General features: G+C 62.6%; 54 protein-coding genes (2 of these 54 only partly in view). 37 read left to right on the forward strand and 17 right to left on the reverse strand.

Going from position 1 to position 57,478, the window contains the following annotated elements:
- The 5 genes from JL474_RS17165 to JL474_RS17185 form a co-directional block, all read right to left on the reverse strand.
- On the reverse strand, positions 1-745 hold the 5' portion of the coding sequence (locus JL474_RS17165) for an ABC transporter permease (protein ID WP_203143050.1). It extends 2 nt beyond the left edge of the window; 745 of the gene's 747 nt are visible here — the first part of the coding sequence; it begins with the start codon at positions 743-745; only part of the stop codon is in view: it crosses the left edge, with 1 base visible at position 1.
- Complete coding sequence (locus tag JL474_RS17170; protein ID WP_203143051.1) at positions 745-1,692, reverse strand: ABC transporter ATP-binding protein; 948 nt, start codon at positions 1,690-1,692, stop codon at positions 745-747. The genes JL474_RS17165 and JL474_RS17170 overlap by 1 nt, the downstream gene beginning before the upstream one ends.
- Before the next feature lie 15 nt (positions 1,693-1,707).
- Entirely contained in the window at positions 1,708-2,889 is a 1,182-nt protein-coding gene (locus tag JL474_RS17175) for an ABC transporter permease (RefSeq protein WP_236012339.1), read from the reverse strand.
- Positions 2,890-2,891: 2 nt separating this feature from the next.
- Positions 2,892-3,809: a glycine betaine ABC transporter substrate-binding protein OsmF gene (osmF, locus tag JL474_RS17180; protein ID WP_407944068.1), complete on the reverse strand. Its 918-nt coding sequence runs from the start codon at positions 3,807-3,809 to the stop codon at positions 2,892-2,894.
- Between the two features lie 97 nt (positions 3,810-3,906).
- Positions 3,907-4,626 (reverse strand): nitroreductase, encoded by a 720-nt coding sequence (locus JL474_RS17185; RefSeq protein WP_203143053.1) that lies wholly within the window; start codon positions 4,624-4,626, stop codon positions 3,907-3,909.
- A 352-nt stretch (positions 4,627-4,978) separates the two neighbouring features.
- Between JL474_RS17185 and JL474_RS17190 the strand changes: the two genes are divergently transcribed.
- The 5 genes from JL474_RS17190 to JL474_RS17210 all read left to right on the forward strand — a co-directional run bounded on the left by JL474_RS17190 (position 4,979) and on the right by JL474_RS17210 (position 11,198).
- Positions 4,979-6,901 carry a PrkA family serine protein kinase gene (locus JL474_RS17190; RefSeq protein WP_203143054.1) on the forward strand — a complete coding sequence of 641 codons (1,923 nt, stop codon included), beginning with the start codon at positions 4,979-4,981 and terminating at the stop codon, positions 6,899-6,901.
- A gap of 248 nt (positions 6,902-7,149) precedes the next feature.
- The gene (locus tag JL474_RS17195) at positions 7,150-8,442 is read left to right on the forward strand and encodes a YeaH/YhbH family protein (RefSeq protein ID WP_236012340.1); all 1,293 of its coding nucleotides are present in this window, start codon (positions 7,150-7,152) and stop codon (positions 8,440-8,442) included.
- Positions 8,439-9,983 carry a SpoVR family protein gene (locus JL474_RS17200; RefSeq protein WP_123635881.1) on the forward strand — a complete coding sequence of 515 codons (1,545 nt, stop codon included), beginning with the start codon at positions 8,439-8,441 and terminating at the stop codon, positions 9,981-9,983. Before JL474_RS17195 ends, JL474_RS17200 begins: the two co-directional genes overlap by 4 nt.
- 110 nt (positions 9,984-10,093) lie before the next feature.
- Positions 10,094-10,462, forward strand: a complete 369-nt coding sequence (locus tag JL474_RS17205) for a CidA/LrgA family protein (RefSeq protein ID WP_203143055.1) — start codon at positions 10,094-10,096, stop codon at positions 10,460-10,462.
- The gene (locus JL474_RS17210) at positions 10,455-11,198 is read left to right on the forward strand and encodes an LrgB family protein (RefSeq protein ID WP_203143056.1); all 744 of its coding nucleotides are present in this window, start codon (positions 10,455-10,457) and stop codon (positions 11,196-11,198) included. The genes JL474_RS17205 and JL474_RS17210 overlap by 8 nt, the downstream gene beginning before the upstream one ends.
- Here JL474_RS17210 and JL474_RS17215 read toward each other — a convergent pair.
- The 4 genes from JL474_RS17215 to JL474_RS17230 form a co-directional block, all read right to left on the reverse strand.
- Positions 11,175-11,822: a TetR/AcrR family transcriptional regulator gene (locus JL474_RS17215; RefSeq protein ID WP_203143057.1), complete on the reverse strand. Its 648-nt coding sequence runs from the start codon at positions 11,820-11,822 to the stop codon at positions 11,175-11,177. The two genes, JL474_RS17210 and JL474_RS17215, sit on opposite strands and share 24 nt — an antisense overlap.
- 478 nt (positions 11,823-12,300) lie before the next feature.
- Positions 12,301-12,774, reverse strand: a complete 474-nt coding sequence (locus JL474_RS17220) for an EVE domain-containing protein (RefSeq protein WP_203143058.1) — start codon at positions 12,772-12,774, stop codon at positions 12,301-12,303.
- 2 nt (positions 12,775-12,776) lie between these two features.
- The gene (locus JL474_RS17225; RefSeq protein WP_203143059.1) at positions 12,777-13,115 is read right to left on the reverse strand and encodes an antibiotic biosynthesis monooxygenase family protein; all 339 of its coding nucleotides are present in this window, start codon (positions 13,113-13,115) and stop codon (positions 12,777-12,779) included.
- Positions 13,108-13,713, reverse strand: a complete 606-nt coding sequence (locus JL474_RS17230) for a DJ-1/PfpI family protein (RefSeq protein WP_203143060.1) — start codon at positions 13,711-13,713, stop codon at positions 13,108-13,110. The genes JL474_RS17225 and JL474_RS17230 overlap by 8 nt, the downstream gene beginning before the upstream one ends.
- 309 nt (positions 13,714-14,022) lie before the next feature.
- Between JL474_RS17230 and JL474_RS17235 the strand changes: the two genes are divergently transcribed.
- The 12 genes from JL474_RS17235 (at position 14,023) to JL474_RS17290 (ending at position 27,349) form a co-directional block, all read left to right on the forward strand.
- Complete coding sequence (locus JL474_RS17235; RefSeq protein WP_203143061.1) at positions 14,023-14,796, forward strand: ABC transporter ATP-binding protein; 774 nt, start codon at positions 14,023-14,025, stop codon at positions 14,794-14,796.
- Complete coding sequence (locus tag JL474_RS17240) at positions 14,786-15,505, forward strand: ABC transporter ATP-binding protein (protein WP_203143062.1); 720 nt, start codon at positions 14,786-14,788, stop codon at positions 15,503-15,505. Before JL474_RS17235 ends, JL474_RS17240 begins: the two co-directional genes overlap by 11 nt.
- A 97-nt stretch (positions 15,506-15,602) precedes the next feature.
- A complete protein-coding gene (locus JL474_RS17245) occupies positions 15,603-16,826 on the forward strand; it encodes an ABC transporter substrate-binding protein (protein WP_203143063.1) in 1,224 nt (407 codons plus the stop codon).
- Between the two features lie 62 nt (positions 16,827-16,888).
- Positions 16,889-17,779: a branched-chain amino acid ABC transporter permease gene (locus tag JL474_RS17250; protein WP_203143169.1), complete on the forward strand. Its 891-nt coding sequence runs from the start codon at positions 16,889-16,891 to the stop codon at positions 17,777-17,779.
- 6 nt (positions 17,780-17,785) lie between these two features.
- Positions 17,786-18,700: a branched-chain amino acid ABC transporter permease gene (locus JL474_RS17255; protein ID WP_203143064.1), complete on the forward strand. Its 915-nt coding sequence runs from the start codon at positions 17,786-17,788 to the stop codon at positions 18,698-18,700.
- Positions 18,701-18,825: 125 nt separating this feature from the next.
- Positions 18,826-19,695, forward strand: coding sequence for an NAD(P)-dependent oxidoreductase (locus JL474_RS17260; protein ID WP_203143065.1), 870 nt, complete (start codon positions 18,826-18,828; stop codon positions 19,693-19,695).
- A 250-nt stretch (positions 19,696-19,945) separates the two neighbouring features.
- Entirely contained in the window at positions 19,946-21,064 is a 1,119-nt protein-coding gene (locus tag JL474_RS17265) for an HlyD family secretion protein (RefSeq protein ID WP_203143066.1), read from the forward strand.
- A complete protein-coding gene (locus JL474_RS17270) occupies positions 21,061-22,587 on the forward strand; it encodes a DHA2 family efflux MFS transporter permease subunit (RefSeq protein WP_268890369.1) in 1,527 nt (508 codons plus the stop codon). Before JL474_RS17265 ends, JL474_RS17270 begins: the two co-directional genes overlap by 4 nt.
- An 83-nt stretch (positions 22,588-22,670) precedes the next feature.
- A complete protein-coding gene (locus JL474_RS17275) occupies positions 22,671-24,437 on the forward strand; it encodes an ABC transporter transmembrane domain-containing protein (protein ID WP_203143067.1) in 1,767 nt (588 codons plus the stop codon).
- A 56-nt stretch (positions 24,438-24,493) separates the two neighbouring features.
- Positions 24,494-25,432: a cation diffusion facilitator family transporter gene (locus tag JL474_RS17280; RefSeq protein ID WP_131483307.1), complete on the forward strand. Its 939-nt coding sequence runs from the start codon at positions 24,494-24,496 to the stop codon at positions 25,430-25,432.
- A 2-nt stretch (positions 25,433-25,434) separates the two neighbouring features.
- Complete coding sequence (locus JL474_RS17285; RefSeq protein WP_203143068.1) at positions 25,435-25,860, forward strand: DUF2946 domain-containing protein; 426 nt, start codon at positions 25,435-25,437, stop codon at positions 25,858-25,860.
- Positions 25,861-25,975: 115 nt separating this feature from the next.
- Positions 25,976-27,349, forward strand: coding sequence for a PepSY-associated TM helix domain-containing protein (locus JL474_RS17290; RefSeq protein ID WP_203143069.1), 1,374 nt, complete (start codon positions 25,976-25,978; stop codon positions 27,347-27,349).
- Between the two features lie 80 nt (positions 27,350-27,429).
- On the opposite strand, the gene JL474_RS17295 is transcribed toward JL474_RS17290, so the two are convergent.
- On the reverse strand, positions 27,430-27,987 hold the full coding sequence (locus JL474_RS17295; RefSeq protein ID WP_203143070.1) for a hypothetical protein: 558 nt from the start codon (positions 27,985-27,987) through the stop codon (positions 27,430-27,432).
- A gap of 231 nt (positions 27,988-28,218) precedes the next feature.
- Between JL474_RS17295 and JL474_RS17300 the strand changes: the two genes are divergently transcribed.
- From JL474_RS17300 to tal, 16 genes are all read left to right on the forward strand, one after another.
- Positions 28,219-29,229, forward strand: coding sequence for a TRAP transporter substrate-binding protein (locus JL474_RS17300; protein WP_123635900.1), 1,011 nt, complete (start codon positions 28,219-28,221; stop codon positions 29,227-29,229).
- An 89-nt stretch (positions 29,230-29,318) separates the two neighbouring features.
- Positions 29,319-29,897 carry a TRAP transporter small permease subunit gene (locus JL474_RS17305; RefSeq protein ID WP_203143071.1) on the forward strand — a complete coding sequence of 193 codons (579 nt, stop codon included), beginning with the start codon at positions 29,319-29,321 and terminating at the stop codon, positions 29,895-29,897.
- A complete protein-coding gene (locus tag JL474_RS17310) occupies positions 29,897-31,213 on the forward strand; it encodes a TRAP transporter large permease (protein WP_123635902.1) in 1,317 nt (438 codons plus the stop codon). The genes JL474_RS17305 and JL474_RS17310 overlap by 1 nt, the downstream gene beginning before the upstream one ends.
- Before the next feature lies 1 nt (position 31,214).
- Positions 31,215-31,712 carry a gluconokinase gene (locus JL474_RS17315; protein ID WP_123635903.1) on the forward strand — a complete coding sequence of 166 codons (498 nt, stop codon included), beginning with the start codon at positions 31,215-31,217 and terminating at the stop codon, positions 31,710-31,712.
- Between the two features lie 174 nt (positions 31,713-31,886).
- Positions 31,887-32,885 (forward strand): gluconate operon transcriptional repressor GntR, encoded by a 999-nt coding sequence (gntR, locus tag JL474_RS17320; RefSeq protein WP_203143072.1) that lies wholly within the window; start codon positions 31,887-31,889, stop codon positions 32,883-32,885.
- Positions 32,886-32,986: 101 nt separating this feature from the next.
- Positions 32,987-33,946 (forward strand): sugar-binding transcriptional regulator, encoded by a 960-nt coding sequence (locus JL474_RS17325; RefSeq protein WP_123635905.1) that lies wholly within the window; start codon positions 32,987-32,989, stop codon positions 33,944-33,946.
- 137 nt (positions 33,947-34,083) lie between these two features.
- On the forward strand, positions 34,084-35,394 hold the full coding sequence (locus JL474_RS17330; RefSeq protein ID WP_123635906.1) for an ABC transporter substrate-binding protein: 1,311 nt from the start codon (positions 34,084-34,086) through the stop codon (positions 35,392-35,394).
- A gap of 61 nt (positions 35,395-35,455) precedes the next feature.
- Positions 35,456-36,346 carry a carbohydrate ABC transporter permease gene (locus JL474_RS17335; protein ID WP_123635907.1) on the forward strand — a complete coding sequence of 297 codons (891 nt, stop codon included), beginning with the start codon at positions 35,456-35,458 and terminating at the stop codon, positions 36,344-36,346.
- Positions 36,347-36,359: 13 nt separating this feature from the next.
- Positions 36,360-37,178 carry a carbohydrate ABC transporter permease gene (locus JL474_RS17340; protein WP_123635908.1) on the forward strand — a complete coding sequence of 273 codons (819 nt, stop codon included), beginning with the start codon at positions 36,360-36,362 and terminating at the stop codon, positions 37,176-37,178.
- A 26-nt stretch (positions 37,179-37,204) separates the two neighbouring features.
- A complete protein-coding gene (locus JL474_RS17345; protein ID WP_123635909.1) occupies positions 37,205-38,353 on the forward strand; it encodes an ABC transporter ATP-binding protein in 1,149 nt (382 codons plus the stop codon).
- Positions 38,354-38,361: 8 nt separating this feature from the next.
- A complete protein-coding gene (locus JL474_RS17350; RefSeq protein WP_203143073.1) occupies positions 38,362-39,039 on the forward strand; it encodes an HAD family hydrolase in 678 nt (225 codons plus the stop codon).
- On the forward strand, positions 39,012-39,845 hold the full coding sequence (locus JL474_RS17355; RefSeq protein ID WP_236012342.1) for an L-iditol 2-dehydrogenase: 834 nt from the start codon (positions 39,012-39,014) through the stop codon (positions 39,843-39,845). Before JL474_RS17350 ends, JL474_RS17355 begins: the two co-directional genes overlap by 28 nt.
- 59 nt (positions 39,846-39,904) lie before the next feature.
- Entirely contained in the window at positions 39,905-40,552 is a 648-nt protein-coding gene (locus JL474_RS17360; protein ID WP_123635912.1) for a nucleoside triphosphate hydrolase, read from the forward strand.
- Between the two features lie 35 nt (positions 40,553-40,587).
- Positions 40,588-42,069, forward strand: a complete 1,482-nt coding sequence (locus tag JL474_RS17365; protein WP_203143075.1) for a mannitol dehydrogenase family protein — start codon at positions 40,588-40,590, stop codon at positions 42,067-42,069.
- A gap of 52 nt (positions 42,070-42,121) precedes the next feature.
- A complete protein-coding gene (gene xylB, locus JL474_RS17370) occupies positions 42,122-43,618 on the forward strand; it encodes a xylulokinase (protein ID WP_203143076.1) in 1,497 nt (498 codons plus the stop codon).
- 52 nt (positions 43,619-43,670) lie between these two features.
- A complete protein-coding gene (gene tal / locus JL474_RS17375; protein WP_203143077.1) occupies positions 43,671-44,624 on the forward strand; it encodes a transaldolase in 954 nt (317 codons plus the stop codon).
- Here the strand turns inward: tal and JL474_RS17380 are convergent, their stop codons facing one another.
- From JL474_RS17380 to JL474_RS17390, 3 genes are read right to left on the reverse strand one after another with little or no spacing between them, the layout of a single operon-like run.
- Positions 44,625-45,320 carry an aspartate/glutamate racemase family protein gene (locus JL474_RS17380; RefSeq protein WP_203143078.1) on the reverse strand — a complete coding sequence of 232 codons (696 nt, stop codon included), beginning with the start codon at positions 45,318-45,320 and terminating at the stop codon, positions 44,625-44,627.
- A 21-nt stretch (positions 45,321-45,341) separates the two neighbouring features.
- On the reverse strand, positions 45,342-49,892 hold the full coding sequence (locus JL474_RS17385; protein ID WP_203143079.1) for a CHASE domain-containing protein: 4,551 nt from the start codon (positions 49,890-49,892) through the stop codon (positions 45,342-45,344).
- 30 nt (positions 49,893-49,922) lie between these two features.
- The gene (locus JL474_RS17390) at positions 49,923-50,843 is read right to left on the reverse strand and encodes a diguanylate cyclase domain-containing protein (RefSeq protein ID WP_203143080.1); all 921 of its coding nucleotides are present in this window, start codon (positions 50,841-50,843) and stop codon (positions 49,923-49,925) included.
- Between the two features lie 271 nt (positions 50,844-51,114).
- Here JL474_RS17390 and JL474_RS17395 point away from each other — a divergent pair, with 271 nt between their 5' ends.
- A complete protein-coding gene (locus JL474_RS17395; RefSeq protein ID WP_203143172.1) occupies positions 51,115-51,771 on the forward strand; it encodes an SIMPL domain-containing protein in 657 nt (218 codons plus the stop codon).
- Positions 51,772-51,778: 7 nt separating this feature from the next.
- Here the strand turns inward: JL474_RS17395 and JL474_RS17400 are convergent, their stop codons facing one another.
- Both JL474_RS17400 and JL474_RS17405 read right to left on the reverse strand, forming a co-directional pair.
- Positions 51,779-52,579 (reverse strand): substrate-binding periplasmic protein, encoded by an 801-nt coding sequence (locus JL474_RS17400; RefSeq protein ID WP_236012343.1) that lies wholly within the window; start codon positions 52,577-52,579, stop codon positions 51,779-51,781.
- A 198-nt stretch (positions 52,580-52,777) separates the two neighbouring features.
- Positions 52,778-53,470: a Crp/Fnr family transcriptional regulator gene (locus tag JL474_RS17405; RefSeq protein ID WP_203143081.1), complete on the reverse strand. Its 693-nt coding sequence runs from the start codon at positions 53,468-53,470 to the stop codon at positions 52,778-52,780.
- 148 nt (positions 53,471-53,618) lie between these two features.
- Here JL474_RS17405 and JL474_RS17410 point away from each other — a divergent pair, with 148 nt between their 5' ends.
- From JL474_RS17410 to JL474_RS17420, 3 genes are all read left to right on the forward strand, one after another.
- A complete protein-coding gene (locus tag JL474_RS17410) occupies positions 53,619-54,389 on the forward strand; it encodes a class II aldolase/adducin family protein (protein WP_203143082.1) in 771 nt (256 codons plus the stop codon).
- A 14-nt stretch (positions 54,390-54,403) separates the two neighbouring features.
- Complete coding sequence (locus tag JL474_RS17415) at positions 54,404-54,994, forward strand: HD domain-containing protein (RefSeq protein ID WP_203143083.1); 591 nt, start codon at positions 54,404-54,406, stop codon at positions 54,992-54,994.
- A 441-nt stretch (positions 54,995-55,435) separates the two neighbouring features.
- The gene (locus JL474_RS17420; RefSeq protein WP_123635922.1) at positions 55,436-56,905 is read left to right on the forward strand and encodes a WS/DGAT/MGAT family O-acyltransferase; all 1,470 of its coding nucleotides are present in this window, start codon (positions 55,436-55,438) and stop codon (positions 56,903-56,905) included.
- Here JL474_RS17420 and JL474_RS17425 read toward each other — a convergent pair.
- Positions 56,888-57,355 carry a hypothetical protein gene (locus JL474_RS17425; protein WP_203143084.1) on the reverse strand — a complete coding sequence of 156 codons (468 nt, stop codon included), beginning with the start codon at positions 57,353-57,355 and terminating at the stop codon, positions 56,888-56,890. The two genes, JL474_RS17420 and JL474_RS17425, sit on opposite strands and share 18 nt — an antisense overlap.
- Positions 57,352-57,478, reverse strand: partial view of a TetR family transcriptional regulator gene (locus tag JL474_RS17430; protein WP_123635924.1) — the final stretch only. It continues 515 nt past the right edge of the window; the window shows 127 of its 642 coding nt (coding positions 516-642); the start codon falls outside the window, past its right edge; it ends in the stop codon at positions 57,352-57,354. The genes JL474_RS17425 and JL474_RS17430 overlap by 4 nt, the downstream gene beginning before the upstream one ends.

A 57,478-nucleotide genomic window follows, 5' to 3' on the forward strand; every position in this document is an offset into this window, starting at 1 on the left:
AGGCGGGTGAAACCGTCGGCGCCAACCGCCGGGCCCAGAGTTTTTCCAGGGCTTCAAACAGGCTGTCGGTCATCAGCGCCAGCAGGCCGATCAGCAGCGCACCTTGCAGCACGTACGCGGTATTGCCGTTGACCAATCCGGCGATCACCGGGTCCCCCAGGGTGCGGGCGCCGATGGTGGAGCCGATGGCCGCGGTGGCGATGTTGATGGTGACCGACGTGCGGATGCCCGCCAGGATCACGCGACCCGCCAGCGGGATTTCCACCTGGAACAACACCTGGCGGGCCGACATGCCCATGCCCCGGGCCGCCTCAGTGACGGCGGGATCGATGCCGTCCAGCCCGGCCAGGGTGTTGCGCAGCACCGGCAGCAGGCCATACAGCACCAGCGCCACCAGCGTCGGCCCTTCCCCGAACCCCAGCACCGGCACCGCCAGGGCCAGGACCGCCACCGGCGGGAACGTCTGGCCAATGGAGGCGATCTGGCTGACCAGCGGCAGGAAGTCCCGGCCCGACGGCCTCGTTGCGAAAATGCCGCCAGCGACAGCGGCAAAGGTGCCGATCGTCGCCGAAATCAGCACCAGCAGCACGTGATTGCCCAGCAGGAACAGGAACGTCTCCCGCTGGTAAATCACGCTTTGCGTGTCCGGCTGGATCAGTCGGAACAGGGGTTCCAGCCCATCCATGCCCAACGTCAGCGCCAGCAACACGGCCAACCATAGAACCGGCGTCCGCCAGATGCGCATCAAACGCCTCCCTCGATCAGGCGCTCACGCAGCAGGACACCAGTTTCATTGCCCTGGTGGTCGAACACCGCCACCTGTCTGAGGTCCTGCCAGAGCATGACCGACAGGGCCAGCCGCAGGCTGTCGTCTTCCTTCAAACCATCAGCGCCCGGTTCGGCGGGGCGCGGCTTGTCGTGAGGCGTCATCAGGTCGCGCACGGGTCGCAGGGCCATCAGTTTGAGGCCGCGATCCTGCTTGCCTACCAGGTTTTCCACAAAGTCCGACGCCGGTCGGCGCAGGATGTTCTCCGGCGTGTCGTGCTGGACGATGCGGCCCTGGTCCATCACGGCAATCCGCGTCGCCAGGCGCAGGGCCTCGTCGATGTCGTGGGTGACGAAGACGGTGGTTTTCTTCAACTGGCGTTGCAAGCGCAGCATCTCCAGCTGCAGGTTTTCCCGGGTGATGGCATCGAGCGCGCCAAACGGCTCGTCCATCAGCAGGATGTTGGGATCCGCCGCCAGAGCCCGCGCCACACCGACCCGTTGGGCCTGGCCGCCGGACAGTTGCTGGGGATACTTGTCGGCGAAGCTGGCCGGGTCCATTTCCAGCATTTGCAGCAATTCAGTGACGCGGGCGTCGATGCGTTCTTTCGGCCACTTGAGGAGCCTGGGCACCAGCGCGATGTTGCGCGCCACGCTCCAGTGCGGGAACAGGCCCGTGCCCTGGATGGCGTAGCCCATGTTCAGGCGCAGACGCTGCAGGTCCATACCGGTGACGTCCTCACCGTCGACCAGGATCTCGCCGCTGCTGGCCGGCAGGAGTCGGTTGATCATGCGCAGCGTGGTGGACTTGCCACACCCCGAACTGCCCACCAGTACGCAGACTTCGCCGGTTTCCACCGTCAGGTCGATGTGATCCACGGCCACGGTCTGGCCGAACCGGCGGGTGACGTTTTTCAGTTCGATCATCCGCTGGATGTCCTCTTATTGCGGGAGTGCGGCTGCGGGCCGCGGTTGCAGAGCATTGGCGAGAGTGGACAACACCACGTCGGCCGCGATAGCCAGTCCGATCGTCGGCAAGGCGCCCAGCATGACCAGGTCCATGGCCGCCTGCCCCAGCCCCTGGAAAATAAAGGTACCGAACCCCCCGGCGCCGATCAGTGCTGCCACCGCGGTCAGTCCCATCGCCTGGATGGCGGTAATGCGAACGCCCTCGATGATGACCGGGATCGCCAGCGGCAATCGGGCCTGCAGGAACAATTGGCGCTCGGTCATGCCCATGCCCCGCCCGGCATCGATCACCGCTTCCGGGACTTCCGTCAAAGCCACGAACGTATTACGCACCATCGGCAACAGGCTGTAGGCGATCAGCGCCAACAGCGCCGGCGCCCAACCAATGCCACGGATACCCAGGCTTTGCAGCAGCGGGAACGCGGCTGTCAGCGCGCTGAGCGGGGCAATCAGGAGACCGAACAAGGCCAGGCTGGGAATGGTCTGCAGGAAGCTGACGACGCCAAACACCGGCCGGCGCCAGGCTTCCGAGCGCATCATTTTCAATACCAGGGCAAACGCCAGCACGAAGCTGATCGCCACCGCGCCCAAAGCCAGCGCCAGATGAGCCCAGAGTGCCTGCAGGAATTGATCGGGCCGGTTGCTGAATTCGCGCATCAGCGAGAGGCTGTCGAGCCCGCCTTGACGGATCAACAGCGCCCAGCCTGCCAGGATCACCACCAGGATGCCCAGTTGGCCACGCCGCCCGATCCGCAGCCGTCCCACCACCTCAATCAGCATCAACACCAGCAGGAACAGCAATGACCAGAAGCCGGCGCCAACCGCCGTGCGGGCATAGGGCGAATCCTTGGGAAGATGGGCGGACGTGAAGATCACCAGCAGATCGGGCAATGCCGCCAGTGCCAGGGTCAGCAGGATGCCGAGCAGGGTATAGCGCCGGCGCAGCGGCAGGACCGCCAGCGCCATCAGCACACACAAACCGGCCGAAACCGTGACGGCGCCAAGCCAACCGGCCGCCGCAAACAGACCGTATCCGGTTCCGGGCACGATTCGGTTGGGCTGGACCGTTCCCAGGTCCAATACCCACACCAACACCAGGGCCAACAGCCCCAGTACGGTGATAACCCGATTGGGCGGTTCGTCGAGGGAAGGCAAACTCAATCCTGTTTGAGGGAGTCCAGGTAGTCCCGGGCCACTTTCTCGGCCGGGGCGCCGTTGACGGCCACTTCACCATTCAGGCGCTGCAGGGTTTCCAGGTCAAGGGACTCAAACACCGGCTTGAGGATGTCGCGGATCTGCGGATACGCCTTGAGCACCGGCTCGCGAATGATGGGCGTTGGCTGATACACCGGCTGTACGCCTTTGGTGTCGGTCATCACCTTCAGATCCAGGGCGTTGAGGCCGCCGTCCGTGCCATAGGTCATGGCGCCGTTGACGTCGTTGTCGTTGAGCGCCGCGGCGCGCATGGTGGCGGCGGTGTTGCCGCCGGACAGGATCAGCAACTGGTCCGACTTCAGCTCGAAGCCATAGGCTTTCTGAAACGCCGGCAGCGCACTGGCGGATTCCACGAATTCCGCACTGGCCGCAAATCGGAACGCGCCGCCGTTGTTGATGTAGGCCGCCAGATCGTCGAGCGTCTCCAGGTTTTCCTTGCGGGCCAGATCGCCCCGCACGCTCATGGCCCAGGTGTTGTTGGCATCGGCCGGCGTCAGCCAGACGATTTTCTCGGCGTCGTAATCCAGCTTCTTGGCCATCTCATAGGCCGGGCCAGCCTTGTTCCAGACGCCGCTGTCGGTTTTGTCGTAAAAGAAGGCGGCGTTGCCGGTGTATTCGGGATAGATGTCGATTTCGCCGGCCTTGATGGCGTTGCGCACAATATTGGTGGCCCCGAGCTGGATCCGGTTTTCTACCGGGATGTCGGCCCTCTGCAGGCTCTGCAGGATCATCTGCCCCAGCACCGAGCCCTCGGTGTCGATTTTGGAGGACACCACGACCGGTTCGGCGGCCAGCACCGGTCCGGCCACGAGCAACAACAGCGCGGGCAGGCTGCGACGAATACGCGAAATGAGGGACACGGACACTCTCCTTGCTGATTTTTTTCAGGGCAGTCTGGTTTCAAGTCTAAGCAACCCATATACGAAGGCAAGGCATATCAGGATGAAAATGAGCAGCTTATGACCGTTCGGGAATGGTCAGCGCGTCCACGCCCAACTTTTCGGGCTGGAAATCGTTGATTCTGTGATCGGATGGATAGCCGATGGAAATGCCGCACAGCAGTTTATAGCGCGCCGGAATCGTGAAGTGTTTTTCCAGCGGCGAGCGCCACAGGGCCAGCGCGCCCTGAGCACAGGTACCCAGCCCCCGGTCGGTGGCGGCCAGCATCAGGCTCTGCAGGAAAATGCCCGCGTCCAGCACGCTGTAGACGCCCAGGCCTTCGTGGACAAACAGGAACAGGGTGACCGGCGCGCCGAAGAAGCGGAAGTTTTCCGCCATCTGTTCGTGCCGGGCTTTGAAGTCTTTCCGATCAATGCCCAACATTTCATACAGGCCATAGCCGGTGGCGGCCCGGCGGGGCTGAAGATCGGATGGATACTGGCGGACCGGCTGGAAGTCGCCATCCGGCAGGCCATCCCGCGTGGCCCAGGCCAATGCCTTTTTGAGCATCGGAGCCCTCTGCAACTCGGCCACCCGGTCAAACCGCCGAGGCAACTCAGTGCGCAGGGATTCCAGTACGTCCCCCCGGGCAATCGCAAACTGGTAAGGCTGGGTATTGGACCAGCTGGGCGCTGTCACGGCTGTCGCCAGCAGATCCTTCAACACCGCGTCCGGCACCGGTTCCGGGGTAAAGGAGCGCACGCTGTGGCGGCGCGCCATGACCTCACTGAACTCCATCCTGCATTCCTTATCAAAGCCATTGAGAGGTTCTATCCTGCCTTGAGTCATCCCGAACTACTATGACTTGAGTGATGGTCGATTTGACTCAAGACGGCTTACATAATGCTTCAAAAATGTGCAGCAATAATCCTGAAACAAAAACCTTTCGTAACTGTCCAAGGTGCAGAAGCTGAACTAAGCTGAAAGCAGTCGAACCGGAATCCGACGACCGGCGCATTCGGGTTGCGACACTCCCATTTCCAAACTTTCCATCCATCTACTGGGCGCCGGTATAAGGCAAGCCTGACGATCTGAATCGGGGAACTGACACGTGTAGTTGTGCGTAACATATTGCGAGCGAGGGGCCTATATGAGCATTCTGCAGCACTTCAAAGATCGGTATGAATCAACTCAGGAGGAGGAATTCACTCTTGAGGAATACCTGGAGATCTGCAAACGCGACAAGTCGGCGTACGCCACAGCAGCCGAGCGGATGTTGATGGCGATCGGCAAACCGGAACACATAGACACCTCCCGTGATCCGCGTCTTTCACGCATCTTTTCCAACAAGGTCATTAAGAGCTACCCGGAATTCTCCGAGTTCTACGGCATGGAAGACGCCGTCGAGAACATCGTCTCCTTCTTCAAGCACGCGGCCCAGGGCCTGGAAGAGAAGAAACAGATCCTCTATCTGCTGGGCCCGGTGGGCGGCGGTAAGTCCTCCCTGGCGGAAAAGCTCAAGCAGTTGATGCAGAAGGTGCCGTTCTACGCCATCAAGGATTCCCCGGTGAACGAGTCGCCGTTGGGGCTGTTCGATCCGGACGAAGATGGCGCCATCCTGGAAGAGGAATACGGCATCCCCACCCGCTATCTCAAGCCCATCATGTCGCCCTGGGCGGTGAAGCGGTTGCATGAGTTCGGCGGGGACATCAGCCAGTTCAAGGTGGTCAAGCGTTATCCGTCGGTGCTGGACCAGATCGGCATCTCCAAGACCGAGCCCGGTGACGACAACAACCAGGACATCTCCGCCCTGGTGGGCAAGGTCAACATCCGAATGCTGGAGGAGTTCTCCCAGGATGATCCGGACGCCTACAGTTTCTCCGGCGGCCTGAGTAAGGCCAACCAGGGTCTGATGGAATTCGTCGAGATGTTCAAGGCGCCCATCAAGGTACTGCACCCGCTGCTGACCGCCACCCAGGAAGGCAACTACAACACCACCGAAGGCATGGGTTCGGTGCCGTTCGACGGCATCATCCTCGCCCACTCCAACGAGTCCGAGTGGCAGACCTTCCGTAACAACAAACACAACGAGGCGTTCCTCGACCGGGTCTACATCGTCAAGGTGCCCTATTGTGTGCGGGTGACCGAAGAGATCGACATCTACCGCAAGCTGTTGCGTAACAGCTCGCTGCAGGGTGCCCCGTGTGCGCCGGACACCCTGGACATGCTGGCCCAGTTCACCGTGCTGTCCCGCCTGAAGGAGCCTGAGAACTCCAGCATCTTCTCCAAGATGCGGGTCTACGATGGCCAGAACATCAAGGACACGGATCCCAAGGCCAAGTCGATCCAGGAGTACCGGGATTCCGCCGGTGTGAACGAGGGCATGGACGGTCTGTCGACCCGTTTCTCCTTCAAGATCCTGTCCAAGGTGTTCAACTTCGACACCACCGAAATTGCGGCCAACCCGGTCCACCTGCTGTATGTCCTCGAGAAGCAGATCGAACAGGAGCAGTTCCCCAACGAAGTGCAGGAGCGCTACCTGCGGTTCATCAAGGAATACCTGGCGCCGCACTACGTCGAGTTCATCGGCAAGGAAATCCAGACCGCTTACCTGGAGAGTTACAGCGAGTACGGCCAGAACCTGTTCGACCGCTACGTGACCTACGCGGACTTCTGGATCCAGGACCAGGAATACCGGGATCCGGAAACCGGCGAGATCCTCAACCGCTCCGCCATCAACGACGAGCTGGAGAAAATCGAAAAGCCAGCCGGCATCAGCAACCCCAAAGATTTCCGCAACGAAGTGGTCAACTTCGTACTGCGGGCACGCGCCAACAACCAGGGCCAGAATCCGTCCTGGCTCAGCTACGAAAAACTGCGCAGCGTGATCGAGAAGAAAATGTTCTCCAACACCGAGGACCTGCTTCCGGTCATCTCCTTCAACCCGAAGGCCTCGCAGGAAGACCAGAAGAAACACAAACAGTTCGTCGAAAGGATGGTCGAACGCGGGTACACCGAGAAGCAGGTCCGCCTGCTGGCCGAATGGTACCTGCGGGTCAGGAAGTCCCAGTAACGGAACGGCCGCTCGCCGCTTAACCGCAGCCGCGGCCCGACCCTGAACCAGGTTGGGAGTCAGCAAAAAGGAAAGGTGAAGCTCCCTGGAATTGACTCGAGGTCCGGGGCGTTCATGAAGGTGCAAAGTGCAAGGCGCCCAGCGCGCAACACGCGAGGCATACCGTCCGGTAGGTGAGCGTGTGAGCACTGCGCAACGCAGCAATTTGCGCCTTCAGGGACGACCTCCACCGAGAACTGGAGAGTGTTATGGGGATGACTCATGTCGTCGACCGCCGCCTGAACGGCAAAAACAAAAGCGCAGTGAACCGCGAACGCTTCCTGCGCCGTTACCGCCACCACATCAAGAAAGCGGTGGCGGATGCCGTGCAACGTCGGTCGATTACCGATATCGAACGGGGTGAGCATGTCAGCATCCCGACCAAGGATATTGACGAGCCGATTTTCCACCACGGTCCGGGCGGCCATCGTGAGGTCGTTCATCCGGGTAACAGGGAATTCGTGGCCGGCGACACGGTGCCGAAACCCCAGGGCGGCGGTGGCGGCCAGGGTCAGGGCAGCGCCAGCCCCGACGGTGAGGGGATGGACGAATTCGCCTTTCAGATCACCCAGGACGAGTTCCTGGACTTCCTGTTCGACGATCTCGAGTTGCCGAATCTGGCCCGCAAAAAGCTGAAGGATACCGAGGCGTTCAAGTACGAACGCGCCGGCTTTACCTCCCAGGGCATCCCGGCGAAGCTGGATGTGGTTCGCTCGCTGCGCGGCGCGCATGCCCGACGACTGGGTCTGGGCGGTGCCCGCAAGCGCAAGCTGCGTGAACTGGAAGCCCAACTCGCCGAACTCAAGGCCCATCCGGAGGAACCGGATCCCGCCTTCAGCCCGCAGGACCAGATCGACGCGCTGGAAGCCGAAATCAAGCGCCTGAAAGGCAACCTCCGCCGCATCCCCTGGATCGACGAGATCGACCTGCGCTACCGCCAGCACGTCAAGAAGCCGAAGCCGGCCACCAGCGCCGTCATGTTCTGCCTGATGGACGTCTCCGGCTCCATGACGCAAGTGCACAAGGACATCGCCAAGCGCTTCTTCATCCTGTTGTACCTGTTCCTGAAGAAGAACTACAAGCGCATCGAAGTGGTCTTCATCCGCCATCACACCAGTGCCAAGGAAGTGGATGAGGAAGAGTTCTTCTACTCCCGGGAAACCGGCGGGACCATCGTGTCCAGCGCCCTGAAACTGATGAAACAGATCGTGGACGCGCGTTACTCACCGTCGGAGTGGAACATCTACGCGGCCCAGGCGTCGGATGGGGACAACTGGAACGACGACTCCCCCATCTGCGGCAAGATCCTGGCCGACCAGATCCTGCCGCTGGTGCAGTATTACGCCTATGTCGAGATCACGCCGCAGGATCACCAGATGCTGTGGTACGAGTACGAGAAGATCCTGAAGCAGGACCCGAACAGTTTTGCCATGCAGCAGATCGCGGACCCGGGCGACATTTACCCGGTCTTCCGCCAGTTGTTCGAGAGGAAAGCCGCATGACCGGTACCGCTGAAAAGCCGCCCGTTGGTAACAAGCCGATATCGACCACGTCCGAGTGGACGTTCGATCTCATTCGCCAATACGACGAGGAAATCGCCAAGTGCGCCGAAGAGTTCGGTCTGGACACCTACCCCAACCAGATCGAAGTGATCAGCGCCGAGCAGATGATGGATGCCTACAGCTCCGTGGGGATGCCGGTGGGCTACCATCACTGGTCGTTCGGCAAGCAGTTCCTGAACACGTCGAAAGGCTATACCCGGGGGCAGATGGGCCTGGCGTACGAGATCGTGATCAACTCCGATCCCTGCATCGCCTACCTGATGGAGGAGAACACCCTGCCCATGCAGGCGCTGGTGATCGCCCACGCCTGCTACGGCCACAACTCCTTCTTCAAGGGCAACTACCTGTTCCGCACGTGGACCGACGCCAGCGCGATCATCGATTACCTGGTGTTCGCCCGCAATTACGTGGCCGAGTGCGAGGAACGGCACGGCGTGGACGCGGTGGAACAGATCCTGGACTCCTGCCACGCGCTGATGAACTACGGCGTCGATCGCTACAAGCGCCCGGCCCCCATTTCGGCGTCGGAGGAACAGCGTCGCCAGAAAGAGCGGGAGGAATACCTGCAACGCCAGCTTAACGACCTGTGGCGCACCATTCCCCGGATGGGCGGCGACGGCGATGACGACGAACGCCGGCGCAAGCGCTATCCGTCGGAGCCCCAGGAAAACCTGCTCTATTTCATCGAGAAGAACGCGCCGCTGCTGGAGACCTGGCAGCGCGAACTGATCCGCATCGTGCGCAAGATCGGCCAGTACTTCTATCCCCAGCGCCAGACCCAGGTCATGAACGAGGGCTGGGCCAGCTTCTGGCACTACACCCTGCTCCACCGGATGTATGAAAAAGGCCTGGTCACCGACGGCTTCATGCTGGAATTCCTGCAAAGCCACACCGCCGTCATCTACCAGCCGCCGTTCGACAGCCCCTGGTATTCCGGCATCAACCCCTACACCCTGGGCTTCTCGATCTACTCGGACCTGCGGCGGATCTGCGAGGAGCCGACCGAAGAAGACCGCCAGTGGTTCCCGGACATCGCCGGATCCGACTGGGTGGAAACGCTGCATTTCGCGATGAAGAACTTCAAGGATGAAAGCTTCATCCAGCAGTTCCTGTCGCCCAAGGTGATGCGGGATCTCAAACTGTTCGCGATTTCCAGCGACGAAGAGGAAGACGTCTACCGCATTACCGCCATCCACGACGAAATGGGCTACCGCGCCCTGCGGGAAAAGCTGGCCCGGCAATACAACCTCAGTTACCGGGAACCCAACATCCAGGTCTGGAACGTGGACCTGCGCGGTGACCGCTCGCTGACCCTGCGCCACGTGCCGGTCGATGGCGTGCCGCTTGGCGACAGCACGGTGGAAGTGATCCGTCACGTCCACCGCTTGTGGGGCTTCGACGTCCACCTGGAAAGTGTCGACGACGGCACCGTGGTGGAGGAATTCCACATTCCCCCGCACCATCTGGATGACGATGATTAAACCGTCCTGACGGCCTGCGCCCTGGTATCCCGTCAGGGCGCAGGGTGACATCGCCCGGCAGCAATGGTTTCATAGGCCGATATCAGCCTGTCTGCCGGAAGAGATCCCGCATGCAATTCCTCAATGGCATCACGCTCCTGCTGGTTTACCAACTGGTGGGCGAAGTCACTGTGCGCCTGTTCGGCCTGCCCATTCCCGGCCCGGTGCTGGGCATGGTCCTGCTGTTCCTGACACTGGTGATCCGCAAGCGCAGCAGTGCGTCCCTGGACACGGCCGCCAATGGCCTGCTCAGCCACCTGTCGCTGCTGTTCGTACCTGCCGGCGTGGGCATGATGGTGTATTTCAGTCGCATCCTGGAGGAATGGCTGCCCATTGCGTTGTCGCTGGTGCTCGGTACCGCCATCACCATGGTGGTGACCGCCGGCGCCATGCTGGCCACCCAGAAGTTACTGACCCGGGGGCAACGCCGCGATGGTTGAGACGGATCTCACGAAAATCTGGGTCTACCTGTCCGCCTCGCCCCTGCTGGGACTGACGGTCACCCTGGTCGCCTATCTGGCCGCGCATCGACTCTACGTGCTGGCCAACCAGAACCCACTGCTCAACCCGGTGATTACGGCCATCCTGATGCTGATCGCGTTTCTCAAACTGACCGGCACCTCCTACGAGGACTATTTCGCCGGCGGCCAGTTCGTCCACTTCCTGCTGGGGCCGGCCACCGTGGCCCTGGCTGTCCCGCTGTATCAGCAGTTCTCCCGGTTGCGTGCGGTGTTGGTACCGGTGGTGGTCGCGCTACTGGTCGGCGTGGTGGTCGGGGCGGTGAGTTCGATCACGATTGCCTGGCTGTTTGGCGCGTCTCCCGAGACCCAACTGTCGCTGGCGCCCAAGTCCGTGACCGCTCCAGTGGCGATGGGGATTTCCGAGCAGATCGGCGGGATTCCGTCATTGACGGCCGTGCTGGTGGTGGTCACGGGGATTCTCGGCGCGCTGATGGGCACCCGCCTGTTCGCCCTGCTGCGCATTCGCGATGACCGGGTGAAAGGCATTGCCATGGGCGTGGCCGCCCACGGCATAGGGACTGCCCGGGCCTTCCACGTCAGCCCGGTGATGGGGGCATTCTCCGGACTGGCGATGGCCCTCTCGGCGTTCGCCACCTCGGCGTTGCTGCCCTGGCTGGTAGACTGCCTGCGCTCAGTCTACGGTGGCTGGCTTTGAAACGCGCAGGCGTGTACTAAGATAGCCGTAGGTCGCTGTGCGCGTTTCAGCGACCGTCTGATCGCTGATGGTCTTTTCCCGGAAATAACCGTACTTGAAACAGCCCCGGGCGATTTCGATGGCAAACGCAATCACATCCGGCTCTGTCGGGAACTCGACACCGGACATCCGTCTCTCGATCAGGTAACGGATGCTGTTGACGGTCCCCATGCGGCTGTCCTCCCCGGCGCGAAATCCATCCCGACTCATGGGTCCTCCCAGAATCAGGATGCAGGCTATCGGGTGTTCGTTGTAGAAATCCGCCGCAGTCCGCGCCAGGCTGCCCATGACGTCGGCAAGTGCCAGGTTTCCCAGAACCGCATCAAGGCCCGCTATCCGATCCACCAGCTTCTGCTCGTACTGGTCCGAAATGGCCAGCAGAAGCGCGTATTTGCTGGGGAAAAACTGATAGACCGACGAGCGCGGCAAGCCTGACGTCTTGGCGACTTCGGGAATGGACAGGGATTCCGGCCCCTGCTCGAGCAGCAGTTTTTCAGCCGCCTGGAACATGCGTTCCACCCGCTCACGACTGCGCTCCTGGGTCGGTTTGCGCGCGTTGACCAGTTTATTGTCTTTCTCTTTCATCTTTGGGACGTCCATACAACCCCATGTTGCCATGCCATCGAAACATGGCGCATTTGTGTACACAATGACATCAGTCAAGTTTGCACCGATTTTTCGGAGGCCCCGGGTGATTGTCACCCAGGCGGCCCTGCAACATGCAAACAGCGGAAGGGATCGTTGTCGTCAAGTGCGCTCGCCCGACACCTCAAGACGGCGCATCATAAACGGCATCACCGGGACAGGGATTGCCTATCAAACGGTTTGCCAGAGACTCTCTTCTGAATGAAGAACGGCGGGTCGGTGGCAACGAGGCTGGAACGGCCCCTGACTGCATCTATTAGGGGATGCACATTATCAGCATGACTACGGACGCCAAGTACGGAGATTCGCGGATGCCTGGACAGCGCCGTTCTGAAGCCAACACACAGCCCTTCCCTGGCTGATCAGGTCCGACAGTTAACACAGCGGAGTCAGTGTTTGCAAACCCCGGACAGCTTGATCAGCCTATGTTTCGGCCGTTCACCAGTGACAGGATGTGGCGCCATTCCCCGTCGGACACGGGCATGACGGAAAGGCGGGCCCCTCGACGAACCAGGGGCAAATCAGACAGCTCCGGCTGGGCCTTGAGGGTTTGAAGCGGGACGACGTCGTCGAACTTTTCGACAAACTGCATATCCACCGCCTGCCAGCGGGGCTTATCCGGCGGGCTCTTGGGGTCGTAGTACGACGACTCGGGTTCGAACTGAAGGGGATCCGGATAGGCCGCCCGCATCACGCGGATGATCCCGGCCACACCGATTCGTTTGCAGCTGCTGTGATACAGGAAGACCTCATCCCCCGGCGCCATCTTCGCCAGGAAGTTACGGGCCTGGTAATTGCGGACTCCGTCCCACGGAATCGTGCCGTCGGGCCTCGCGGCGAAATCATCGATGCCGCATTCGTCCGGTTCACTCTTGACCAGCCAGTGAGCCATGGTTACGTCTCCCCGAATGAATAGGCCCGTTCGACCCGGGCCACCCGTACCGCGTAATGCTGGTACCACGCCTCACGTCCCAGCTCCTGTGCGACCAGATGCTCGGCATGGGCTTTCCAGCTTCGGATGGCGTCGATGTCGCGCCAATAGGAGACGGTAATGCCGACCGCCTCCCGGGCGGATTCAACGCCCAGGAAACCGGGCTGCTCGGCGGCCAGGGCCACCATCTTCCGGGCCATGGCGTCGTAACCCGGATCGGCGTCCGTGCGCAGGGACGTGAAGATCACCACGTAATACGGCGGCTCGGGAGTGTCGGCAATCAGCGCGTCGGTGTCAGCCATTTTCAGTCCAGTCGAATTCCATTTGACGTGCGGTCTTGAGGGCCAGGTCACGACCGGCAATCCGCTCCACCAGGTGCAGGCTCATGTCGATACCGGCGGAGATGCCGCCCGAAGTCACCACATCACCCTGATCAATCCAGCGGCGGCCGGGCAACACCTTCACCGCGGGAAACGCATGGCGCAGGTCGTCCATATCCTCCCAGTGTGTGGTGGCCGTGCGCCCATTCAGCAGCCCGGCGGCGGCCAGCAGGAAGGCGCCGGTACACACCGAAGCGGTCAACGGTACCTGTTCGGCTGTGTTCTCGATCCAGCGAATCACCGGGCCCTTCTCCAGTTCCGCCGTCACCACACCACCGGGCACCAATAGCAGGTCAATCGACGGATGATCGGCGATGGTGTAGTCCGCGGACACCTTCAGGCCGGCCCGCGAGTGGACCAGATCCTCATGCTGGGCAATGGTCACCACCGAAAAGGGTTCCGGCCCCACCGGATGCGCCTTGCGATAGACCCGCGACGCGGTCGTAAACACCTCGTAAGGGCCGGCAAAATCCAGCACCTCGACGTCATCAAACAAGAATATTCCGACCACAGTGGTCATAGGTTTTCCCTCGGTATCCGGGTCGCTCTCCACCTTTGACAATACCCGGCCTGTCAGGCCGGAGCCATCGGCGCGCGACGTTTTTCATCATGCCAACGTCTAAGGGGGCTGCCTTGACAGCTCAGCCTCCCACCGTCTTAACTCAATCGAACAGATCGAATTCAATCGTGCCGCGATCGCTGCAATGTTCCGGCAGGCGTACCGGTTATCCTCCGGCGCACCGGAGCATCAGATTTTCCAATAATAACAAACGCCTGGATTAAAGCCTGATCGGCTTGATCCGGAGCATACCACGCGGGGCCACAACCAGTGAGCGAGCCAGTCCAGGACAGTCGTTGTATTCTGGAAACCCGAGGTCTGACCAAAGACTTCAAGGGCTTTACCGCCGTCAAGGATGTGAACCTCAAGGTGCGGGAAGGCACCATTCATGCATTGATCGGCCCCAATGGCGCCGGTAAGACGACCTTTTTCAATCTGCTGACCAAATTCCTGACGCCCAGCGCCGGCAGCATCGTGTTCGACGGCGCCGACATTACCCGTCGCAAGCCCGCCGCCATAGCCCAGCAGGGCGTGATCCGCTCGTTCCAGATTTCCGCCGTGTTTCCGCACCTGACGGCCCGGGATAACGTTCGTATCGCGCTGCAGCGCAAGCTGGGCGTGTCTTACCATTTCTGGCGTTCGATCCGCACGCTCGACCAGCTGAACCAGCAAGCCGTCGCCCTGCTGGAACAGGTGGGCCTGCAGGATTTCGCCGAAACCCGTGCCGTGGAGATGCCCTACGGCCGCAAACGCGCACTGGAAATTGCCACCACCATCGCCCTGGAGCCCCGCCTGATGCTGCTCGATGAGCCCACGCAGGGCATGGGTGTCGAGGACGTGGGCGCGGTCACCGACCTGATCGGCCGCGTGGTCAAGGGCCGCACCATCATCATGGTGGAGCACAACCTCAATGTGGTCTCGACCCTGGCGGACCGGATCACGGTACTCAACCGCGGCGAGATCCTTGCCGAAGGCCCCTACGACGAGGTGTCCCGCAATCCCGAAGTCATGGAAGCCTACATGGGGGCCAGCGATGCCGAGTGACCGTCACGCCGAACTGCTGCGCATCGAAGACCTGCACGCCTGGTACGGTGAGTCGCACATCCTTCACGGCATGAACCTGACCGTCCACGAGGGCGAGGTGATTACCCTGCTGGGGCGTAACGGCTCCGGGCGCACTACCACGCTCAAGTCGATTCTCGGGCTGGTGGGTCGGCGCACCGGTTCGATCAAACTGCACGGGCAGGAAACCATTCACCTGCCCACTCATCGCATCGCCCATGTGGGCCGCCTGGGCTACTGCCCGGAAGAGCGCGGCATCTACGCCAGCCTGAATGTGGACGAAAACCTGGCGTTGCCGCCGAAACTGGCGGACGGCGGGCTGTCCATCGACGAGATCTACCGCATGTTTCCCAATCTGGAGGAGCGCCGCAAGAGCCAGGGCTCGAAGCTCTCCGGCGGGGAACAGCAGATGCTGGCCATCGCCCGCATCCTGCGCACCGGCGCTACCCTGCTGTTGCTCGATGAAATCACTGAAGGGTTGGCGCCGGTCATTCTGCGCTCGCTCGATGAGGTTATCCGCAAGCTGCGCGAGCGCGGTTTTACCATCGTCCTGGTGGAGCAGAACTTCCGCTTCGCGGCGCCCCTGGCCGATCGCCATTACGTGATCGAACACGGTCGTGTGGTGGAGCAGATCGCCGCGGACGAGTTGGAGGAAAAACAGGAGCAGTTGAACCGACACCTGAGTGTCTGAAGCCTGGTAGCCACCACGTTCAAGTCGTGACTGGCCGGGCAATGACCCCGCCACACCGGGGTAACCAACAACAAGAGCGAAAGTGAGGGCAAGGATTATGTTCAACCAACGCAAACTGCTACATGGCATTGTTGCCGGCCTGGGCCTGATGGTCGCCGCCGGCCCGCTGAGCGCCGCCGAAGGCCTGTCCGATGGCAAGGTCAAGATCGGCGTGTTGAGTGATATGTCCGGCGTCTACAAATCGCTGGAAGGCCCCGGGGCCGTTGTCGCCGCCAAGATGGCGGTGGAGGATTTCGGTGGCAAGGTGCTGGACAAGCCCATCGAAATTGTCTCCGCCGACCATCAGAACAAGCCGGACATCGGCGCCAGCACCGCTCGGGAATGGATCGACGCCAAACAGGTGGACATGATCACCGCATTGGATAACTCGTCGGTTGCCCTCGCCGTCCAGGGCCTGGCGTCCGAGAAGAAAGTGATCACCATGGATACCGGCGCCGGCACCACCGCCCTGACCGAGGACCAGTGCACGCCCTACGGTATCCACTACGTCTATGACACCCACGCCCTCCCGGTGGGCACCGCCACGGCCATGGTCAAGAACGGCGGCAAGAAGTGGTTCTTCATCACCGCCGACTACGCCTTCGGTCACTCCCTGCAGGAAAACACCTCTGCGGTGGTCAAGAGCCTGGACGGTGAAGTGGTCGGCAACGTGAACGCCCCGCTGGGCACCACCGACTTTTCGTCCTACCTGCTGCAGGCCCAGTCCTCCGGCGCTGACGTGATCGGTCTGGCCAACGCCGGCCAGGACACGGTCAACGCCATCAAGCAGGCCAACCAGTTCCGCATCGTCCAGAGCGGCCAGAAACTGGCCGGCATGCTGGTATTCATCACCGACATCCAGAGCATGGGCCTGGACATCGCCCAGGGTCTCCAGTTCACCACCGCCTTCGTGTGGAACCAGGATGACGAGGCCGAGACATGGTCCCGCCGTTACTATGAAAAACAGGGCGCGATGCCGACCATGGTGCAGGCCGGGGTTTATTCCGCTGTAACCAACTATCTCAAGGCAATCGAAGCGGTGGGCTCCGACGATCCCGATGCCGTGCGCAAGCAACTGGGTGAGATGGAACTCAACGACATGTTCGTCAAGGGCGGCAAGATCCTCCCCAACGGCCTGATGCTGCACGACATGTACCTGGTGGAAGCCAAGAAGCCGGACGAATCCAAGGAAGACTGGGATTTGCTCAAGGTCATCTCGAAGATCCCTGCTGAGCAGGCTTACATCCCGCTGTCCGAAAGCAAGTGTTCGCTGCTGAAGTAAACGCTGCGGCCGGGCGGCATGCTGCTGCCCGGTCCGGCTTGTGAGGAGTTGCTAACGTGTCGATGCAGGTGATCCTGGCCCAGGCGCTGCTGGGGCTGAACGTGGGCGTGTTCTACGCCATGTTGAGCCTTGGTCTGGCGGTCATATTCGGGCTGCTCAACATCATCAACTTCGCCCATGGGGCGATGTATATGCTGGGCGCCTTTGTTGCCCTGATCGGCTACAGCCTGCTGGACGACTGGTTCGGCATCAGCCTTCAGATCGGCTTCTGGGCCTCGCTGATCGTTGCGCCACTGTTTGTGGGCATCCTCGGCATGATCATCGAACGCACCATGCTCAAGCGGCTCTACGAACTGGACCACATCTACGGCCTGCTGCTGACCTTCGGCATTACCCTGATCCTGCAGGGCCTGTTTTCCAACTATTTCAACATTTCCGGCACGCCCTACCCGGGCCAGCCGGAATCCCTGAGCGGCGTGGTCAACCTCAGCTTCATGTATTTCCCGACGTACCGGCTGTTCGCCATCGTCTTCTCGATCGTGGTGTGCTTCGCCACCTGGTTCGTGATCGAACACACCCGGCTGGGCTCACGGCTGCGGGCCGGCGTGGAGAATCCCACCCTGACCCAGGCCTTCGGCCTCAACGTGCCGTTGATGATCACCCTGACCTTCGGCTTCGGCTGCGCCCTGGCGGGCCTGGCCGGGGTGCTGGCCGCCCCGATCTATTCGGTCAGTCCACTGATGGGGGCCGACCTGATCATCGTCGTGTTTGCGGTGGTGGTGATCGGTGGTATGGGGTCGATCATGGGCGCCATCCTCACCGGCCTCGCCCTGGGGCTGGTGGAAGGGATTACCAAGGTGGTCTATCCGCCGGCGGCCAGTACCGTGATTTTCTTCCTCATGGTGCTGGTGCTGCTGTTCCGTCCCGCCGGTCTGTTTGGTAAGGAGAGGTGATCCATCATGGTTAATCGCGTGCTTTGGGTCATCATGCTGGTCGTCGGGCTGACGGCGCCCTTCTACGCCTATCCGGTCTTCGTGATGGACCTGCTGTGTTTCGCCCTGTTCGCCTGCGCGTTCAATTTGCTGCTGGGCTACGTGGGACTGCTCTCTTTCGGTCATGCGGCTTTCTTCGGCGGGGCCGCCTATATCGCCGGCTACGTGATCAAGGCCTGGGGCTTCCCGCCGTTGCTGGGCATTGCCGCCGGGGCGTTGTTCGCCATGGTATTGGGCGCGGTTTTCGGCTTCCTGGCCATTCGGCGCCAGGGCATCTACTTCGCGATGATTACCCTGGCCCTGGCCCAGATCATCTACTTCATGATCCTGCAGCTGCCCTTCACCGGTGGGGAGAACGGTCTGCAGGGCATCCCCCGGGGCAAGCTGTTGGGCTTCATCGATCTGAACCAACCGCTGGCCATGTACTACTTCGTGTTCGCCGTGTTCCTGTTCGGTTTCTGCGTCATCTACCGCACCATCAATTCGCCCTTCGGCGAGGTGTTGCAGGCCATTCGCGAGAATGAATCGCGGGCACTGTCCCTCGGCTATGACGTGGACAAGTTCAAGCTGCAGGCGTTCGTAATCTCCGCCACACTAGCGGGTCTGGCCGGAGCCACCAAAGCCGTGGTGTTCCAGTTCGCCGCGCTGACCACGGCCCACTGGCAGACCTCTGGCGAAGTCATCCTGATGACCCTGGTGGGCGGCCTGGGCACGGTGTTCGGGCCGGTGATCGGGGCCATCACGGTGGGATCGCTCAGCCACGAACTCAGCGCGTTTGGCTCCTGGGTGCAGGTGATCCTGGGGGCCATCTTCGTGGTCTGTGTACTGGTGTTCCGGCGTGGCATCATCGGCGAGCTGCACCGCTTCTTCGGCGGTCGTTGATCCAACTCAACTCCCGTCGGCAAGGCATCGATCCGACACCAATGTCACGCGTATCATGATGTTCCAGAGTCACCGGAATCACGGGCTGCGTCCCAGCGCGCCCGCCCGCGAAACAGGAGGACACCATGAACGTCACTTTTATCGGTCTCGGCATCATGGGCCAGAACATGGCCCGCAACCTGCTACCGCACTGCACACTCACCGTATTCAACCGCTCACCGCAGCCGGTGGAAGCGCTGGCCGCGGACGGCGCAACCGCCGCAACCTCTCTCACTGACGCCGTTGCGGATGCGGACGTCGTCTTTACCATGCTGGCCAAACCCGAGGTGGTGGCCGCCCAGGCGTTCGGCGAAGAAGGATTTCTGCAGGCGATGCCCAACGACAGCCTATGGGTGGACTGCTCCACCGTGAACCCGTCGTTCTCCCGCGAGGCGGCACAAGTGGCCAAGGCTTCAGGCATTCGTTTCCTGGATGCACCAGTGGCCGGTACCCGCAAGCCCGCTGAAGACGGCACCCTGACCTTTCTCGTCGGCGGCGCTGAAGCCGACCTGAACCAGGCACGCCCCCTGCTCGAGCACATGGGCAGCAAAATCGTCCATACCGGCAACCACGGCCAGGGCAGTGCCTTCAAGATGCTGATCAACGCGCAACTGGCCCAGTCCATGGCCGTATTCGCCGAGACCACGCTGCTCGGTGAAAAGCTGGGATTCTCCCGCGAGATGCTGATGGATACCCTGCCCAACCTGCCGGTCAGCGCGCCGTTCCTGACCGGCAAGGCGGAGCTGATTCGTCACGGCCAGTTCGAGCCGCAATTTCCCCTGGAGCTGATGCTCAAGGATCTGCATCTTCTGGAAAAGACCGCCTACGAGCACCGGCAGCCGCTGTTCATGAGCAGCGTCGCCAAGGCGCTCTACGCCAGTGCTGACGCCGCCGGCCACGGCCGCGACGATTTCTCCGCACTGCACGCCTTCCTGGACAGTCACAACCAGAGCTGAGACGGCATAGGGGATGTCCCTTATGCTCCGCCGTTTCCTTAGCAGGCTTTAATTAGTAAACTACACATATTCCATTTCCCGGGTATCCCTGACAAGGTCAACGATTCAGGGATATCCGTGGCATCAGCTGTCGCCGTTCACCGGCCCGGCCGGAGCGTCGGCACTCGCCCGCCACAGCTGCCGTATCTGACAGATTCAACACGGCCTGCCGCTCCGCCGGAGCGTGGCTGGCGTTATCGGAGCAACAACAATGAGCACATCCGACCCGAACACCAAACCGGCGCCGCTGCCGCGCCGGACCCGACTGATTCGCCGTACGCTGCTGGTGGGTATCCCGCTGGTGGTCGTGGTGGTTGCGGGTCTGATGTCGATTTTTGGCGGCCGCTACGTGTCCACCGAGAACGCCTACATCGGTGCACCCCTGATCAAAATCGCACCGGAAGTGAGTGGCCAGATCAGCGAGGTGCGGGTGGAAGAGAACCAGCTGGTCCGTAAGGGCGATCTGATGCTGCAGATCGACCCGGCGCCGTATCGCATTGCCGTCGATCATGCCAAAGCGGAACTGGCAAAGGCCGCCAATGACATCCGTACGCTGGAGGCGAGCTACGCCACCCGGCAGGAAGACCTGTCCCTGGCGGAAGAGAACGTCGCCTTTGCCAAGCGCGAACTGGCCCGCCAGCAGGCGCTGGCCAAACGCCAGCTCACCTCGGAATCGGAGTTGGAAAAATACCGCCACGATTACACCACCGCCCGTCGCGAACAGGCGGCGATCGAGCGCGACCTGAAGCGTATTGCCACCAGCCTCGGTGGCAAGGTGGACCTGCCGGTAGAGCAGCATCCGGATTACCAGGTGGCCAAGGCCAACCTGGAGCAGGCGGAGCTGGACCTCGAGCACACCCATATTCGCGCACCGTTTGACGGCATTGCCGCCAAGACACCCGATCCCGGCGCCTACGCCCGGGCCAGCGCCTCCGTGATGGGCCTGGTCGGCAACCGCAACCTGTGGATCGACGCCAACTTCAAGGAAACCGACCTGACCCGCGTCAAACCCGGCCAGGCCGTCTCGATCGAAGTGGACACCTACCCGGATCGGGAATTCCACGGCCACGTGGCCAGCATCGCCCAGGCCACCGGCGCCGAGTTCTCTGTGCTGCCGGCACAGAACGCCACCGGTAACTGGGTGAAGGTGGTCCAGCGCATCCCGGTGCGCATCCGCTTTGACGACCTGCCGGCGGACATCGGCCTGCGCGCCGGCATGAGCACCATCGTCGAGATCGATACCGGGTATCCGGACGCGGATGTGCCGCTCGTCGGCTGGCTGCGCGGTTTGGTCTCGAAAGCCCATGCCGAAGAACCCCCTGCTGAATGACGGCCGCAACCACCACGGCCGGTGAACAGGGTGGCCTGAAGCGGGGATGGATCACCCTCTCCATCATGCTGGCCACCATCATGCAGGCGCTGGACACCACCATCGCCAACGTGGCGCTGCCCAACATGAAAGGCAGCATGTCGGCCACCGAGGAACAGATTTCCTGGGTGCTGACCTCCTACATCGTCGCCGCCGCCATTGCCACGCCGCTGACCGGTTTCCTGGCCGGCCGGCTGGGTCGCAAGCGCCTGTTCCTGTTGTCGGTTACCGGTTTCACCATCGCCTCCGTGCTGTGCGGCATTGCCGGCAACCTGGAAGAGATGGTGCTGTTCCGGCTGCTGCAGGGCATCTTCGGCGCCGGGCTGGTCCCGTTGTCCCAGGCGGTTCTGCTGGACACCTATCCCCGTGAGCAACACGGCTCCGCCATGGCCATGTGGGGCGTGGGCGTTATGGTTGGCCCGATTCTCGGCCCCACCCTCGGCGGTTACCTGACCGAAGTGCTGAACTGGCGCTGGGTCTTCTTTATCAACCTGCCTTTCGGAATTCTTTCGCTGCTGGGTATCCTGTTCTTTGTGCCGGAGACGGAGCAGGTCAAACGCCGCTTCGATGTTTTTGGCTTCGCCCTGCTCGGGCTTTCAATCGGCGCGTTGCAGCTGATGCTGGACCGCGGCCAGAGCCTCGACTGGTTCTCATCCGGCGAAGTCATGCTGGAAGCCACGGTCGCCGCCTGTGCCCTGATGATGTTCCTCGTCCACATGTTCACTTATCGGGAACCGTTCGTGGAACCCGGGCTTTTCAAAGACCGCAACCTGGCCATCGGCCTGATCTTCATCTTCATGATCGGGGTAATCCTGCTGGCCACGCTGGCACTGCTGCCACCGTTCCTGCAGAACCTGATGGACTATCCGGTGATCACCACCGGGCTGGTCTTGGCCCCACGCGGACTGGGCAGCATGTTCTCGATGATGCTGGTGGGCCGGCTGGTGAATAAAGTGGACATCCGCCTGCTGATCCTGACCGGCCTGATCCTGATGACCGCCAGCCTCTTCGAGATGGCCAATTTCAATACCGAAGTGTCGTCCCTGCGGGTGGCACTGACGGGTGTGGTCCAGGGCATGGGGCTGGGCATGGTGTTCGTGCCGCTGAGCACCATCAGTTTTGCCACCCTGGCCTCGCGCTACCGCACCGAAGCCACCGCCATGTTCAGCCTGATGCGCAACATCGGCAGCTCCATCGGCATCTCGGTGATGGTGACGCTGGTGGCCCGAAACACCCAGATCAATCACGCCAGCCTGGGGGAATACCTCAACCCGTTCCGGCCGGCGTTCCAGTCGATGACCCTGCCCGGCGGCATCGATCCGTCCAGCACCACGGGCCTGGCCTACCTCAACAGCATGGCGACCCAACAGGCGGCCGCCATCGGCTACCTCAACGACTTCCGCCTGATGGCCTGGGTGGCGTTGGCGTCCATCCCGCTGTTGCTGCTATTCCGTTCTCCCAAAAAAGCGAAACCAGCGGACTGATTCGCCGGTCCGGCACATAAAGGTGAACCGGACCGGCCCACAACTCTTATACTTCCCCGACAAGATCAATGAACGGGACGCCCATGACCTCGGATCGCCGCAAGGCCCTGAAACTCGCCACCGACTTCATCATGCCCTACCGCAAGGCGCTGGCCGGTGCCTTTGCCGCACTGGTGTTCACCGCGGGCATCACGCTGTCTCTGGGCCAGGGCATCCGGCTGCTGGTGGACCAGGGATTCGTCACCGGCTCACCGGAACTGCTCAACCGCTCCGTCCTGTTGTTCTTCATACTCATCGGCTGTCTGGCGGTCGGCACGTTCGTGCGCTTCTATCTGGTCTCCTGGATCGGCGAGCGGGTGGTTGCGGATATCCGGAAGCAGGTATTTAACCACCTGATCGATCTGCATCCCGGCTTTTTCGAAACCAATCGCGGCCTGGAGATTCAGTCCCGCCTGACCACCGACACCACCGTACTGCAATCGGTCATCGGCTCCACCATATCCATGGCCCTGCGCAACTTCTTCATGATGATTGGCGGGATCATCCTGTTGTTCGTCACCAACGTGAAGCTGACCAGCATCGTGATGCTGGCGGTGCCGCTCGTGGTGGCCCCGATCCTGATTTTCGGCCGGCGCGTGCGGCGCCTGTCCCGCCAGAGCCAGGACCGGGTGGCGGATGTGGGCAGCTACGTGGGCGAGATCCTGGGGCAGATCAAGATCGTGCAGGCCTACAACCACCAGCCCCAGGATCAGGACCGCTTCGGTGAGGTGGTGGAGAACGCTTTCGCCGTGGCCCGCCAGCGCATCCGTCAGCGGGCGTGGCTGATTGCCATCGTGATCCTGCTGATTCTCGGCGCGGTGGGCATCATGCTCTGGGTCGGCGGGCAGGACGTGATTGCCGGCGAGATCACCGGCGGCGAACTGGCCGCGTTCGTGTTCTACAGTCTGATCGTGGGCTCATCCGTGGGTTCGCTGAGCGAAGTCATCGGCGAATTGCAGCGGGCCGCCGGTGCCGCCGCGCGGATCGTGGAACTGCTGCAGACCGGCAGTGAGATCACGCCGCCGGAACATCCCCGCTCGCTACCCGTCCCGGTGCGGGGTGAGATCGCATTCGAGGCCCTGCGTTTTGCCTATCCCGGACGCCCCAACGTGGACGTGATCGACGGCATCGACCTGACCGTCACCGCCGGTGAAACACTGGCCCTGGTGGGCCCGTCCGGCGCCGGCAAGTCGACGTTGTTCGATCTGCTCCTGCGTTTCTTCGATCCCCGCAGCGGCGGCATCCGCATCGACGGCGTGGACATCCGGGAACTGGACCCGGCGGAGTTGCGCCGCTGCTTTGCCCTGGTCTCCCAGACGCCGGCGCTTTTCTTCGGCAGCATCGCCGACAACATCCGCTACGGTCGGCCCGAAGCCTCCCAGGCCGACATCGAAGCCGCTGCCCGCGTCGCCCACGCCCACGAGTTCATCACCGATCTGCCCGACGGCTACGACACTCGACTGGGCGATGCCGGCCTGGGCCTGTCCGGCGGTCAGCGCCAGCGCATTGCCATCGCCCGGGCGCTGATCATGGACGCGCCCATCCTGCTGCTGGACGAAGCCACCAGCGCCCTGGATGCCCAGAGCGAGCACCTGATCCAGCAGGCCCTGCCGGAGCTGATGGCCGGCCGCACGACGCTGGTGATTGCCCACCGTCTGGCCACGGTCAAGCACGCCGACCGCATTGCGGTGCTGGATCACGGCCGGCTGCATGGCGTTGGCTCGCACCAGGAACTGATCCACAGCGACCCGCTGTACGCCCGTCTGGCCGAACTGCAATTCCGGGAACCGGAAAACGCATCATCGGCCTGACGGCCAGCTATGCTAACCTTGCGCCCACCCATTTTTGACAGGACGACGTTCGCACCATGGCCGGTTCCAGCAAGAAAGTGATTTTCGCCGCCCTCGGGGGCAACCTGCTCATCGCCATCACCAAGTTCGTGGCCGCTGTGGTCACCGGCAGTTCGGCCATGTTCTCCGAAGGCGTCCACTCGCTCGTGGATACCGGCAACCAGATCCTGTTGCTCTACGGCCTCAAGCGTTCCGCGCGGCCCGCCGACGAGAAGTTTCCGTTTGGTCACGGCAAGGAGGTGTACTTCTGGAGCTTCGTGGTCGCCATCCTGATCTTCGCGGTGGGTTCGGGCATTTCGATCTACGAAGGCGTTCATCGCATCCTCGATCCCTCTCCCATCGAAAACCCCATCGTCAACTACATCGTGCTGGGCCTGGGCATCCTGTTCGAAGGCGCCGCCTGGTATTTTGCACTGACCGAATTCTCCCGCTCCAAAGGCAAATGGGGTTACATCGAGGCGGTCCAGCGGGGCAAGGATCCGACCAATTTCGTGGTGCTGTTCGAGGACTCGGCGGCCATCGTTGGCCTGGTGGTTGCCATAGTCGGCATCTACCTGGCGGACAACACCGGCCTGCTGTGGATGGACGGCGTCGCCTCGGTGATCATCGGCCTGATCCTGGGCGGCACGGCCATCTGGCTGGCCTACGAAACCAAGGGGCTGCTGATCGGCGAATCCGCCAACCAGGCGGTGATTGCCGGCATCCGCAAACTCGCGGTCGACATGCCGGAAATCGACAAGGTGAACGAACTGCTCACGATGCACATGGGCCCGGACTTTGTGCTGGTCAACCTGAGCGTCAAGTTCCGGCCCCAGCAATCCGTGGCGGATCTGGAAGCCGTCATCGCCGACCTCGACCACCGCATCAAGGAAGCCTATCCCCAGGCCAAACGGATCTTCGTGGAAGCGGAGGCCCTGCAAGCCCACACCCAGGCCTCGGCCGCGCCGAACCGCTGATCATGAACCCAACGGCATCATCCGCCTCGGTCATGAGCTTCCAGGGCTGGCGTCAGCGCCTGGGCGCCGGCCTGGCCCTGTGGGCGATGGTGCTGATCTTTGCCGCACCGCTGTGGTCGAAATCCATGGCGCTGATGCACCACGACGGCACGAGCCCGGACAGGGCCGGTCACGCGGACCATCACGCCATGGCCGACGTGCCCATGGCGCCTCCTGCCACGGACGGGCCGATCACCTTCGATCACCCGGAGTGCGGCTATTGTGTGCTGCTGGCGCACGTCACGCCGATGTCGCCCCCGCCGCTGACCATTGCCGCACCGGTTCGCTGGTCCCTGACGGCCGATCGCTGGCCGGTCCGCACCGTCGCCTCCCGGCAACTCCGTTACGCCATTGCCGAAGTGCGCGCGCCACCCACCTTCACCGGATAACCCGCCCCTTTTACAGGCCCATGCAACCGCTGCCGGACGGCGGCACAGCTTTCCTGTGTCCGTGACCGGCGCGGAGGCGTGGTGCTTTTCGCTGATTCACGTTATCAGGTGACCCATGACCCAAACCCATGCCCCGGAAAACCGGGCACCCTCTGACGGCCGCAAGACCGCCAGCTGGTTCTATCCCTTCCTGCGACGGCTGCATTTCTACATCGGCCTGCTGGTCGGACCGTTTATCTTTATCGCCGCCTTTTCCGGCGGGCTTTACGTGATTTCGCCGCAGATCGAGAAACTGATCTACGCCGACGCGCTCACCGGAGACGCACGCGGAACGCCCCATCCTCTTGCCGAGCAGATCAAAGCCGCCCGGAAGGCCGTCCCTGACCTCCATCTGACAGCGGTGCGTCCGGCGCCGGCGCCCGGTCAGACCACGCGGGTGATGTTCGATGATCCCAGCCTCCATCGGTATGAAAACCGCGCGATCTTCGTCGATCCGGTTTCGCTGGCCGTCAAAGGCGATCTCACGGTCTACGGCACCAGCGGCGCGCTGCCGTTCCGGATCCAGCTCGACTACCTGCACCGCAACCTGTTGCTGGGCGAGCCGGGACGGATCTACAGCGAGCTGGCCGCCTCCTGGCTGTGGATCGCCGGGCTCGGCGGGCTGACGCTATGGTTTATCGGACGACGCAAACGTCGGCCGTCCGCGGCCCTGCGCGCCACCGACCAGACCGAAAGCGGCCGACGCCGCCATCGCCACGCCACTTTGGGCCTGATCCTTTTGATCGGCTTTCTGTTCCTGTCGGTGACCGGGCTGACCTGGTCGAAATGGGCTGGTGGCCGTATCGCCGAATTGCGGACCGCATTGGATTGGGGCACGCCGAGCGTGAATACCCAGCTGTCCGAGAGAAGCCAGGCCCTACCTTCGGTGCCCGATGCCCTGTTTGATCCGGTCCTGGAGGCCGCCCGGGAAGCCGGCATCGACGCCGGAAAGCTGGAAATTCGTCCGGGAAGCGGTCCCGATCGTGCCTGGAAAGTTCAGGAAATCGACCGAAGCTGGCCCACCCAGGTGGATTCCGTTGCAGTAGACCCGCACACCTTCCGGGTGACCGACCAGGCGAACTTCGCGGACTTCCCCCTCGCGGCCAAACTGACCCGCTGGGGCATCGACGCCCATATGGGCACGCTGTTCGGTCTCGCCAACCAACTGGTTATGCTGGCCCTGGCGCTGGGCCTGTGTACGCTGATCGTCTGGGGCTATCGGATGTGGTGGGTACGCCGGCCACTGCCAAGAGCCGCGTCGGCCGCCGGCGCCACCCGGCTCACCACCCACTGGCTGCGGGCGCCCGTTCCGGCCCGGCTGGCCATCGTGGCCATTGCGGCCGCTCTCGGTTGGGCCCTGCCGGTGATGGGCGTGAGCCTGGCCGCCTTCCTCATCCTGGATGTCATCGTAATGAGCCGCGCCAATCAAGCGGCTTCAGTAGCTGTCTAGCTCCTCTCACGGCATCGGCGTTCCTATCGCCGATGCCCTCACTCACGCTGCTACTCCCAATTAAACTGAAATACTGGAACCTAATAGAACACACCAACATTTATCCCGACGGCATTGACTCGCACGTCGTGCGAGCCGAAATACTGTTCCCAATAGAGATCCGCCACAGCACTGTGAAATGTTCCGAGTTCAATTCCGGCCTGATAGCTCCCACCGGCAGACCAGACCGCGCGGTTTTCGCATCGGGTATAACCGTACAGGCCTCCACCGGCTTCCCGGACATGGAAACCACAATGTCGTTTCTCAGCGGCAACCCCGGAGACACCAGCAGCCAGATAGGGCGTGAGAAAAGATCGCTCGAAAAGGCGGTATTTGAGATAACCATCAATTTTTAAATCAACACTCGGAGTAAAGTCATTCGTATTGTCATTAGCCGCTGCCGACACTCCGAAAGACCACGCTTTACGAAGCTGGATTTCAAGCCCGGTATAATAGAGAGCATCTGAAACGCCAGTTTGCCCGGAAGCAACCTGACTCTCCGTGAACAATGCACCGATAAAGGGATGAACGCCCCCTTGCGCCTGCACCTGAAATGACAACATCAGTGCCGAGAGGCACAACAGCAGTTGTCTCAACATCCTATGAATTCCCTTTTCCAATCGAACCCAGCCCCTAAGGGACCTATCTATCGATGCGCATTATGCGTGCGCTGTCATGACGACTCAAACGACACGTAATTTTCCGGGAATCAACCCAGATCATTTTTCGTAACCCGATGCCTCTTGCCAGCACAAAATTCATGCAATAGACTTCGCAAATGTTACCGGTAACATTTACCGACAAAACAAGAAGCCCAGGAGTAAAACACTATGTCCCCGCTCAAGCTCGTGGCCGGTGTCTTCGCCGCCACTTTCGCCCTGAACACCTTTGCCGCTGACTTCAACTTCAAGTTCCAGTCGTCCGACCCCACCGGCGTCAAGAACTACAAGATCCAGCAGGAATGGGCTGACCGTGTCGAGACCATGACCGATGGCCGCGTCCACATCGAGCTGCTGCCCGTCGGCAGCGTCGTCAGCCACTCGGAAACCCTGAGCGCCATGAAGATGGGCGTGCTCGACGGGCATATTTCCGTTACCGGTTACTTCTCCGGCCAGGACCCCGCGTTCGGCTTGATCGGCAACACGGTCGGCGCCTGGTCCAGTCCGGATCAGCTGATCGACTACATCTACTACGGCGGCGGCTATGAGCTGATGAACGAGCTCTACAAGCCCTACGGCGTGAAGTTCGTCGGCGGTGCCGCGACCGGTCTGGAATCGTTCGTTTCCAAGAAGCCGCTCGATGGCGTGGATGACCTGAAAGGCCTGAAGATGCGCGCGCCGGAAGGCCTGGTGCAGTCCGTGTTCGCTGCTGCGGGTGCCGCGCCGGTGAACCTGCCAGGCTCGGAGGTCTACACCGCGCTGAGTAAGGGCGTGATCGACGCCGCCGACTACACGGTGTTCTCCACCAACCAGGAAGCGGGCCTGAACGACATCGCCCCGAACCCGGTCTACCCCGGCTTTCACTCCCTGCCGCTGCTGGAAATCGCCATGAACCTGAAGGAGTGGAACGAACTGCCGAAGGACATCCAGGCGATCATGACCGTGTCCGCCCGCGACTTCGCGCATGACATTAGCACCCAGCTGGCGATGGCCGACAAGAAGGCCGTCCAGAAGGCCCGCAAGGATCCGAACATCACGATCCACGACTGGTCGGCCGAAGAGCGTCGCAAGTTCCGTAACATTGCCCGCGACCAGTGGAAGAAGTACGCGGAGCAGTCTCCCAATGCGGAGAAAGTCTACAAGTCGGTGACGAGCTACCTGGAATCCCAGGGCCTGCTCTAAGCCCGCTCCGAAACCCTTTCCACCTTCCCGAAATCTGACATCAACCGGCGCATCGGGCCCAAACCCATGCGCCGGTCAGGAGTCTCCCTATGTCTGATCACGCGCCCCAAGACGGCCAGACGGACCTGCTGCCGGATACCAATGACGAGGACGTCGGTGCCACCCGGCTCGACCGGGGCATCGTCTGGCTGGGCAAGAAGCTGAGCCTGGTCTTCGCCCTGATTGTGATTGTCTCCGCCTACGAGATCGCCCGTCGCTACATCTTCGACTCCCCCACCCTGTGGGTACACGAAACGGTGACCTTTGCCGGTGCGACGCTGTTTGTCCTCGGCGGTCTCTACGCCTTCGCCACCAACCGTCACGTGCGTGTGGTGCTGATCTACGATGCGGTTTCGCCGCGCGTGCGCCGCTGGCTGGATGTCCTCCACCAGCTGTTCGGTCTCGCCTTCTGCAGCATGATGGTTTACGGCAGCTGGTTCATGGCCAAGGACGCCGTCCGCGCGCCCTGGGGCGCCTGGCGTCTGGAAACCTCCGGCTCCGCCTGGAACCCGCCGTTCCCGGCCTTCCTGAAAGTCATCATCCTGATCGCGATGTCGGTGCTGATGCTCCAGTTCATCCTGCACCTGATTCGCGACCTGCGCCGTGCCCTCAAAGGAGGTGATGCCTGATGTTTGAACTCGCTTCCCTCGGGATCGGCTACGGCAGCCTGCTGATGCTGGTGCTGCTGGTCCTGCTCCTGCTGACCGGCATGCAGCTGGCCTTTGCGACCGGTCTGGTCGCCCTGCTCTTCGCGCTCGGCTGGTTCGGCGTGGATGCGCTGCCCATCGTGAGCAGCCGGCTCTACAGCTTTATCGGCAGTTACGTCTTCCTGGCCGTGCCCATGTTCGTGTTGATGGCCTCGTTACTGGACCATTCGGGAATCGCCAAGGACCTGTTCGACGCCATGGCCCGCATCGGCCGCAAGCTGCGCGGCGGCGTCGCTATCCAGACCCTGATCGTGGCCATCATCCTGGCGTCCATGTCCGGCGTCATCGGCGGTGAAACCGTGCTGCTGGGCATCCTGGCCCTGCCGCAGATGCTGCGCCTGGGTTACGACCGGCGCCTGGCCATCGGCACCACCTGTGCCGGCGGCGCCCTGGGCACCATGCTGCCGCCGAGCATCGTGCTGATCATCTATGGACTGACCGCCAACGTCTCCATCGGCGAGTTGTTCAAGGGCGCCTTCCTGCCGGCCCTGATCCTGGCGCTGTTCTATGTGGCTTATGTCCTGGTCCGCGTCTGGCTGAAGCCGGAAATCGCGCCCCTGCCTTCCGATACGGATGAGCCGGAAACCCCGGCGCCGAACTTCTTCAAGGCGCTGTTCTTCCCGATCCTGTCCGTGGTCGTGGTGCTGGGCAGCATCTACGGCGGCGTGGCGTCGGTGACCGAAGCGTCGGCCCTGGGTGTGCTGGGCATCGCCATCTCCACCGCCATCCGTGGCGAGCTGAACCTGGCCATGATCCGCAAGTCCACCATCAGCACCCTGCGGGTGTGCGGCATGATCATCTGGATCGGCATTGGCGCCACCGCTCTGGTGGGTGTCTACAACCTGATGGGCGGCATCGATTTCGTCCGCGACATGGTCTTCACCGTCAGCGGCGGCAACGGCCTGCTGACCATCCTGTTCATGATGCTGATCCTGCTGGTGCTGGGCATGTTCCTGGACTGGGTGGGTGTGGCCCTGCTGACGATGCCGATCTTCGTGCCGATCGTGAACGAGTTGGGCTACAGCCCGATCTGGTTCGGCGTGGTGTTCTGCATGAACATGCAGGTGTCGTTCCTGTCACCACCGTTCGGCCCGGCCGCCTTCTACCTGAAGACCGTGACTCCGCCGGACATTTCCCTGGGCGAGATCTTCCGCTCCCTGGTGCCCTTCATCGTGCTGCAGATCCTGGCACTGGGCCTGGTGATCGCATTCCCGCAACTGGCGTTATGGTGGCAGTGATATGAAACATCCCAAGATCGTCGTCATGGGCGTCTCGGGCAGTGGCAAGAGCCTGGTCGGTCAGCGGCTGGGCGAGCAACTGGGTGTCCCGTTCTTCGATGCGGACGATTACCACAGTCGCGCCAACGTGGAGAAAATGGCCAACGGCATCCCGCTGACGGATGCCGACCGGGAGGGCTGGCTGGCCGACCTGGCGGACCTGATCCGCCAGCAGGACGGCCTGGTGCTGGCCTGCTCCGCGCTGAAGCAGGTCTACCGGGACCAGCTGCGCACCGGCGATCCAGAGCTGCAGTTCGTCTACCTGAAAGGCTCATTCGACACCATCTGGTCGCGCCACGCCCAGCGCAGGGACCACTACTTCAATGGGCAGTCGATGCTGGAGAGCCAGTTCCAGTCCCTGGAAGAACCAGGGCCGGAGGAGGCGATCATCGTCGATATTGCACAGACACCGGAGCAGGTCCTGCAACAGTGTCTGACACGCCTGGAAGCCAGCACCTGAGGGATTCGAAAGCGGGCGGTTGATCCCGCCCGGGGACTCCGGCAGCAGGGATGCTGCCGGTGAGCGTACAGGGATGTATTTACAGCGCGCCCCGGGCGGGATCAACCGACCGCTTTCAGCCCCCGAGTCATGACGTATCATAGGCGCCGCTTTAGAGAGGACCGAACAACAACCATGGCCAAGAAACGACGCCCCACATTGCAGGACATCGCCGACCGGGTCGGTGCCACGAAGATGACCGTCAGCCGCTGTCTGCGCGGTGCCGACAACGTGTCGGAGAAAATGCGCGAGCGGATCTTCGCCGTGGCGGAGGAGATCGGCTATATCCCCAACCGGGCGCCGGACATCCTGTCCAAGGCCACCAGCCGCGCCATCGGCGTGCTGCTGCCATCGTTGACCAACCAGGTTTTTGCCGACGTGGTGAAGGGCATCGAAAGCGTCACCGAACCCGCCGGCTACCACCTGATGATGGCCCACTACGGCTACAGCCCCGAGGTTGAGGAACGCAGCCTGTCCGCCCTGCTGTCCTACAACGTCGACGCCCTGATCCTGTCGGAAAGCCAGCACACCCAGCGCAGCCGGCGCATGCTGGAAACCGCCGGCGTGCCCACCATCGAACTGATGGACACGCACCTGCCGCCGTTCGAGCAGGCCGTCGGGTTCGACAACGTGCAGGCCTCCTACGACATGGTCAGCGAGATGATTCGCCGTGGCCGCAAGCACGTGGTCTATCTCGGCGTGCGACTGGATACGCGGACCATCCAGCGTCAGGACGGCTACGTACGCGCCATGGAAGAACACGGTCTGGAGCCGATCATCCTGCGCTTCGAACAGCGGTCGTCCTATTCCGTCGGCGCCACGCTGATGGCCCGCATCCTGGAGGAGCACCCGGAAGCCGACGGCATCTTCTGCACCAACGACGACGTGGCCATCGGGGCCTTCTTCGAGTGCCAGCGCCGCGGCATTCCCGTGCCGGAGAAAATGGCCATTGTCGGTTTCCACGGCCATGACGTGGGTCAGGTGATGACGCCCCGGCTGGCCAGTGTCGTCACGCCCCGGGAAGCCATTGGTCGCCGGGCGGCGGACGTGTTGCTGGAACGACTCCAGGGCGCCGACGTCAGCCAGCGCGTGATCGACCTGGGTTACCGGATCGAGACCGGCGGCACGCTCTGACACGGCCCTCCAGAACACCGCACAACCACAACAATTGTTGTGAATTGCCGGCCTGCTTGCGATGATCAGGGCACTTTGCCGCCGAGGATGTCCGCAGCACCATGGATAAATTTGAAGTCAAACTCGACCAGGCCGCCCGGGCCGCCTGGCTCTCCTATGTGGGTGGACGCACCCAGGACGAAATCGCTGCGCAGCTGGGCGTCTCCCGCCCCGGCGTCCAGCGCCTGCTGGCCCTGGCCCGTCAGGAAGGGCTGATCAAGGTTCACATCGATCACCCCATTTCCAACTGCATGACGCTGGGTCAGGCGCTGCGCGACCAGTTCGACCTGGAGTTCTGCGACGTGGTGCCGGTCGACCCGGACGCCGAACACAACAGCGCCCATTACGTGGCCGTGGCTGGCTGCGATCGCCTGACCCGCTATCTGGAACGCACCGATCCGCTGACCCTGTCCCTCGGCTCCGGCCGGACCGTGCGCGCCACGGTGGAAGCGGTCAGCCGCATGGACCGGCCCCAACACCGTTTCGTGTCCCTGGTGGGCAACGTCGCCCGGGACGGATCTTCCAACCGCTATGACGGCGTCACCGCCCTGGCGGACAAGACCGCCAGCGGCCGCTTCCTGCTGCCCGCCCCGGTGGTGGCCGGCTCCGTCGAGGAACGCGAGGCCCTGCTGAACCAACGCCTGTTCCGGGCCATCGCCAGCGTCGCCGCCGATGCGGAAGTCGGCTTTATCGGCGTGGGGCCAATCAATCGTCAGGCCACCCTGTTCCAGGACGACTTCATCAACGAATCGGAACTCGACGAACTGCTGAACTGCCGCGCGGTGGGTGAACTTCTCGGCTGGCCGCTGGATGCGCAGGGCCGCATCATCGACTGCTCCGTCACCCGGCGGGTCACCAGCCCGGCGTTGGAAAGTCTGGCACCCCAACGTCTGGTGGCACTGGCCGGCGGTACCGACAAGGGCCCGGCCATTCTCTCCGCCCTGCGCGGCGGCTGGCTGAAGGGGCTGATTACGGACGAGGCGGCGGCCCGCTACGTGCTCGATAACGCGGTCCGGCGCTGATCCGGACCGCCCCGACCGGAGCAAAATTTTTTGCCCTTGACTGATCAATTGTTCGGGCGTAGATTCAATTGATCAAAACAACCAAGCAGTCCGGCTTAATAAAACAACACCAAGACCTCCCACAACAGGAGCAAGCCATGAAGCTCTCTTATGCACTGCCCCTCGCGGGCATGATGGCCGTCAGCAGTTTTGCGGCCCATGCCGAAACCGTCACCGTGGCCACGGTCAACAACAACGACATGGTCATCATGCAGCGCCTCTCCGACGCCTTCGAAAAATCCCATCCGGACATCAATCTGGAATGGGTCGTCCTGGAGGAGAATGTACTGCGCCAGCGCCTCACCACCGACATTGCCACCCATGGCGGCCAGTTCGACGTCATGACCATCGGCACCTATGAAGCACCCATCTGGGCCGAGCGCGGCTGGCTGACACCGCTCACCGACCTGCCGGCGGATTACAAGCCGGACGACCTGCTCAAGCCGGTCATCGACGGCCTGAGCTACGAGGACAAGCCCTACGCGCTGCCCTTCTATGCCGAAAGCTCGATGATGTATTACCGCAAGGACCTGTTCGACAAAGCGGGCATCGAGATGACCGAGCAGCCCACCTGGGACGAGGTCCACGACTGGGCGGCCAAGCTCAACGACCCGGACCACGACGTGGCCGGTATCTGCCTGCGCGGCAAGCCGGGCTGGGGCGAGAACATGGCCTTCGTGACCACCCTGGTGAACACCTACGGCGGCCGCTGGTTCGACATGGACTGGAAGCCGGAAATCGATTCCAAGGCGTGGCATGAAGCCATCAACTTCTACGTCGACCTGCTGAAGAACTACGGCCCAGCCGGCGCCAGCTCCAACGGCTTCAACGAGAATCTGGCGCTGTTCTCTCGCGGCAACTGCGCGATGTGGGTCGACGCCACCTCCGCCGCCGGCAAGCTCTACAACCCGAAAGAGTCCAAGGTCGCTGACAAGCTGGGCTTCGCCCCCGCACCGGTCGCGGCGACGCCGAAAGGTTCCCATTGGCTGTGGTCCTGGGCCCTGGCCATTCCGTCTTCATCGGATGCCAAGGATGCGGCGCGTGAGTTCATCACCTGGGCCACCTCGCAGGACTACATCAAGATGGTCGGTGAGAAAGAAGGCTGGACCAGCGTGCCGCCGGGCACCCGCGAGTCCACCTACGCCAACGAGAAGTACCAGGAAGCCGCGCCTTTCGCCGACTTCGTGCTCGACGCGATTCGCGAGGCCGATCCCACCGATGCGACCCTCAAGCCGGTGCCTTACACCGGGGTCCAGATCGTGGGCATTCCTGAGTTCCAGGCCATCGGTACCCAGGTGGGTCAGATGATCGCCGCCGCCCTGACCGGCGAAATGTCGGTCGACCAGGCCCTGAGCAGCGCCCAGCGCGCCACCCAGCGCACCATGGAGCGCGCGGGCTACATCAAGTAATCGGGTCTTCGACGGGACGGCTGCGGCCGTCCCGGCACCCCACCCAACCCCGGATACGACCATGAACAAACCCCGAGCTGCCGGGCGCACCGTCGGCGGACTTCGTCCCCTGGCGCTGCAGGCCCCCGCTGTCACCCTGTTGTTCCTGTGGATGATCGTGCCACTGGCGATGACCGTCTGGTTCTCGCTGCAGCGCTACAATCTGCTGATGCCCACCATGACCGGGTTTGCCGGTCTGGAAAACTACGAATACCTGTTTACCGACCCGGCCCTGTGGAAATCGATGCTCAACACCCTGTTGCTGGTGGGTTGGGTGCTCGTCATCACCGTCGTCGGCGGTACCCTGCTGGCCGTGCTGTTCCAGCAGGAGTTCTTCGGTCGCGGCATCGCCCGGGTGCTGGTGATCTCCCCGTTCTTCGTCATGCCGACGGTCAGTGCGTTGGTCTGGAAGAACCTGATGATGCATCCGGCCAACGGCATCTTCGCCTGGATCGCCGAACTGTTCGGTGCCCAGCCGGTGGACTGGTTCTCATCGCTGCCGCTGACGTCTATCGTCATGATCGTCGCCTGGCAGTGGCTGCCGTTTGCGCTGCTGATCCTGCTCACCGCCATCCAGTCGCTGGATGAGGACCAGGTGGAAGCGGCCCGCATGGACGGCGCCGGCCCCATTTCGATTTTCTTTTTCATCACCCTGCCTCACCTGCGGCGGGCGATCAGCGTGGTGATCATGATCGAGATGATCTTCCTGCTGACCGTGTTCGCGGAGATCTTTGTCACCACCTCGGGCGGACCGGGCCTGGCCACCACCAACCTGGCCTACCTGATCTACATCCGCGCCCTGCTCGACTTCGATGTGGGCATGGCATCCGCTGGCGGCGTCGTCGCCATCATCCTGGCCAACATTGTCGCGATCTTCCTGGTGCGGCTCGTGGCCAAGAACCTGGAAGACTGAGGCGGAGGCTCCCATGAACCCATCAACGCTCAAGCGCTTCGCCATCGGCCTGCTGGCCTGGGTGATCGCCTTTATCATTTTCTTCCCGATCTTCTGGATGGTGCTGACCGGCTTCAAGACCGAGGTCGAGGCCGTGTCCGACCCCAGCCTGATCTTCACGCCGACCCTGGACAGCTACGCCGAAGTCCAGCAGCGGGCGGACTACTTCAAGTTTGCCTGGAACAGCGTGATCGTCTCGTTCGGTTCCACCCTCCTGGCGCTGATCATCGCCATTCCGTCGGCCTATTCCATGGCGTTCCTGCCCACCAAGCGCACCAAGGGCACACTGCTGTGGATGCTCTCCACCAAGATGCTGCCGCCGGTGGGCGTGCTGGTGCCGATCTACTTGCTGTTTAGGGACACCGGGCTGCTGGACACCTGCACCGGGCTGGTCATCGTCTACACCCTGATGAACCTGCCGATCGTGGTGTGGATGCTCTACACCTTCTTCAAGGACCTGCCCAAGGACATTCTCGAAGCCGGCCGTATGGACGGCGCCAGCACCCTGCAGGAGGTGCTCTACCTGCTGATGCCGCTGACCCTGCCGGGGATCGCCTCCACCGGTCTGTTGTCGGTCATCCTGAGCTGGAACGAGGCCTTCTGGAGCCTCAACCTGACCACCTCGCAGGCCGCGCCGCTGACGGCGTACATCGCCTCTTTCTCCAGTCCCGAGGGACTGTTCTGGGCGAAACTGTCCGCCGCCTCCACGATGGCCATCGCGCCCATCCTGGTCTTTGGCTGGCTCACCCAGAAACAGATGGTCCGGGGCCTGACCTTCGGCGCCGTCAAGTAGCCGTCTTCACATAGAAAGGTTTCAACATGGCAACGCTTCAACTGAAAAACGTCATCAAGGAATTCGGCGACACCCACGTGATCAAGGGCGTGGACCTGGAAGTGAAGGACCGGGAGTTCGTCGTCTTCGTTGGCCCATCGGGCTGCGGTAAATCCACGCTCCTGCGCATGATCGCCGGCCTGGAAAGCGCGACCGACGGCGATATTGTCATTGATGGCAAACGCATGAACGACATCGGCCCGGCCGAACGGGGTCTGGCGATGGTGTTCCAGAGCTACGCGCTCTACCCCCACATGACGGTCGAGGACAACATGGGCTTCAGCCTGCGCCTGGCGGGTGTATCCAAGTCCGAGCGCAAGGACAAGGTGCTCGATGCCGCCCGCATCCTGCAGTTGGAAAACCTGCTGGACCGCAAGCCCAAGGCCCTGTCCGGCGGGCAGCGCCAGCGGGTGGCCATCGGCCGCGCCATCGTGCGCAACCCCAGCATCTTCCTGTTCGACGAGCCTCTGTCGAACCTCGACGCCGCGCTGCGGGTGCAGATGCGGGTGGAACTGGCCCGACTGCACGAAGAACTCGACGCCACCATGATCTACGTGACCCACGACCAGATCGAAGCCATGACCATGGCCGACAAGATCGTGGTGCTGCAGGGCGGCGAGGTGGAACAGGTGGGCTCACCCATGGAGCTCTACCACCATCCGCGCAACCGGTTCGTGGCCGGGTTCATCGGTTCCCCCACGATGAACTTCCTGCCGGTGGACTTCCAGGACGCCAACGCCGACGGCGTGCAGGTCACCCTGCCCGGCGGCCAGGGTTGCCGGGTCCCGGTCAACGGCGAAGAGCTGGCCGCGGGTGCCTCGCTGGAACTGGGCATCCGCCCGGAGCACCTGAACCTGGACGACAACGGTCCGATGAGCGGCAAGATCCAGGTGATCGAACGCCTGGGCGGCGCGACCTCCCTCTACGTGCAAATGGACCACGGCATGATCACCGTGGTCGCCGACGGCGACATCGAGCATAAGGTGGGCGACACCATCCGCTTCGGCTTCGAGCCCTTCCGCGGCCACCTGTTCCGCGAGGACGGCCTGGCCCTGGAGAGCCTGCAACGCCACCCGCTCACCGCCATCAACCGCCAGGCCAACCGGGCCCCGGCGGATTCCGGCGACGATCAGTGAGGGCACCCATGGAGACGCTGATTTTCGATTGCGACGGCGTGCTGGTGGACAGCGAAGTCATCGCCGAAGCCACGCTGGTGGAACAGTTGCGCGATTGGCTGCCGGACCTGCAGACAGACACGGTACTGCACCATGCCCTGGGCATGACCACCGAGAACATCCTGCTGCACCTGGAGGCCCTCAGCAGCCACACGCTGCCGGCGGACGCCCTGCCGCGCATCGACGAGGCCATCGAGGCCCGACTGGCGAAAGCACTGCAGCCTATCGACGGCGTCGCCGAAACACTGGACCGGCTTGAGCTGCCCCTGGCGATCGTCTCCAACTCCAGCCGTTTCCGGGTGTGCAACTCCCTGGCCACGACCGGCCTCGATGCCCGGCTGGGCACGGTTCCGCTGTTCACCGCCGAACAGGTCGCCCTGCCCAAACCGGATCCCGGCGTTTACCTGCTGGCCACCCGGGAGCTGGGCTGCTCCCCGCAGGACTGTCTGGTGGTGGAAGACAGCGTCTCAGGCGTGACTGCGGCCAAAGCCGCGGGCATGACCGTCATCGGCTTTACCGGCGCCAGTCACATCCCGCCGGACCACGCCGAACACCTGAAAGACGCCGGCGCCTGGCGCATCCTGCGCCACATGACCGGACTGGAGACCCTGATCGATGAATGGCGCCAACACCGCAGCGCAGGCTGACGCAAAGGAGATCCACTGTGAAATTACAGGATAAAGTAGCCGTGATCACCGGTGGCGCCCGCGGCATTGGCCGGGCCATTGCCGAACGCTACCTGGCCGAAGGCGCCCGGGTGGTCGTGGCCGACATCGACCGGGCCGCCATTCGTACCGCCGTGGATGAGATCCGCAGCACGCTGACCGACCCGGACCGGGTCATCGGCGAGCCGCTGAACGTGTGCGACCGCGCCTCCATCAACGCCCTGATCCGAACGGTCACCGACCGCTGGGGCGGCATCGACATCCTGGTCAACAACGCCGCGGTCTTTGATATGGCACCGGTCCTGGACGTCACCGAAGAGAGCTACGACCGCCAGTTCAACGTCAATGTGAAGGGGATGTTCTTCACCCTGCAGGCGGTGGCCCAATCGATGGTGGATCGCGGGCGCGGTGGCAAGATCATCAACATGTCGAGTCAGGCCGGCCGGCGCGGTGAAGCGCTGGTCAGCACCTACTGCGCGTCCAAGGCCGCCGTTATCAGCCTCACACAATCCTGTGGCCTGGACCTGATCAAATACGGTATTAACGTGAATGGTATCGCGCCCGGTGTGGTCGACACCCCCATGTGGGAGGAGGTCGACGCCCTGTTCGCGCGGTACGAGAACCGCCCGCTCGGCGAGAAGAAGCGCCTGGTGGGCGAAGCGGTGCCTTATGGCCGGATGGGCCGCCCGGAGGATCATGCCGGGGCGGCGGTGTTCCTGGCCAGCGAGGACGCCGACTATGTGGTTGCACAAACATTGAATGTGGATGGTGGCAACTGGATGAGCTGACGGCGGCGGGCGGTCGGCCATCGAGTGGCTGCCGCCATCAAGCTGTCGGAGAAGGAACCATGACACCCAGTATTCAAGACGTCACCGATCACATCCTGGCCGCGGCCGGGCAGCGCCAGCGGCTGATCGTTGCCCTCGCCGGGCCGCCGGCCGCCGGCAAGTCGACCCTGTCGGAACGCCTGGCCGAGCTGCTGAACCGCGAGGTGCCCGGCAGCACCGTGGTGGTCCCGATGGACGGTTACCACTACGACAACGCCGTGCTGGAACCGCGCGGACAGGTACCGATCAAGGGCGCACCGGAGACGTTCAATCCCGAGGGCCTGCTGTGGGATCTGCAGCGAATTCGCAACAACTCGGGCAACGTCGCGGTGCCGGTGTTCGACCGGCCGCTCGACCTGGCCCGCGCCGGAGGGCGGATCGTTACGCCGGCGCATCGCATCGTCATCGTCGAGGGCAACTACCTGCTGCTCGACCGGGATCCCTGGCGGGCGCTGCACGACCTGTTCGATCTCAAGCTGTTCCTGGAGGTGCCGGACGACTTGCTGGCCGCGCGTCTGCTCCGCCGCTGGCAGGACATGGGCCAGGACGCAGCCGGCGCCCGGGCCAAGACCTACGACAAAGACATGCTGAACAGTCGCCTGGTGAAACAGGCGTCCATTGAACCCGACATCCGCTGGGCCGCCGATCACGAGCGAATACCCACGTAACGGAAAACCAACCCTTGCTCCGACAGGAGGTAACGATGACCCGTCTCTCCCGCAAACAGCTCAGCCGTCTCGATACCCAGGTCGCCGTACCCGGGTATGACCGACAATCCGTTACGGCGGGCATCGTGCATTTCGGCGTGGGTGGCTTTCACCGCGCCCACCAGGCCATGTACCTGGACCAGCTCATGAATGACGGCAAGGCGCTGGACTGGGGCATCGTCGGTGTCGGCGTTATGCCCGGCGACCGGCGCATGCAGGAGGCCCTTGCCAGCCAGGACTATCTGTACACCCTGGTGGTCAAGCATGCGGACGGCCACTACGACGCGCGGGTCATCGGCAGCCTGGTGGATTACCTGTTCGCCCCGGACGACCCGGATGCGGTGATCGAGCGCATGGCCGATCCCGCCATCCGCATCGTGTCGCTGACGGTGACCGAAGGCGGCTACAACTTCCATCCGGTGACCGGCGAGTTCAACTTCTCCAACCTGGACGTGCAACAGGACCTGAGCAACCCCGAGCAGCCGCGCACCACCTTCGGCCTGGTCACCGAAGCCCTGCGCCGGCGCCGCGAGCGGGGCATCACGCCCTTCACGGTGATGTCCTGCGACAACATCCAGGGCAACGGCGACGTGGCCCACCGCATGTTTACCGCCTATGCCCGGCGCCGGGATGCGGAACTGGCGGCGTGGATCGAGGCCAACGTGACCTTCCCCAACTCCATGGTGGACCGGATCACCCCCGTCACGACGGACGCGGACACCGCCGAACTGCAGTCCCGCTTTGACGTCGAGGACCGCTGGCCGGTGGTCTGCGAGCCGTTTACCCAGTGGGTGCTGGAGGATCGTTTCGTCGATGGACGCCCGCCAGTGGAGGACGCCGGCGTGCAGGTGGTCGAGGATGTGGAGCCCTACGAACTGATGAAGCTGCGCCTGCTCAATGCCAGCCACCAGGCGCTGTGTTATTTCGGTTACCTGAGCGGCTATCGCTACGCCCACGAGGTCTGCCAGGATCCGCTGTTTGTTGAATTTTTGCTGGCCTATATGGAAAACGAAGGCACGCCCACCCTGGCGCCGGTTCCCGGTGTCGATCTGGCCGACTACCGGCACACGCTGATCGAGCGCTTTGCCAATCCGGAAATCAAAGACACCCTGGCGCGGCTGTGTGCCGAGAGCTCGGACCGGATTCCCAAGTGGCTGTTGCCCGTCGTCCGCGAGCAGTTGGAGCGAGGTGGCGAGATCCACCGGGCCGCCGCCGTGGTGGCCAGCTGGGCACGCTATACCGAAGGCACCGACGAGGACGGCCAGCCCATCGACGTGGTCGATCCGCTCAAGGACCAACTGATGGCCATCGCCGCTGAAAGCCGCGCCCACCCGACGGCGTTCATCGAGAACCGGGAACTGTTCGGCGACCTGAGCGACCAGCCCCGTTTCCGGGACGCCTTCCTGGCAGCACTCTACAGCCTGCGGTCATCCGGGGCTCGGGCCACGGTGGACGCGCTGGTGAAGGGGGTTTTGTGAAACACCGTCTATGCTTGAGGGTCTCACACCGTATCGACACAAGGAGAGTCTCATGTACGTAGGCGCAGACTGTGGCACCCAGAGCACCAAAGTGGTGGTGGTCGATCCGGAATACGGCCGCATTCTCGGCGAAGGCAGCCGCCCGCATGAGTTGATCGAGGGCGCCAACGGCCGTCGCGAGCAGGACCCGGAGGCCTGGATGACCGCCTTTGTCGAGGCCCTGGGTGACGCGATCGCGCAGGCCGGCATCGACCCCAGGGCGATCCGCGCCATTGGCATTTCCGGCCAGCAGCACGGGCTGGTGGCCCTGGATCGGGACGGCCAGCCGGTGCACCCGGCCAAGCTCTGGTGCGATACCGAAACCGCCCGCCACAACAGCCAACTGGTGGAACAACTGGGTGGCGAGGACGGCTGCATCGAACGACTCGGGCTGGTACTGCAGACCGGCTACACCGCCTCCAAGCTCGCCTGGCTGCGGGAAATCCATCCGGAGGCCTACCAGCGGATCGACAGCATCCTGCTGCCCCACGACTACCTCAACTTCCGCCTGACCGGCGATAAGGTGGCGGAAGCCGGCGACGCGTCCGGCACCGGCTACTTCGATACCCGGACCCGGCAATGGCGCGAGGACGTGTTCAATCTCATCGCACCGGAACTGGACCCCGCCCGTGTGCTGCCGCGGTTGATCGACTCCCGGGAACCGGCGGGTACCGTCACCCCCAAGATGGCGCAACGGTTGGGTCTGGCTGAAAACGTTCTCGTCGCCAGCGGCGGTGGCGACAATATGATGGGCGCCATCGGCACCGGCAATATCCAGCCCGGCCTGGTGACCGTCAGCCTGGGCACGTCCGGGACCGTCTACGCCTATTCGTCCGATCCGGTGGTCAGCGACAGCGCCATGGTAGCCAACTTCTGCGCCAGCAGCGACGGCTGGCTGCCACTGGCCTGCACCATGAACGTCACGTCCGCCACCACCCTGGTCCGCCAGCTGTTCGGGCTGGACCTGACGGCGTTCGGCGATCGCATGGCGCAGGCGCCCATCGGCGCCGAGGGTGTGACGGTACTGCCCTTCTTCAACGGCGAACGCGTCCCCATGCTGCCTCACGCCACCGCCAGCTTTATCGGCCTGGACAACCTGAACACCACCCGGGCCAACCTGTGCCGGGCGGTGGTGGAAGGCGCCACGTTCGGCCTGCGCTACGGCCTGGAGCATCTGGGCGATCTGGCCCAGGGCGCCAGCCAGATCCGCCTGATCGGCGGCGGTGCCCGTTCACCGGTGTGGCGCCAGATCGTCGCCGATGTCCTGGGCGCCGAGGTCATCTGCCCACGCATCAACGAGGCAGCGGCACTGGGCGCGGCCATCCAGGCGGCCTGGTGCCATGGCCAGGCCGAAGGCAACGGTCCCACCCTGGCACAACTGTGCGACCAACTGGTCAGCCTGGACGACAGCACGCTGACCCGGCCCGAAACACAGAGCCGGACCGCCTACGAGACGGTCTACCGCCGCTATCGTAAGGCCCTGGAAGAACGTTACGGCGTGACGGCCTGAGGCTTTCCGCCGCGGGTCGCGCGCCTCACTCATCATTCACAGGAGGAGGACCATGACTCAACTCGATGCCCTGAAACGCCATTCCCTGATCGTGGCCGATACCGGCGACCTGGAAGCGATTCGCCGCTACCAGCCCCACGACGCCACCACCAATCCGTCGCTGATTCTCAAGGCCTTCGGGCTGGACAGCCAACAACATCTGATCGACGCCACGCTGGCAAAGCTGAAGGCCGAGATCAGCGACCCGCAAGCGCGGGTCGAAAAAGCCGTGGATCGGCTGTCAGTCACCATCGGCACGGAAATCGCCGGCATGATTCCGGGACGGGTCTCCACCGAAGTGCCGGCGCGACTGTCGTTCGATACCGAGGCCAGCATCCGCAAGGCCCACGACCTGATTGCCGACTACGACCGGCACGGGATCGGCCCGGAGCGGGTGTTGATCAAGCTGGCGTCCACCTGGGAAGGGATCCGCGCCGCCGAACGCCTGGAGCGGGACGGCATCCAGTGCAACCTCACGCTGCTGTTTTCCGACGCCCAGGCCCAGGCCTGCTTCGACGCCGGCGTGTTCCTGGTGTCGCCATTCGTGGGCCGCGTCACCGACTGGTACAAGCAGCAGACCGGCCGCGACTACACGCCGGACATCGATCCCGGTGTGCGCTTTGTGCGTGGCGTATGCGAGCGAGTGGAAAAAGGCGGCTTCGAAACCGTGGTGATGGGCGCCAGCTTCCGTAATACCGGGCAGGTGCTGGCACTGGCCGGCTGCAACCGACTGACCATCTCCCCGGCGCTGCTGGAGGAGCTGGCCGCCGGTGACGGCGAGGTGTCCCGGCAGATTCACGATGGCAAAAGCAGTGGCCAGCGCCCGGCTCTGATGACCGAGTCCGACTTCCGCTGGGGCCACAACGAAGACCCCATGGCAACGGACAAGCTGGCCGAAGGTATCCGGCGGTTTGCGGCGGATCAGGACGAGCTGGAACGGCAGATCGCCGAACGTCTGGCGGGCTGATCAACCCGCCAGGGCGCGTTCAACCGCCTGTTCGGCGTGGATGCGGGTGGTGTCATAGAGCGGCACACCGGTGTCCTCCGGCCCCACCAGCAGCGCGATTTCGGTGCAGCCGAGGATCACGGCCTCGGCGCCGGCCTCGTAGAGTCGCTGGATAATCTTCAGGAAGGCGTCCCGGGAGTCGTCCCGGATGATGCCCTGGCACAGTTCCTCGAAGATCACCCGATGGATGACCGCCTGCTCGTCCGCGTTCGGCACCCGCACGTCGAGGCCGAACCGCTCGGCCATGCGGCCTTTGTAGAAATCCTGCTCCATAGTGTATCGGGTACCGATCAGGCCGACCCGGGCAATGCCGTCGTCCTGCAGGCGCTCGGCGGTGGCATCGGCGATGTGCAACAGCGGAATGGAGATCGCCGCTTCGATCTGCGGCGCCACCTTGTGCATGGTGTTGGTGCCGATCAGCAGGAAGTCGGCGCCCGCGGCTTCCACAGAACGAGCCGCCGCGGAAAGCAGGCGTGCGGTTTCGTCCCAATCGCCACTACGCTGGAGCGGCTCGATCTCGGCGAAATCAACACTGTGTAGGCAGATCTTCGCGGAATGCAGTCCGCCCAGCCGGGCCTTTATTCCTTCATTGAGCGCCCGGTAATAGCTGACCGTGGATTCCCAGCTCATACCGCCCAACAAACCTATGGTTTTCATACCACCTCCGCGCCAACACGCTTACAGATCATCCAGGACCGATTTCACCCATTCGAAGTCCAACTGCCGCATCGCCTGTTCCGCTTCGGCCATACTGGACGGCGACAACAGCTCCGCTAGGGCGTCTCGATACTGCAGGAACAACGCCTGCGCCCTCAGGTTATTCTGTGCCAACAGCTCACGCAATTCCGCCAGCGCGGCGTCATCCAATTCAGGTTTGTCGTCGGGGGCGCTGTCGCCGTCATGCGCTTCCAGCCAGTCCTGCACGGCATCGAGCACCCGCTGATAACCCGCCGCCAGTGATGCCCACTGATCGCCAAGAAAATCGGCGTCCGGCATCGACCGCAACGCCTGTTCCAGCTCATGTGCGTCGTCGGCGAACGCCCGGGCGCCGATGGTGCCCAGTGAACCACGCAGTGTGTGCAGGCGCCGCGCCGCTTCGGTGCCATCGCCGGCAGCCCACAAGTCATGGGCTTCGTCCATCGGCGCCATACCCCGCTCGACAATGCCGGCCACCACACCCATCAGCGATCGGCCCGCTTCCGGATGGGCCTGCACCAGGGCGTCCAGGCTGCTGAAGTCCACCCAGGGGGGCTCCGGCTGGATCGGCTCGCCGTCCGCTGTCAGCCGAACCGGGCGCTCGCTGCCGATGCCCAGATGCTCCGCGATGGTGGTGATCAGCTCCACCTCGTCCACCGGCTTACCGATAAAACCATTCATACCGGCCTGGCTGCATTCCGTCCGCTCACTGTCCAGAACGCCCGCCGACATGGCCAGCACTGGCAGTTTGGCCTTCAGTTCGCTGCGTATCAGGCGGGTGGCGGCAATGCCGTCCATGATCGGCATCTGTACGTCCATCAGCACCAGGTCATAAGGATGATTCAGCTCGGCGATGGCGTCCACGGCAGCCTGACCGTTTGGAGCAATCGATACGGTAGCGCCGGCAAACTCCAGGAACCCGGCGGCCACCGTCTGGTTCAGCGGGTTGTCTTCCACCAGAAGGATATGGGCTCCCGCCAGGCGGCCCGCCAGCTTGCTGTTTTCCGGCAGCGACGGCGACATTCCACCGTTCTTGGCGGCCATCAACTCGTTGAGCCGATCGTACAGCTGGGAGCTGGTAACCGGTTTGAGCAGAACCGCATCCACCAATTCAATGTCCGGTGAGGCCATGACGGTTTCCTGCTCAAATGCGCCCGCCAGCAGAATGACGGTCGCACTGTCATATCGCTTCAGGCGGCGAATCGAGCGTGCCAGTTCCATCCCGTTCAACCCGGGCATGTCGTAATCGATCAGGAACAGGTCGTAAGGCACGGCCTGATCCAGCCGCTGCTCCAACAGGTGCGGGCGGGCCAGGCTGTCCACGCTCCATTTCCAGCCCTGCAACGTCTTGTGCAAGTAGTCCCGCGAGGTGTCGTTGTCGTCGACCAGCATCACCTGCATACGCCCCAGCCTGCGGATGCCCTCCTGATCAATCCCAAAACCGGCAATGCTCAGCGGCAGCGAAACGATAAACTCACTGCCCTTGCCCAGCTCGCTGTTGACGCGGATTTCGCCCCCCATCAGGTACACCAGCTTGTTGGATATGGTCAGCCCAAGGCCGGTACCGCCAAAGCGGCGGGTGGTCGATGAATCCGCCTGTGTGAAGGCACGGAACAGTTTCTGCAGCTGGGACGGCGAGATACCAATGCCGGTGTCCCTCACCACAAACTCGAACATCCCGGTCTGATCCTCGCGATCGACCAGGCGCACCAGCAGGGAAACTTCTCCGGCCTCGGTGAACTTGATGGCGTTGCTCAGCAGGTTGATCAACACCTGGCGAATGCGCAACTCGTCGCCGATCAGTTCCCGGGGCACGTCCGGCTCGATGCCGATCGCCAGCTCGAGATGCTTGCCGGAAGCGTCCAGCGACATGATCGACGCCAGGCTGCTAGTCAGGTCATCCAGATTCAGGGCGTCGTGGGTCAGCTCCATCTTGCCCGCTTCGATCTTGGAGAAATCAAGGATGTCGTTGAGTATCGCCAACAGGGATCGTCCGGCTGCCTGCACCATGTCCACGTATCGCCGCTGGTCCGCGCTCAGCGGCGTGCGGGACAGGATCTGCGTCATGCCCAGCATGGCGTTCATGGGGGTTCGGATCTCGTGACTCATGTTGGCCACGAATTCGGTCTTGGCGCGACTGGCCGCTTCCGCCACCTGACGGGCCTCATTCAGGCGCTGCTCCGCCAGCCGCTGCTCGGTGACGTCGCGAAGGATAATGCCGAAAAACGTTTCGCCACCGGACTCCCACTTCGAAAGGGACAGCTCCACCGGGAACGTCTCACCATCCCGGCGACGGCATTGCAACCGGATATCGTGCTCCGCCAGGCGGGCATTGGTGTAGGCCGCCAGGTTACTGATTTCCGACACCCGGTCCTGGCGCTCTTCGTGCGGCAACAGCATCAGCCAGCGCCGTCCCAGCACCTCTTTCGGGGTGTAGCCGAAGATCACCGTCGCAGCACGATTCCAGGACTGGATGCTGCCCTGCCCATCCACCATGAAGATGGCTTCGTTGGCGCTTTCCGCCAGCGTCGTAAAGCGGCCCTCAGACGCCCGCAGGGCATCGGTCATTTCACGGGCCAGCCGAATCGCCTTGGTCCGGGTCAGGGCCAGCGCCCGAATGAAGGAAAACAGTAAAAGACTGATCAGTATCCCACCCACCAGCACGATGTGGGCTTTCTGGAAATCGATGGCGCGGGCAAAAGCCGGCAAGGCGGTAACCCGCAATGTCCATTGCAGATCAGCGACCGGCAAAAGGGAGACCCGGGTCCGTGCTTCGCCCGGTCGGGCCAATGTATTGAGCTGAGCATCGCGGTACAGCAGGCCGTCCGGCTCGGAGCCTTTACCGTCGAAAATCTCCAGGGCCACGGTGGAAAAGCCATCGCCCAGAATCCCCTCGATCAGGTCGTTCATACGAAACGGGCTGTAGGTGTAACCCTGGATGTGAGCCCGCCGGGCCGCTATCGTCGATGGGGTGTCATTGGTGTCGTAAACCGGAACATACATCAGGAAGCCGGCCTGAACGCCAACGCTGGTTTCCTGCACCAGCGTAATACGGTGGCTCAGGGCCACATCGCCCCTATCGCGGGCACGAATCATGGCCCAGCGGCGGTTGCCTTCGGAGAACATGTCGTAGCCGTGGGCGCGCTGGTTCCGCCAATCATAGGGCTCCAGGTAAGTCACCGGGACATAGATCGTCCGAATGCCTTCCGGTTTGACGGCAAACTGCTCATAGCCCTGACTTCGGATCCGGGACTCGAACGCCTCCTTTTCCTGCATTCCCGTGAGATAGGCGGCATAGCCCACGCCCTGTATCCCCGGGTAATCGTCGTTAATCTTCAATTCCCGCACATAGCGCCGCCAGTCGTCAGCGCTCACATATTCCGAGCCGTAGAAAAGACCGGCAGCGCCCCTCAGCATTTGCTGATAATCCCTGATGCGGTCCTTGATGCGCATGCTGATTTCATTGGATAGGCTCTCGAACCGTTGGCTCGCCTCCTGCTCAATATTGAGCGTTGTCACCCGCCAGGCCAACACGGTCAGCGCCAACGCCGCCATCAACGCCAGCCAGGGAGGAATAAAATCCCTCAGGAAGCGACTCTGGCCGTGGCCCCGCTCAGTCAGGTCCGCGGACAGGATCAGCCCGGTAATGACCCACAGCAGGAGAAAGCAGTCCAGTGCAACGAGCGAGGCGTGCACCGTCTGGAAATTGAAAGGTCCCATGCCGGACAGGGTCGCCGGCACGGCAATGGCGGCGATCGCCGCACTCAGCGTAGCCACGCCCCGCAATCCAAAATAGTACGCCGAGACACCCAGGCAGGGGATGTAAAGGAAAACCAGCAGCTGCTGGATGTTCGCCATGCCCACATCCGGCCAGAACACCAGCAGGCTGATCACACTGTAAGCCAAAACCAGCCCGATGCCGACACCCCAAGCCCCCTCTCCTGCGGGCTCGCCGTGGATTCGTAGCAGCGAGATCACCAGCGGCACAATCACCAGTAGGCCGACGGTATCGCCCAACCACCAGATGCCCAGCGTCGCTGCAAACGCCTCCGGTGAGACATAGCCGCTAACCATCAGGGTCGTGACGCCCACGGCGGCACTGATCACACAGGCAAGCACCGCAATGCCGACAAAGCGGAACACGTGCAGGACCCGGTCAAACGATCGGCGGCCACCAGCCAGTCGACGAATGATATAGGCCGCCGTCAGTGCTTCCAGGGTGTTGCCCGTGGCAATGGCAAGCGACGCCGGCAGGGTGACAGCCAGGGCATCCGTTCCGGTGGGAAAGCTGATCAGGTTCACGATAAAGGCGCCGACCGTGATCGCAGGCCACAGCCGCAAGCCGCCCAGCAACAAGGCGGAGACGGCGATGCCGGTGGGTGGCCAGATGGGGGAAACGTTGGTGGCAGCAAAGGCCAGTTTCAGGCTGAAATAGGCGACCAGAACGTAGATCGCCACCAGGAAGAGCCCCGCCACCCAGCGTTTGGGGCGGGAAGCGATGTCTTCATCGCCCGCCAGCAGACTACTCAGCATCCATGAGCTCCTGTTTCGTCATCCCTGCAATTACGTAACCTCCAGGGAGGCTGTCCGATAGGTGTTGCGTCCCGCCTGCTTGGCGTCGTACAGCGCCTGATCGCTGGCTTCCAGGAAGTCGCGGACACCGAAATCACCGGGAACGGCGGCCACGAGCCCGGCACTGATGGTGACTTGGCCGTATTCCGGCGATTGGTCGTGGGGTATGGCCAGCGCGCGGACGGTCTCGATGATTCGCCAGCCAAAACGATCCATGTCGTCTGGATCGCTATGAGGCAGGACAACCACGAATTCCTCGCCGCCATAGCGGGCCACGAACTCTCCCGGCCGTCGCGCGGAGGCCATTAATGCCTGGGCCACAGCGCGCAGGCTGTCATCGCCAGCCTGATGGCCATAGTGATCGTTATAGGCCTTGAAATGATCCACGTCGACCAGCACCACTCCCAAGGATAGACCCTGTCGCTGATGACGACGAATTTCATGCTCCAGCTGGTGATCGGCGTAACGCCGGTTGAAGGCGCCGGTCAACCCATCGATGTTGGCCATCTCCCGCAAGGCGTCGGACTGTTGCTTGAGTAGCAACTGATTGCGAACCCGGGCAGTCACCACCACCGGACTGAAAGGCTTGCTGACAAAGTCCCTGGCGCCCAGTTCGAACGCCCGGGCTTCGTCCCCTGGGCGATTATGAGCCGTTACAAACACAATCGAACATTCCCGGGTGGCCGGGTTCGCCTGCAGGATGCGGCAGGTTTCCTGACCAGACTGACCGGGCATCTGCTGATCCAGCACGATCACATCCGGCTGGTGTTGTTCAGCCAGCCGCACACCGGTCTCTCCGTCCTTGGCAAACAGGATGCTCGCCAGGGGCATGAGAATCGTACTTAGCAGGTGGATCGTATCGGGATCATCCTCGATGATGAGGATTGAACTTGCGGGGTTTGCGTCATCCATTCGACAGCATCCTGATTGCGACAGCCAAGGAGCTATGCACTCACCAGCGACATGCCCCCTTGTGGCGTTACAAAACACACAAAATAGCCCCAGATTTCAATTGCATGGCACCAGGACCTGTATCAGTCTAGACCATAGTTATCCGCGCTGTGGATACGGTGCAAACCAGGCGTTGGATGCGCCGGCGCCGCGTACCTCATTCCATCAGGAGAATCGCGTGAACGTTGTTTCCAGCTTTATCATTGCTACTGGCCTTATTGCCGCCGCCTGGATGGGCGCCGACGGTTTGCGGGACCTTCGCACCGGCGACCGTTTTGTCACCGTCAAGGGGGTGGCTGAGCGCCAGGTTCAGGCGGACCTGGCATTGTGGCCGCTGCGTTTCGTCGCCACCGGGGACACCCTGCCGGCTGCCCAGGAACAGGCCCGCAAGAGCCGTGAAAGCATCCAGGCCTTTCTCAAGCTGCAGGCCATCGATGCCGGTGCGGTGGAATTGCAGCGCCTGGACGTCACCGATACCCAGGCCAATCCCTACCAGAACAACGCCACCGGCAAGCGCTTTATCATCAACCAGACGCTGATGGTGCGCTCGCAGGACATCGACAAGGTGCAGCAGGCCGCGCAGGCGGTCAGCGATCTGGTGGATTCCGGCGTGGTGCTGTCCAGTGACTATGGTGCCGGCGGCCCCACGTACCTGTTTAACGGGCTCAACGACATCAAGCCGGCGATGATTGCCGAGGCCACCGCCTCGGCGCGGGAGGCGGCCCAGCAGTTCGCCAAGGATGCGGGTGCGGATGTGGGCGGGATGCGCCGGGCCAACCAGGGCGTGTTCCAGATCTTGCCCCGTGACCCGGCGCCGGGCATAACCGAAGAGCAGCAACCGGTGAAGACGGTCCGGGTTGTCTCCACCCTGGAGTACTACCTCAAGTAAGCCCGACTTAGTTACCGATACCGTAGTGTTTCTTGATCGCGTCGATGGTGCCGTCCTTGCGGGCCTTGTCGAGGCCGGCCTGTAGCTTCGCCACCACAGCGGGGTCGGTCTTGTTGCTCACCGCCAGGTACATCGGTGTCTCACGGAAGACCAGGACCGGTCGCAGTCCGGTGATATCGCCATTCTCCTTAGCCACCATGGGGCCAACCAGCCCGTCGGTCACCCAGAGATCCACCTGCCCCAGCACCAGTCGCCTGGGGTTCTGCTCGTCGGTGACCGTCGTGGTGACATCATAGCCCTTGCTGAGCAGGTAATCGGTCATCACATCGCCCTTGTAGCCGGCGATCTTCAGGCCCTTGGCGTCCTCCAGGGAATTCAGCTGGATATCGGAATCCGGGGCGGCGAACAGGGTCCAGCGAATCGACGCCAGCGGTCCGACCCACTGGAACTGATCCTCCCGCTCATCGGTGCGGGCAGTGCAGAACAGGGCGTGGTTCTTGTGCTCCTTGACCCAACGATAGGCGAAGCTCCAGTCCCGCATTTTCATTTCGTACTCGTAGGGTGTATTGGCCATCAGGGCCTCAACCATTTCCGGACAGATACCGCCAATGTCTTCCCGCTTGTGGGCGAAGTTCTTGCCGGTTTTGGAAACGTTATAGGGCGGGTAATTCTCGGTGAAGATATGGAAGCGCGTGTCGTCAGCCCGCACGGTGGGCGCGGCAGACAGGCAGAACATCAGCAGCGCCAGACCGAGGCGGATCTTGCCTGCTGCGGATCCGGCACGACCGAAGCCGGTGGGAATCGCCATGACAGTGTCCTCTTGAGCAAAGGATCGATTTGTTGGGATCGCGGCCCTGTGGCACCGCCAATCCGGCTCGACTTACCGACCCGCCTGATCGTTTTGGCCAACCCGACTGGTCGTTTTTGTCAGTAGCAGATCATTGCGGTTTTCGCCGGGGATTGGAAGGGGCAGCCTGTTTCGCTTGGTTACAGAATTTGAGGTGGCTCAATCGCAGGTGGCCACGTGCCGCTCCAGGGCCAGCGGATCGTTGACGGTCACCCGGCCATAACTGAAGGCAATCAGGCCTTCCGCCTCGAAGGTCTTGAGAACTTTATGCACGCCCTGGCGGGTCATCCCCATCATGCTGGCCAGGTGCTCGCGGGTCAGACGGAAGCTGACCGGATCGCCGGCGATGCGGCCGCCGTTGTGCATCTGGGCCAGGAACAGCAGGCGGCGCCCCACCCGGGCCGGAATGCCGCGCAGTGCGTCGTCCTCGATCAGCGACATGGTCGCCCACAGACGCTGGCTGAGCAGGTCCAGCACCACCGGGTAGCTTTGTGGATAACGGCGCATCAGGTCACGGAAGACCTCACCCGGCAGATCGACAATCACCGCGCGCTCATGGGCGCGAGCGCCATAGACGCGGGGCGTGTCCGGGGAGAACACGGTATCGCCGAACCAGGTGCCATGGTCGAAAATCATCAGCACCGCCTCACGGCCTTCGGCGTTGACGGAGCAGATCCGCACCCCGCCTTCGGCGATCACACAGATGCCGGACTGCAGCGAGCCTTTCTCGTAAATCAGCTCGTCCACCTCGAAACGGCGAATGTGGGCGTGCCGGGCGGCCTCGGCAATCGCCTCGTCCGGAAAACCGGAGAAGATCGGGCAATGGCGAATAACGTGGAAGAGGTCGGTCATCGGCACAGTGTAAACCAATCCCCCAATATCGCGGACAATCCGGACGCAGCATCGGACAATGTAAATCCATTGACAGTCTTGCCCGCCTGCGCCGGCCTACACTCTCAGGACTGATCCACAACAAGTCCAACAACGAGAGAGGCCCACGATGTCCGCACCCCTGGCATTCAAATCCAAGAAGGACCACGTCAGCGCCGAGGAATGGCAGCTGCGCGTCGACCTGGCGGCCGCCTACCGGCTGATCGCCCTGCATGGCTGGGATGACCTGATCTTTACCCACATCTCCGCCCGCATTCCCGGCGACGAGCATCACTTCCTGATCAACCCCTACGGCATGATGTTCGAGGAGATCACCGCCTCCAGCCTGGTGCGAGTCGATCAGGACGCCAACAAGCTGGATCCCGACGATTTCGACATCAATCCCGCCGGCTTCACCATCCACAGCGCCATCCATGCGGTGCGCGAGGATGCGGCCTGCGTGATGCATACCCACACCACAGCGGGTGTCGCGGTGTCCGCCCAGAAGGACGGCCTGCTGCCGCTGTCGCAGCAGAGTTTGTTCCCGCTGGCCAGCCTGGCCTACCACGACTACGAGGGCGTGGCCCTGCGCGAGGATGAAAAAGCCCGGCTGCAGGCCGACCTGGGCGAGTCCAACTTCATGATCCTGCGTAACCACGGCCTGCTCACGGTGGGCAGCTCCATTGCCGATGCGTTCCTGGGCATGTTCATCCTGCAACGGGCCTGCGAGGTGCAGATCAACGCGCTGGCGGGCAACCGCGAATTGACGCCGATCCCCGCGGGCATCGTCGACACCATCAAGCAGCAGGCGGCGCAGGTGACCAAAGGCATGGGTGGCCAGCTGGCCTGGCCCGGCCTGCTGCGCAAGCTTGATCGTCTCGATCCCAGCTACCGCGACTGAGCCCGGAGGTTTCTATGAGCACAGCAACCGACAACCGCGCCCGGTTCACCCACATGAAGGACGGCACCGCCGAGGACTGGCAGACCATCGCCGCCTCGTTCGGGGATTTCGCCAAATCCCTGCCGGACCGGATCATGGACCACCTGAAGCTGCTGGAGGGTGACTTCGGCGGCTTCAAGGTGGACCGGATGACCCACTGCCTGCAGACCGCCACCCGGGCCCATCGGGACGGCAAGGACGAGGAATACGTGGTGTGCGCCCTGTTGCACGACATTGGCGACACCCTGGGCACCTACAACCACGCCGATGTGGCGGCGGTGCTGCTGGAGCCGTTCGTGAGCGAGGAGAATCACTGGATGGTCAAGCACCACGCGATCTTCCAGGGCTACTATTTCTTCGAATACCTGGGGCTCGATCCCAACCTGCGGGAGAATTTCAAGGATCACCCGTATTACAAGCACACGCTCGAGTTCGTCAGCAAGTACGACTCGCCGGCGTTCGATCCCGAGGCGGAGACCCTGCCGCTGTCCTACTTCGAACCGATGCTGCGCCGGGTGATGGCCAGGCCCCGCAAATCGCTCTACAAGAAAGCGATGGCTGAGTAATTCCTATAGGGCGCCACCTTGGCGTCCTTTTATTTCGGTTTCCCCTTACCCGAATTAACGTCGCCTTTTCAATACCTTACGGGTTGTCCATTTACCGGATTTTAACGTGATGAACGGAACATCCTGCGTTAGTGTGGTTGCTAATGAAGAGGGGCGGAATCAGAGTCCCGTCCCTTTCAGGCTTTTTCTGACGTGTTTTGAGTTGCGTCTCCAACCTGGTGCCCGGTGAGTCGATCCTGCTTCCCACCCTATGAGCAGGATCACAGAATTCACCGGGCCTTTTTTTGCCCCATCAATCTGTGATCGACAACGACCTCCGTCACTGCGGCGACTGTGTTCGATTTCCACCTCGTATATACTCGCGCAAACCCTATAAAAAGATGCAGTTTCGACAGATCTGCACAACTCAAAACACGCACGGACAAGGAAAGAACGGACACTATGAAACGCCTGAGCACACTGGATGCCTCATGGCTCGCCGTCGAGTCTGAGGACACGCCCATGCATGTGGGCACCTTACAGATTTTCTCGCTGCCGGAAGGCGCGCCGGAGACCTTCCTGCGGGACATGGTCGCGCGCATGAAAACCGACTGCGAAGTCGCGCCCCCGTGGAACTACAAGCTGGCCTACCCGGGCAAACTGGGGCGATTGGTCGCGCCCGCCTGGAAGGTCGACAAGGGGATCGACCTGGATTATCACGTGCGCCACTCCGCCCTGCCCAAGCCCGGCAGCGAACGGGAACTGGGGGTGCTGGTTTCGCGCCTGCATTCGCACCCGCTGGATTTCTCCCGGCCGCTGTGGGAGTGCCACATCATCGAGGGCCTGGAGAACAACCGCTTCGGGCTCTACACCAAGATGCACCACTCGATGATCGACGGTATCAGTGGGGTGCGACTGATGCAGCGCATCCTGTCCACCGATCCCAACGAGACCAACATGCTGGCGCCCTGGTCGGTCAAGCCGCAGCGCGGGCGCAAGCAGACCGGCGACAAGGCCGCCACACTGAACTGGGCCTTCAACGAAGCGCTGGAAGCCCTGAAGATCCAGGTGGACAGCGCGCCCAAGCTGGTCAGCGCCCTCTCCCGTCTGGTCCATTCCGCCCGGCATCCCGAGGACAAGTTGACCCCGCCGTTCGTGGGCCCCAGCTCGATCCTCAATCGTCGGGTCACCGGTCAGCGCCGTTTCGCCACCCAGCATTACGAACTGGATCGCCTCAAGGCCTTGGCCAAAAAGGCGGACGCGTCGCTCAACGACATCGTGCTCTACCTGTGCGGCACGGCCATGCGCCGGTTCCTGCTGGAACAGGATGAACTGCCGGATACACCGCTGACCGCCGGGATTCCGGTCAACATCCGCCCCGCGGACGACGAGGGCACCGGCACCGCCATCAGCTTCATGATCGCCAGCCTGGCCACCAACGAGGCGGACCCGAAAGACCGGCTGGCTGCCATCCAGGCGTCCACCGCCAGCGCCAAGGCCCACTTGCAGAGCCTGCCGCGCAGTGCGCTGAACCAGTACACCATGCTGCTGATGTCGCCCTACATCCTGCAACTGATGACGGGGCTGGGCGGGCGGATGCGGCCGGCGTTCAACGTGACCATTTCCAACGTGCCGGGGCCGGAGAAGCCGCTCTATTACGAGGGCGCCAAGCTGGAGGCCATGTACCCGGTTTCGCTGATCGCCCACGGCGGGGCACTCAACATCACTTGCCTGAGTTACGCCGGGTCACTGAACTTCGGGTATACGGGGTGTCGGGACACACTGCCAAGCATGCAGCGACTGGCCGTCTATACCGGGGAAGCGCTGGAGGAGCTGGAACTGATCCTGCTGGCCAAGGCCGAGCCGAAGACCCGGCCGAAGCGCAAGACGGCCAGCCCCCGACGCAAGCGCACGTCAACGACGGTCAAATAACCGCACGTTATCCACCTCCAACAGGACCAGTTGCGGCTGGTCCTGTCCTTTCACATAGCCCACCAGGACATCCGCCCGGCCATGTTCGAAGGCGCAGCGCCCGTTGCCCTGGTAGACCGTGTCCGTCTTCAACCGGTTGAGCGGTGACTGGCTCAGGGCATCGTCACCGAAATCCCCCAGCGCCAGACGTTCACAACCCACAAAGCGGCCCAGTGACTGCGCCGTTGTCAGGGTAGCCGACGAAGGGCCCGCGCCTTTCACAGCAGGCGCCAGGATGGGGTCGACGGCTGATCGGTCCCAACTACGGGACAGGGTGCCGAGCAATGACGAGACATCGGCCAGCCGCTGCTTCTGACCGTATTCCGGGTCCGGTTGATAGAACGTCAGCCACAAGGCCGCGGTAGCCAGCGCCACGAGGGTGCCGAGAAAACGCTTCCAGTGACCGGTCATGAGTTGCCTGCCTGTGTACGACTGTTCCAATGCGCGGCACCCACAAAAATCAGCTGCAGAAAGCGGGCGGTGCGCTGGCGGATCTGGTCGATCTGGTAGTCGTCGTCCGGCGCTACGTTGAGC

The sequence above is a fragment of the Marinobacter mangrovi genome, assembly GCF_016798325.1.
GTDB classification, from domain to species: domain Bacteria; phylum Pseudomonadota; class Gammaproteobacteria; order Pseudomonadales; family Oleiphilaceae; genus Marinobacter_A; species Marinobacter_A mangrovi.

Coding starts and splice junctions, on each gene's coding strand:
- JL474_RS17170 (WP_203143051.1), bottom strand. CDS start 1,692: ATGATCGAACTGAAAAACGTCACCCGCCGGTTCGGCCAGACCGTGGCC.
- JL474_RS17185 (WP_203143053.1), bottom strand. CDS start 4,626: ATGGAGTTCAGTGAGGTCATGGCGCGCCGCCACAGCGTGCGCTCCTTT.
- JL474_RS17190 (WP_203143054.1), top strand. CDS start 4,979: ATGAGCATTCTGCAGCACTTCAAAGATCGGTATGAATCAACTCAGGAG.
- JL474_RS17195 (WP_236012340.1), top strand. CDS start 7,150: ATGGGGATGACTCATGTCGTCGACCGCCGCCTGAACGGCAAAAACAAA.
- JL474_RS17200 (WP_123635881.1), top strand. CDS start 8,439: ATGACCGGTACCGCTGAAAAGCCGCCCGTTGGTAACAAGCCGATATCG.
- JL474_RS17205 (WP_203143055.1), top strand. CDS start 10,094: ATGCAATTCCTCAATGGCATCACGCTCCTGCTGGTTTACCAACTGGTG.
- JL474_RS17210 (WP_203143056.1), top strand. CDS start 10,455: ATGGTTGAGACGGATCTCACGAAAATCTGGGTCTACCTGTCCGCCTCG.
- JL474_RS17215 (WP_203143057.1), bottom strand. CDS start 11,822: ATGAAAGAGAAAGACAATAAACTGGTCAACGCGCGCAAACCGACCCAG.
- JL474_RS17220 (WP_203143058.1), bottom strand. CDS start 12,774: ATGGCTCACTGGCTGGTCAAGAGTGAACCGGACGAATGCGGCATCGAT.
- JL474_RS17225 (WP_203143059.1), bottom strand. CDS start 13,115: ATGGCTGACACCGACGCGCTGATTGCCGACACTCCCGAGCCGCCGTAT.
- JL474_RS17230 (WP_203143060.1), bottom strand. CDS start 13,713: ATGACCACTGTGGTCGGAATATTCTTGTTTGATGACGTCGAGGTGCTG.
- JL474_RS17240 (WP_203143062.1), top strand. CDS start 14,786: ATGCCGAGTGACCGTCACGCCGAACTGCTGCGCATCGAAGACCTGCAC.
- JL474_RS17245 (WP_203143063.1), top strand. CDS start 15,603: ATGTTCAACCAACGCAAACTGCTACATGGCATTGTTGCCGGCCTGGGC.
- JL474_RS17250 (WP_203143169.1), top strand. CDS start 16,889: ATGCAGGTGATCCTGGCCCAGGCGCTGCTGGGGCTGAACGTGGGCGTG.
- JL474_RS17255 (WP_203143064.1), top strand. CDS start 17,786: ATGGTTAATCGCGTGCTTTGGGTCATCATGCTGGTCGTCGGGCTGACG.
- JL474_RS17260 (WP_203143065.1), top strand. CDS start 18,826: ATGAACGTCACTTTTATCGGTCTCGGCATCATGGGCCAGAACATGGCC.
- JL474_RS17265 (WP_203143066.1), top strand. CDS start 19,946: ATGAGCACATCCGACCCGAACACCAAACCGGCGCCGCTGCCGCGCCGG.
- JL474_RS17270 (WP_268890369.1), top strand. CDS start 21,061: ATGACGGCCGCAACCACCACGGCCGGTGAACAGGGTGGCCTGAAGCGG.
- JL474_RS17275 (WP_203143067.1), top strand. CDS start 22,671: ATGACCTCGGATCGCCGCAAGGCCCTGAAACTCGCCACCGACTTCATC.
- JL474_RS17280 (WP_131483307.1), top strand. CDS start 24,494: ATGGCCGGTTCCAGCAAGAAAGTGATTTTCGCCGCCCTCGGGGGCAAC.
- JL474_RS17285 (WP_203143068.1), top strand. CDS start 25,435: ATGAACCCAACGGCATCATCCGCCTCGGTCATGAGCTTCCAGGGCTGG.
- JL474_RS17290 (WP_203143069.1), top strand. CDS start 25,976: ATGACCCAAACCCATGCCCCGGAAAACCGGGCACCCTCTGACGGCCGC.
- JL474_RS17295 (WP_203143070.1), bottom strand. CDS start 27,987: ATGTTGAGACAACTGCTGTTGTGCCTCTCGGCACTGATGTTGTCATTT.
- JL474_RS17300 (WP_123635900.1), top strand. CDS start 28,219: ATGTCCCCGCTCAAGCTCGTGGCCGGTGTCTTCGCCGCCACTTTCGCC.
- JL474_RS17305 (WP_203143071.1), top strand. CDS start 29,319: ATGTCTGATCACGCGCCCCAAGACGGCCAGACGGACCTGCTGCCGGAT.
- JL474_RS17310 (WP_123635902.1), top strand. CDS start 29,897: ATGTTTGAACTCGCTTCCCTCGGGATCGGCTACGGCAGCCTGCTGATG.
- JL474_RS17315 (WP_123635903.1), top strand. CDS start 31,215: ATGAAACATCCCAAGATCGTCGTCATGGGCGTCTCGGGCAGTGGCAAG.
- gntR (WP_203143072.1), top strand. CDS start 31,887: ATGGCCAAGAAACGACGCCCCACATTGCAGGACATCGCCGACCGGGTC.
- JL474_RS17325 (WP_123635905.1), top strand. CDS start 32,987: ATGGATAAATTTGAAGTCAAACTCGACCAGGCCGCCCGGGCCGCCTGG.
- JL474_RS17330 (WP_123635906.1), top strand. CDS start 34,084: ATGAAGCTCTCTTATGCACTGCCCCTCGCGGGCATGATGGCCGTCAGC.
- JL474_RS17335 (WP_123635907.1), top strand. CDS start 35,456: ATGAACAAACCCCGAGCTGCCGGGCGCACCGTCGGCGGACTTCGTCCC.
- JL474_RS17340 (WP_123635908.1), top strand. CDS start 36,360: ATGAACCCATCAACGCTCAAGCGCTTCGCCATCGGCCTGCTGGCCTGG.
- JL474_RS17345 (WP_123635909.1), top strand. CDS start 37,205: ATGGCAACGCTTCAACTGAAAAACGTCATCAAGGAATTCGGCGACACC.
- JL474_RS17350 (WP_203143073.1), top strand. CDS start 38,362: ATGGAGACGCTGATTTTCGATTGCGACGGCGTGCTGGTGGACAGCGAA.
- JL474_RS17355 (WP_236012342.1), top strand. CDS start 39,012: ATGGCGCCAACACCGCAGCGCAGGCTGACGCAAAGGAGATCCACTGTG.
- JL474_RS17360 (WP_123635912.1), top strand. CDS start 39,905: ATGACACCCAGTATTCAAGACGTCACCGATCACATCCTGGCCGCGGCC.
- JL474_RS17365 (WP_203143075.1), top strand. CDS start 40,588: ATGACCCGTCTCTCCCGCAAACAGCTCAGCCGTCTCGATACCCAGGTC.
- xylB (WP_203143076.1), top strand. CDS start 42,122: ATGTACGTAGGCGCAGACTGTGGCACCCAGAGCACCAAAGTGGTGGTG.
- tal (WP_203143077.1), top strand. CDS start 43,671: ATGACTCAACTCGATGCCCTGAAACGCCATTCCCTGATCGTGGCCGAT.
- JL474_RS17380 (WP_203143078.1), bottom strand. CDS start 45,320: ATGAAAACCATAGGTTTGTTGGGCGGTATGAGCTGGGAATCCACGGTC.
- JL474_RS17385 (WP_203143079.1), bottom strand. CDS start 49,892: ATGCTGAGTAGTCTGCTGGCGGGCGATGAAGACATCGCTTCCCGCCCC.
- JL474_RS17390 (WP_203143080.1), bottom strand. CDS start 50,843: ATGGATGACGCAAACCCCGCAAGTTCAATCCTCATCATCGAGGATGAT.
- JL474_RS17395 (WP_203143172.1), top strand. CDS start 51,115: ATGGGCGCCGACGGTTTGCGGGACCTTCGCACCGGCGACCGTTTTGTC.
- JL474_RS17400 (WP_236012343.1), bottom strand. CDS start 52,579: ATGGCGATTCCCACCGGCTTCGGTCGTGCCGGATCCGCAGCAGGCAAG.
- JL474_RS17405 (WP_203143081.1), bottom strand. CDS start 53,470: ATGACCGACCTCTTCCACGTTATTCGCCATTGCCCGATCTTCTCCGGT.
- JL474_RS17410 (WP_203143082.1), top strand. CDS start 53,619: ATGTCCGCACCCCTGGCATTCAAATCCAAGAAGGACCACGTCAGCGCC.
- JL474_RS17415 (WP_203143083.1), top strand. CDS start 54,404: ATGAGCACAGCAACCGACAACCGCGCCCGGTTCACCCACATGAAGGAC.
- JL474_RS17420 (WP_123635922.1), top strand. CDS start 55,436: ATGAAACGCCTGAGCACACTGGATGCCTCATGGCTCGCCGTCGAGTCT.
- JL474_RS17425 (WP_203143084.1), bottom strand. CDS start 57,355: ATGACCGGTCACTGGAAGCGTTTTCTCGGCACCCTCGTGGCGCTGGCT.